General features: G+C 69.9%; 41 protein-coding genes. 8 read left to right on the top strand and 33 right to left on the bottom strand.

Annotated elements, in window-relative coordinates:
• From VHR41_21415 to sulP, 10 genes are all read right to left on the bottom strand, one after another.
• On the bottom strand, nucleotides 1–1,205 hold a 1,205-nt coding region (locus tag VHR41_21415; protein ID HEX3236767.1), incomplete at its 3' end, for an acyclic terpene utilization AtuA family protein.
• A complete protein-coding gene (locus VHR41_21410; protein ID HEX3236766.1) occupies nucleotides 1,202–4,108 on the bottom strand; it encodes a S8 family serine peptidase in 2,907 nt (968 codons plus the stop codon). The genes VHR41_21415 and VHR41_21410, both read right to left, overlap by 4 nt.
• Before the next feature lie 10 nt (nucleotides 4,109–4,118).
• A complete protein-coding gene (locus VHR41_21405) occupies nucleotides 4,119–5,735 on the bottom strand; it encodes a carboxyl transferase domain-containing protein (GenBank protein ID HEX3236765.1) in 1,617 nt (538 codons plus the stop codon).
• The gene (locus VHR41_21400) at nucleotides 5,732–6,181 is read right to left on the bottom strand and encodes a cobalamin B12-binding domain-containing protein (GenBank protein ID HEX3236764.1); all 450 of its coding nucleotides are present in this window, start codon (nucleotides 6,179–6,181) and stop codon (nucleotides 5,732–5,734) included. The genes VHR41_21405 and VHR41_21400 overlap by 4 nt, the downstream gene beginning before the upstream one ends.
• Nucleotides 6,178–6,882 carry an HAD-IA family hydrolase gene (locus tag VHR41_21395; GenBank protein HEX3236763.1) on the bottom strand — a complete coding sequence of 235 codons (705 nt, stop codon included), beginning with the start codon at nucleotides 6,880–6,882 and terminating at the stop codon, nucleotides 6,178–6,180. The genes VHR41_21400 and VHR41_21395 overlap by 4 nt, the downstream gene beginning before the upstream one ends.
• A 3-nt stretch (nucleotides 6,883–6,885) precedes the next feature.
• Nucleotides 6,886–8,079, bottom strand: a complete 1,194-nt coding sequence (locus VHR41_21390) for a hypothetical protein (protein HEX3236762.1) — start codon at nucleotides 8,077–8,079, stop codon at nucleotides 6,886–6,888.
• Nucleotides 8,048–9,760: a methylmalonyl-CoA mutase family protein gene (locus VHR41_21385; GenBank protein ID HEX3236761.1), complete on the bottom strand. Its 1,713-nt coding sequence runs from the start codon at nucleotides 9,758–9,760 to the stop codon at nucleotides 8,048–8,050. The genes VHR41_21390 and VHR41_21385 overlap by 32 nt, the downstream gene beginning before the upstream one ends.
• Entirely contained in the window at nucleotides 9,757–10,797 is a 1,041-nt protein-coding gene (gene meaB, locus VHR41_21380) for a methylmalonyl Co-A mutase-associated GTPase MeaB (GenBank protein HEX3236760.1), read from the bottom strand. The genes VHR41_21385 and meaB overlap by 4 nt, the downstream gene beginning before the upstream one ends.
• A gap of 53 nt (nucleotides 10,798–10,850) precedes the next feature.
• Nucleotides 10,851–11,435 carry a DedA family protein gene (locus tag VHR41_21375; GenBank protein HEX3236759.1) on the bottom strand — a complete coding sequence of 195 codons (585 nt, stop codon included), beginning with the start codon at nucleotides 11,433–11,435 and terminating at the stop codon, nucleotides 10,851–10,853.
• Nucleotides 11,436–11,442: 7 nt separating this feature from the next.
• The gene (gene sulP, locus VHR41_21370; protein ID HEX3236758.1) at nucleotides 11,443–13,179 is read right to left on the bottom strand and encodes a sulfate permease; all 1,737 of its coding nucleotides are present in this window, start codon (nucleotides 13,177–13,179) and stop codon (nucleotides 11,443–11,445) included.
• Between the two features lie 317 nt (nucleotides 13,180–13,496).
• Between sulP and VHR41_21365 the strand changes: the two genes are divergently transcribed.
• The 6 genes from VHR41_21365 (at nucleotide 13,497) to VHR41_21340 (ending at nucleotide 19,772) form a co-directional block, all read left to right on the top strand.
• A complete protein-coding gene (locus VHR41_21365) occupies nucleotides 13,497–14,624 on the top strand; it encodes a glycosyltransferase family 4 protein (GenBank protein HEX3236757.1) in 1,128 nt (375 codons plus the stop codon).
• Nucleotides 14,618–15,316 (top strand): polysaccharide deacetylase family protein, encoded by a 699-nt coding sequence (locus VHR41_21360; protein ID HEX3236756.1) that lies wholly within the window; start codon nucleotides 14,618–14,620, stop codon nucleotides 15,314–15,316. The genes VHR41_21365 and VHR41_21360 overlap by 7 nt, the downstream gene beginning before the upstream one ends.
• Nucleotides 15,313–16,218, top strand: coding sequence for a lysylphosphatidylglycerol synthase transmembrane domain-containing protein (locus VHR41_21355; GenBank protein ID HEX3236755.1), 906 nt, complete (start codon nucleotides 15,313–15,315; stop codon nucleotides 16,216–16,218). The genes VHR41_21360 and VHR41_21355 overlap by 4 nt, the downstream gene beginning before the upstream one ends.
• A complete protein-coding gene (locus VHR41_21350; GenBank protein ID HEX3236754.1) occupies nucleotides 16,218–17,801 on the top strand; it encodes an ATP-binding protein in 1,584 nt (527 codons plus the stop codon). The genes VHR41_21355 and VHR41_21350 overlap by 1 nt, the downstream gene beginning before the upstream one ends.
• The gene (locus tag VHR41_21345) at nucleotides 17,798–19,213 is read left to right on the top strand and encodes a sigma-54 dependent transcriptional regulator (protein ID HEX3236753.1); all 1,416 of its coding nucleotides are present in this window, start codon (nucleotides 17,798–17,800) and stop codon (nucleotides 19,211–19,213) included. The genes VHR41_21350 and VHR41_21345 overlap by 4 nt, the downstream gene beginning before the upstream one ends.
• A 178-nt stretch (nucleotides 19,214–19,391) precedes the next feature.
• The gene (locus tag VHR41_21340; GenBank protein ID HEX3236752.1) at nucleotides 19,392–19,772 is read left to right on the top strand and encodes a peptidoglycan-binding domain-containing protein; all 381 of its coding nucleotides are present in this window, start codon (nucleotides 19,392–19,394) and stop codon (nucleotides 19,770–19,772) included.
• Between the two features lie 82 nt (nucleotides 19,773–19,854).
• Here the strand turns inward: VHR41_21340 and mgtE are convergent, their stop codons facing one another.
• The 8 genes from mgtE to VHR41_21300 are packed head-to-tail and all read right to left on the bottom strand — an operon-like array spanning nucleotide 19,855 to nucleotide 29,401.
• Nucleotides 19,855–21,192, bottom strand: coding sequence for a magnesium transporter (gene mgtE / locus VHR41_21335; GenBank protein HEX3236751.1), 1,338 nt, complete (start codon nucleotides 21,190–21,192; stop codon nucleotides 19,855–19,857).
• The gene (locus VHR41_21330; protein HEX3236750.1) at nucleotides 21,189–22,382 is read right to left on the bottom strand and encodes a hemolysin family protein; all 1,194 of its coding nucleotides are present in this window, start codon (nucleotides 22,380–22,382) and stop codon (nucleotides 21,189–21,191) included. The genes mgtE and VHR41_21330 overlap by 4 nt, the downstream gene beginning before the upstream one ends.
• Nucleotides 22,379–23,572 carry a hemolysin family protein gene (locus VHR41_21325; GenBank protein ID HEX3236749.1) on the bottom strand — a complete coding sequence of 398 codons (1,194 nt, stop codon included), beginning with the start codon at nucleotides 23,570–23,572 and terminating at the stop codon, nucleotides 22,379–22,381. Before VHR41_21325 ends, VHR41_21330 begins: the two co-directional genes overlap by 4 nt.
• Nucleotides 23,569–23,967, bottom strand: coding sequence for an rRNA maturation RNase YbeY (gene ybeY / locus VHR41_21320; GenBank protein ID HEX3236748.1), 399 nt, complete (start codon nucleotides 23,965–23,967; stop codon nucleotides 23,569–23,571). Before ybeY ends, VHR41_21325 begins: the two co-directional genes overlap by 4 nt.
• A gap of 7 nt (nucleotides 23,968–23,974) precedes the next feature.
• Complete coding sequence (locus VHR41_21315; protein HEX3236747.1) at nucleotides 23,975–26,182, bottom strand: HDIG domain-containing protein; 2,208 nt, start codon at nucleotides 26,180–26,182, stop codon at nucleotides 23,975–23,977.
• A complete protein-coding gene (locus tag VHR41_21310) occupies nucleotides 26,182–27,135 on the bottom strand; it encodes a PhoH family protein (GenBank protein ID HEX3236746.1) in 954 nt (317 codons plus the stop codon). The genes VHR41_21315 and VHR41_21310 overlap by 1 nt, the downstream gene beginning before the upstream one ends.
• Nucleotides 27,136–27,165: 30 nt before the next feature.
• Nucleotides 27,166–28,989 (bottom strand): aspartate--tRNA ligase, encoded by a 1,824-nt coding sequence (gene aspS, locus VHR41_21305; protein HEX3236745.1) that lies wholly within the window; start codon nucleotides 28,987–28,989, stop codon nucleotides 27,166–27,168.
• Nucleotides 28,949–29,401 (bottom strand): PTS sugar transporter subunit IIA, encoded by a 453-nt coding sequence (locus VHR41_21300; protein HEX3236744.1) that lies wholly within the window; start codon nucleotides 29,399–29,401, stop codon nucleotides 28,949–28,951. Before VHR41_21300 ends, aspS begins: the two co-directional genes overlap by 41 nt.
• A gap of 132 nt (nucleotides 29,402–29,533) precedes the next feature.
• Between VHR41_21300 and rlmN the strand changes: the two genes are divergently transcribed.
• Entirely contained in the window at nucleotides 29,534–30,625 is a 1,092-nt protein-coding gene (gene rlmN / locus VHR41_21295; protein HEX3236743.1) for a 23S rRNA (adenine(2503)-C(2))-methyltransferase RlmN, read from the top strand.
• On the opposite strand, the gene VHR41_21290 is transcribed toward rlmN, so the two are convergent.
• Genes VHR41_21290 through VHR41_21265 form a run of 6 tightly spaced genes read right to left on the bottom strand, consistent with a single transcriptional unit; the run spans nucleotide 30,615 to nucleotide 38,679 of the window.
• Nucleotides 30,615–33,380 (bottom strand): phosphoenolpyruvate carboxylase, encoded by a 2,766-nt coding sequence (locus VHR41_21290; GenBank protein ID HEX3236742.1) that lies wholly within the window; start codon nucleotides 33,378–33,380, stop codon nucleotides 30,615–30,617. The genes rlmN and VHR41_21290 overlap by 11 nt on opposite strands.
• Nucleotides 33,377–34,348 carry a D-glycerate dehydrogenase gene (locus VHR41_21285; GenBank protein HEX3236741.1) on the bottom strand — a complete coding sequence of 324 codons (972 nt, stop codon included), beginning with the start codon at nucleotides 34,346–34,348 and terminating at the stop codon, nucleotides 33,377–33,379. Before VHR41_21285 ends, VHR41_21290 begins: the two co-directional genes overlap by 4 nt.
• Nucleotides 34,345–35,259, bottom strand: coding sequence for a succinate--CoA ligase subunit alpha (gene sucD / locus VHR41_21280; protein ID HEX3236740.1), 915 nt, complete (start codon nucleotides 35,257–35,259; stop codon nucleotides 34,345–34,347). The genes VHR41_21285 and sucD overlap by 4 nt, the downstream gene beginning before the upstream one ends.
• Nucleotides 35,256–36,482, bottom strand: a complete 1,227-nt coding sequence (locus tag VHR41_21275) for a malate--CoA ligase subunit beta (GenBank protein ID HEX3236739.1) — start codon at nucleotides 36,480–36,482, stop codon at nucleotides 35,256–35,258. The genes sucD and VHR41_21275 overlap by 4 nt, the downstream gene beginning before the upstream one ends.
• A 17-nt stretch (nucleotides 36,483–36,499) precedes the next feature.
• Nucleotides 36,500–37,441, bottom strand: coding sequence for a CoA ester lyase (locus tag VHR41_21270; protein ID HEX3236738.1), 942 nt, complete (start codon nucleotides 37,439–37,441; stop codon nucleotides 36,500–36,502).
• Complete coding sequence (locus tag VHR41_21265) at nucleotides 37,438–38,679, bottom strand: alanine--glyoxylate aminotransferase family protein (protein ID HEX3236737.1); 1,242 nt, start codon at nucleotides 38,677–38,679, stop codon at nucleotides 37,438–37,440. The genes VHR41_21270 and VHR41_21265 overlap by 4 nt, the downstream gene beginning before the upstream one ends.
• Nucleotides 38,680–38,820: 141 nt before the next feature.
• On the opposite strand from VHR41_21265, the gene VHR41_21260 reads away from it, so the two are divergent.
• Nucleotides 38,821–40,161: a DUF4147 domain-containing protein gene (locus VHR41_21260; GenBank protein HEX3236736.1), complete on the top strand. Its 1,341-nt coding sequence runs from the start codon at nucleotides 38,821–38,823 to the stop codon at nucleotides 40,159–40,161.
• 21 nt (nucleotides 40,162–40,182) lie between these two features.
• Here VHR41_21260 and VHR41_21255 read toward each other — a convergent pair whose 3' ends face one another.
• The 9 genes from VHR41_21255 to VHR41_21215 all read right to left on the bottom strand — a co-directional run.
• A complete protein-coding gene (locus tag VHR41_21255) occupies nucleotides 40,183–40,560 on the bottom strand; it encodes a LytR C-terminal domain-containing protein (GenBank protein ID HEX3236735.1) in 378 nt (125 codons plus the stop codon).
• Nucleotides 40,561–40,574: 14 nt separating this feature from the next.
• A complete protein-coding gene (locus tag VHR41_21250) occupies nucleotides 40,575–41,171 on the bottom strand; it encodes an HD domain-containing protein (GenBank protein ID HEX3236734.1) in 597 nt (198 codons plus the stop codon).
• The gene (gene panC, locus VHR41_21245) at nucleotides 41,168–42,043 is read right to left on the bottom strand and encodes a pantoate--beta-alanine ligase (protein HEX3236733.1); all 876 of its coding nucleotides are present in this window, start codon (nucleotides 42,041–42,043) and stop codon (nucleotides 41,168–41,170) included. Before panC ends, VHR41_21250 begins: the two co-directional genes overlap by 4 nt.
• Before the next feature lie 4 nt (nucleotides 42,044–42,047).
• A complete protein-coding gene (gene panB / locus VHR41_21240) occupies nucleotides 42,048–42,860 on the bottom strand; it encodes a 3-methyl-2-oxobutanoate hydroxymethyltransferase (protein HEX3236732.1) in 813 nt (270 codons plus the stop codon).
• Nucleotides 42,857–43,291: a 2-amino-4-hydroxy-6-hydroxymethyldihydropteridine diphosphokinase gene (gene folK / locus VHR41_21235; protein HEX3236731.1), complete on the bottom strand. Its 435-nt coding sequence runs from the start codon at nucleotides 43,289–43,291 to the stop codon at nucleotides 42,857–42,859. The genes panB and folK overlap by 4 nt, the downstream gene beginning before the upstream one ends.
• Before the next feature lies 1 nt (nucleotide 43,292).
• Nucleotides 43,293–45,374: a methyl-accepting chemotaxis protein gene (locus VHR41_21230; GenBank protein ID HEX3236730.1), complete on the bottom strand. Its 2,082-nt coding sequence runs from the start codon at nucleotides 45,372–45,374 to the stop codon at nucleotides 43,293–43,295.
• Nucleotides 45,371–46,165 carry a tryptophan synthase subunit alpha gene (gene trpA / locus VHR41_21225; protein ID HEX3236729.1) on the bottom strand — a complete coding sequence of 265 codons (795 nt, stop codon included), beginning with the start codon at nucleotides 46,163–46,165 and terminating at the stop codon, nucleotides 45,371–45,373. The genes VHR41_21230 and trpA overlap by 4 nt, the downstream gene beginning before the upstream one ends.
• On the bottom strand, nucleotides 46,158–47,609 hold the full coding sequence (locus tag VHR41_21220; protein HEX3236728.1) for an HD domain-containing phosphohydrolase: 1,452 nt from the start codon (nucleotides 47,607–47,609) through the stop codon (nucleotides 46,158–46,160). The genes trpA and VHR41_21220 overlap by 8 nt, the downstream gene beginning before the upstream one ends.
• Nucleotides 47,606–48,913 (bottom strand): HEAT repeat domain-containing protein (locus tag VHR41_21215; GenBank protein ID HEX3236727.1); only part of this gene is annotated, 1,308 nt, incomplete at its 5' end. The genes VHR41_21220 and VHR41_21215, both read right to left, overlap by 4 nt.

The following is a 48,913-nucleotide window of genomic DNA, read 5'->3' as shown; positions in this document are numbered from 1 at the left end:
GGCGGCTTCTCCCGGGCACGCACGCCGACCCGGAGCTGCACCTCGGGCAGGTCCGGATGCGTAGGCCCGCTCAGCCGGCCATGGGTCGCATCGACGCCGACGAACTCGGTGAGGATCTGATCGAACGCGAGGCCCAGGTCGGCGAGGCGCTCGCGGAGGATGCGGTCGGCCGCCTTGGCCTTGTCGAAGGCCTCGGGCCACGCATAGACCAGCGTGCCGACCGCCTTGTAACCCCAGAAGTAGGCGATGGAGACCTTGAGCATCGCCGTGCGAGGAGCGCCACGGATGCCGCTCACGCGCACCCGATTCCGTCCAGCGGGCCGGAGCTGAATGGTGGTGAAGTCGGCAACGCCGTCGGGCGTGATGTAGCTCCGGGGATCGCCCATCTCGTAGACCAACTGCTCGGTGACCGAGGCGACCGACACGACGCCTCCGGTGCCCGGGTGCTTGGTGATGACGAAGCTGCCGTCGGGGGAGACTTCCGCGATGGGGAAGCCCGGATCGGCCAGGCCCTTCACGCCGCGCCAGTTCTTGAGCAGGTTGCCGCCGGACGCCTGCGCGCCGCACTCGATGATGTGTCCGGCCACGGTTCCGGCCGCCACTTTATCCCAATCGTCGGGCGACCAGCCGAACTCGTGGAAGATCGGCCCCAGTGTGAGGCCCGTGTCGGTGACCCGGCCGGTGATCACGATGTCTGCTCCACGGCCCAGCGCGTCCACGATCGGCGCCATCCCCAGGTACGCATTGGCTGACAGCACCTTGTCGCGAATCTGGGAGAGCGGCTGCCCGGTCTCCATGTCGCTCAGCGGGTGGCCGCGGGCGATGAGGTCGTCGAGGCGATCCAGGATATCGTCGCCGCTCACCAGCCCGACGCGAACCTTTCCTTGCAGTCCAAGTCGCCGGGCCACCTGGAGGACGGCTTCGGCGCAGCCTCGCGGATTGACCCCGCCGGCATTGGAGGTGACCCGAATGCGCCGGCTCACCAGGTCGGGGAGGATGCGCTCCATCAGGGGCACGAAGTCGCGGGCGTAGCCCGCCGCGGGATCGCGCGACTTCTGCTTCTGCATGATCGACATGGTGACTTCGGCGAGGTAGTCCATCATCAGGTAGTCGATGGGACCGCCGCGCACCTGCCGGACCGGTGCCTCCAGCCAGTCGCCCCAGAACCCCTGGCCCGCGGCCACCCGGACCACGCGTCCGTTCATCGTTCCGCGCTCCCTGGCGCCAACGGAAGCTCCCGGGTCCAGCTCCGTCCGTCCACCCGGGCCACCAGGAGACCGAGCGGAACGAACCGCTCGCCCAGGGGCCAGGGCATTTCCGCGGGCAGGCGGAAGGTGCTGGCGGCCGACGTGCCCGCTGGAATCGAGAGTGACGGGGCCCCCGCCGGCCGGAGCGCGACGCTGGTATCACCGTAGACCCGGATGGATGCACGGAGTGTCCAGCTCTGATCGCCCGCAGGGTCGGCGAAGCCTGGAAAGAGACCGAGACTCACCGGCATGTCCCCGTGACCCTTGGGCAGCTCCACCTGAAGGCGCCCGAAGGCATACTTGAGCGGCTTCTTGCCCAGCTGGCGCCCGAGGGAGTCGAACAGGCTCACGCCGAAATCGGTGAACCGACCCCACTGCGACGGATCCATCGTGATGTCCACCACCACGCCGCGCGACCAGCCGGGGACCACGAAGGGGATTCGCTGGGTATCCGAGCCCTTGGCTGCGACTGATTCATCCCGTTCGGCCCCGCCGAGATGCAAGCCGACCTCCGCCTCGACGGTGGCAGCCGTGACATTGGTGAATCGGGCGACTACCGAATCCCCCTCCCGCCTGGCGCGCAGCGTCAGGGGCGACTGGGTCAGTCCGATAGTGGCGGAAAGCGCCTGGTTTGGCGGCGCTACCAGCACCGCCTCGTAGGCTCCGGGGACGACGTCTCTCGCATCGACCTCGTACTCCGCGGCCTGGGGCCCGTTCCCGGCGGATCGGTCGCTCTCGTCCCGGAAGGGCATCCCACCCGGCTCGTGCAGAAAGGCGAGTCCCTGCTCGGCGCGCCCGCCGGTCTCGATCGAGAGCACGAATGGGCGGGCAGTGTCGGCACGAAACAGCGTCCGCAACGTGCCGCCCGGCGTGACGCGCTCCCCCGCCCGGAGGGCACGCGAGCCGACCGTCACCGGCGCCGGAACCAGAACGGTGTTCACCAGGCGGAACGCCGGGCCGGCCAGGGTGTCGTCGCCCCAACCGCTCACCACACCCACATAGGCTCCGGACCCACCGAGCTTCCCCCGCGCGTAGCGCACGGTCACCCGGGTGCGCGGGCGGGCGAGCGTAACCCGTGCCGGCGCGCTGAGCCAGGGCGCATCGCTTCTCAAGCTGAAGCTGGCCGGCGGCGCCGAGGCGGGGCGAAGCAGCTCGAACGTTCGGGTCGAATCCGTCGTACGGTCGACCGCGGCCGTAGACCCGCCTGCCCCGAGCGCGCGTACCCGCACTTCGCTGACCTGGTGCCCTCCCTTCAGCCAGCGATACGCCCGCTCGGCATCGGGAAGCCCGGTGCCTTCGTCCACGAAGCTCGCACCCGGCGTCGGCTGGGCCGTGACCATGAGCGCACGCTTGACAGCCGAGGCCCGAATCGGCTGCTGCTCCTGGGCGAGCGATGAGACCAGCAGGGCGGCCAGGCCGGCGGCGTGGGGCGCGGCCATGCTGGTGCCCTGCTCGACCTCCTCGCCTGCATTCCAGCGCGGCACGCTGCTGTAGGCCACGCCGGGTGTCACCAGGTCCGGTTTCGCGGTCTCGCCGCCGCGGGCGCTGAAGTAGGCGAGCTGGTCGGCCGGCGCTGCGCCCTGACCGGAAGGCGAGAGGAAGCTCGCGGGGAGGGTGGCGCCGGCCGTGAGCGCCGCCTCGGCCGAGCCGGGAAAACCCAAGGTGGAGAGTCCGGGACCATCGTTGCCGGCGCTGATGGTGAAGACCACGTCGGGATGCTGACCAAGCACCGAATCGACCAGCGCGTCGATCCGCGCGCCGCCTTCCCTCTCGTTACCCACGCCGAAGCTCATGTTGAGCACCAGCGGCAGGTGCCGGCTCTGAGCAAACCGGATGGCATAGTCCATCGCCCGCAGCATACTCCCGGTCGTGGTGATGCTCCCCTGCGCGCTGTTGGCGATCTTGAGGCCCAGGAGCTGCGCCCCGGGCGCCACCCCGTTGAAGCCGGTGACCCCGTAGAGGTCGTGGCCCGCGGCGATCCCGGACACGTGCGATCCATGCCCGCCGCTGTCGAAGAAGAGATCGAGCTCGGGCCGGCCGGCGCGCTCGCTCAGGTTGACGGCGACATTGACCCGCGGCGTTCGGCCCCGGGGTCCCCACGCGAACGTCTCCCGACCGGTGAGATAGTCATGGACCGGGCGTTCACCCGCGAGGGAGCCGTCTCCATCGGTGTCGGCAAACAGCACCCAACCGTCCGGCGCTCGGGTGACCACCACCGGCAGCGTATCGGCCACCTTGCCGTTCGCGTTCAGGTCTGCCGCGGGCGGCTCTCCCAGAGGGATCTCGACGATGGTGCCGGCGTAGTACGGACCGGCGGTGTTGAGGGACGCCACTCGTCCGAAGCCGCCGAGTCTGTGCCTCGCGACCTCGACGGAATCGCCCACCGGCGTGACGGGGTTGAGCCGCACCGCCCCCTCGGCTGAGAAATCGCGCAGATCGAGGATCTTGGGCGAGCCGGTGGACGTCGTGCTGAGACCGGGAATGCCCGGGTCGATACCGGTATCCAGAATAGCGATCAGCACGCCGCGACCGTCATAGCTTGGATGCGCGGCCACGAAGCGGTCCACGCCAGTGCTGCCGAGTGCCATCCAGCCATGTGCGTACGCCACCTGCGGTGGCGCGACCCGGGTTACGGAGTCGGACCGGAGCGCCGAGGAATCGGCGGCGACGCCGGTGGGAGGCACCGTGATGCGAGGACGGTCCTTCGCGGCCGGATCTACGTTGGGCTTGGGCACGGCCGGACGTGGCGCGGACGGCTGGGCCGCGGGCGGGACGGGCGCGGGCGGCGGTGGCTCGTGCCGCGCCGGCCCGCAGGCCAGCGTCAGGGCGACGGCCGAGAGCGCCGGGTGCAGCGGGCGCATGCGACTCCTATCAGGGCGTGGCGGCATCCAGCGGCGGGAGGACGAAGGGGCCGAGGTGGGGGCCCGCATAGTTGGCGCTCGCGCGGAGCGCGAAGGCGAGCACGTCGCGCGTTTCCTCCGGCGTGATCAGGGCATCCACGAAGCCGCGGGCGGCCGCGAACTTGGCGTCGAGCTGCTGTTCGTAGTCGACCCGCATCGAGTCGATCGAGGCTTTCACCTCGGGCGCCAGCTCCCGACCCTCGCGCTGGGCCCGCTCGACCTCCGGCCCATGCACCGCCATGACGGCCGATTCTCCCTCCATCACGCCCATCCGGCCGGTGGGCCAGGAGAGGATGAAGTCGGGATCGAATCCCTGCCCCGCCATCGCGTAGTAGCCCGCCCCGGACGCGTGATTCACCGTCAGCACGATCTTGGGTACCGCCGCCGTCGCCATGGCTTCGACGAAGCGCGCGCCGGCCCGGATGATCCCCGACTGCTCGGCTTCCGGCCCGACCATGAACCCGCTCACGTCCTGCACGAAGAGGATCGGGAGCCGCTCCCGGTTGGCGGTCTCGATGAAGAAGGCCACCTTCTCCGCGCTTCCGGTGTAGAGAATCCCTCCGAATCGGGGGCGCTCGCCCGACTGACCTTTGATGAGCCCGCGCTGGTTGGCGATGATCGCCACCGGCCTGCCCTCGATGTGACCGTGCCCGCAGAGGATCTCCCGGGCTACGCCGGGCTGGAACTCGTCAAGCGCACCGCCGTCGATCAGACACGCCAGCACCTGGCGCATGTCGTAGGAAAGCCGGTGATCGTGCGGCACCAGATCGTACAGATCGGCCGGCGGCCGAGCCGGCGCCGCCGCGGGCCGCACCCGGTGGTTCAAGCCGTCCATCCTCGGTAGACGCCCCACGTATTCCCGGATCCGTCCGAGGCAGTCGGTGTCGTTGGCGGCCCGGTAATGCGCCACCGCGCTCAGCTCGGTGTGGGTGACCGCGCCGCCCAGGCTCTCGGCGTCGATGGTCTGGCCGGTGGCGCCCTTCACCAGGTTGGGCCCCCCGAGTCCCATGAAGCTGGTGCCTTCGACCATGAAGATGACATCGGAGAGGGCGGGCAGATACGCTCCGCCAGCCACGCAGCTTCCCATGACGGCACTGATCTGCGGCACCCGGAGATACCGGCGCATGATCGAGTTGTAGTAGAAGATGCGGGCGGCGCCGTACTGTCCGGGGAAGACCCCGCCCTGATAGGGCAGGTTCACTCCCGCGCTGTCCACCAGATAGATGATCGGGATCCGCTGCCGCATAGCCACTTCCTGGGCCCGGAGGATCTTGCGAATCGTCTCCGGCCACCAGGACCCCGCCTTGACGGTGGCGTCGTTGGCCACCACCACGACCTCGCGACCCTCCACCACACCGATGCCGGTGATGACCCCCGCGCCCGGGGCCTGGCCATCATACTGGTCGTAGGCGACGAGCAGACCTAGCTCCAGCCATGGGGCGCCCGGATCGAGCAGGCGCTCGACCCGCTCGCGGGGGGCGAGCTTGCCTTGCTGGTGCATCTTGGCGATGCGGCCGGAGCCCCCGCCCTGCCGCAGGCGGGCGGCGAGATGGAGATACTCCTCGGTGAGCGCTCGGAGCCGGCTCAAGGTTCGAAGTGCTCGGCGGCCCAGGACTCGATGTACTCGACGAGGTCGGCAGTCCGCGTGCCCGGGCCGAAGAGCCGGCCGATGCCCCTTTCCTGTAAGGCGGCCATGTCCTCGGCCGGAATGATGCCGCCTCCGGTGACCAGCACCTCCGGTCGACCCATCTCGTCCAGCAGGGCGCGGACCCGGGGGAACAGCGTCATGTGCGCGCCGGAGAGGATCGAGAGCCCCACCACATCGACGTCCTCCTGCACCGCCGCCGTGGCGATCATTTCCGGCGTCTGATGCAGGCCGGTGTAGACCACCTCCATGCCCGCGTCCCGCAGGGCGGCCGCCACGACCTTGGCCCCGCGATCGTGGCCGTCGAGGCCGGGCTTGGCGACGAGTACCCGTATCGGCCGTGGCAACGGACGCTCCCGGCCGGTACGCAGCGAACCCGATGCGGTCATGTCGAGACTCTCTCCTGCAACAGGTCGTCCGTGAGCGCGGCCAGCGTGGCGAAGGTGCGGCAGCCATCGGGCGCGGTGTCGGCCGGGTCGAGCAGCAGCACCGCGGCGAGGCCGGCGGCCCGGGCTCCCAGCACGTCGATCTCGTACAGATCACCCACGTAAAGCGCCTCGCCCGGAGACACCTCGAGGGCCGCGAGCGCGGCCCGGAAGATAGCGGGGTCGGGCTTCTCCACGCCCGCCAGCGCCGAATCGATCACCACATCGAAATACTCTCGGAGGCCGGCCGCCTCCAGCGCGCTCTCCACCCGGCCGTCGCTGTTGGAGACGACGCCGAGCTTGAGCCCGGCGGCCCGGAGGCGACTCAGAGCCGAGGGAGCATCGACCGCGGTACGGCTCCAGAGATGGCGCTCGCCGTGGAGCGCGGCGAGACACTCGCGCAACTCCCCCAGGCGATCCTCGGGCACCCCGGCGCCGCGGAACAGCGCCTCGAAGAAGGCGACCGCCCGTTCCTGCTCCGCCGCCCGCGAGCCTTCCATGGCCTCCGTTGCGGGTCCGGCGGCCGCGGCCAGCGCCGCCGCGCTCAGCGGAATCCCGAGCGCCTTCCCGACCGACTCGGCGAGCCTGGGGTAGTCGAGGAACAGCAGGGTGTTCCCGGCGTCGAAGAGAATGGCCCGGTAGGGCCCGCTGAGGGAGCCGGCCACTCCTCAGCGGAACCGCAACATCGCGCCGAGTCCCTCGACCGCCTCGCGGGCCTCCGGCTCGTAGATCACCTCGACATCCACCCCTTGACGCAGGGCCTCCTCGATCGCGTCGTCCACGATGTCGAGCACGGCGATCGGCTCGCCCTCGGCCCGGCACTCGCGCTCGGTGCGGGCCAGCCGTCCCGAGTCTCCGCAGCGGAACCCGGGCTCGCTCGCGTCGGCGTTCACCAGCAGGGTGCGCGCCTGGCCTCGCGCCAGGGCGCGCAGCGTGGGGTCGATGCCGTTCACCGCCCAGCCGGTGCCCAGGCTCTCCTGCACCCGGCGCACGGCGGCCCGCTCGGCCTCCCGCTCCCACGATTCGCGGACGGCGAGGGTGGCGCCATGCACGATGGCAGGCGTGACCCCTTTGGGATTCAGCTTGGCCGTGCCGATCACGCGCTCGACCAGGTAGTTGTGCAGGAACGGCTCGACTGCCCGGGCGTCGATCCCGGTGCCGGCGATGACGATGCCGTTGGCCGGCTGCCGCCGGTCGATGGCAAAGAGCTCGCGGGCGATCGCCTCCAGGTGCCGCTGCTTCTCCTGCCGGATTCGGTTGTTGTAGGTGTGCTCGCCCCAGCCCGGCCCGTCCTGGTCTCCCCGGAACCGCTTGCCTCTGGTGCTGTCGGCCCGCAGGCCGGGCAGCTCGACCGCGTCGTAGGCGGTCACCTCGAAGAACCGGGCGCTGGTCCGGTCGAGCACCACCGTCAGCAGCCGGCCGAACTCGTCCTCGACCGAGGCCAGCTCCCGGACCAGCGGAGTGGCGTCCACCGCCAGGCGCGAGCGGTACACCACGGGCAGCGGGATGGCCTCGAACAAGCCGATCCCTTCGCAGGCGAAGATGGCGATGCCCTGGGTGCTCGGCAGATTGGCGGGATTCCGGATGTACTGCTGCACCCGCTCGAGGTCGCGCTCCACCGCCTCCTGGGCCGAGCGCTCGAGACCCAGCCGGGGGAGCGCGCGAACGGCGTCCCGCACCCGGTTCTTGATCTTGATGAGATACTTGCCCCGGCTCCGGTCGCGGGGCTCCAGCTTGAGATAGCAGGTGACCACCCGGTGGCGGTCGGAGCGCACGGTGGTGAGCCGCTGCAAACGGTCCTCCACCGAGGCGATGCTGGTCTGGGCGCCGTCAGAAAAAGACCGGCTCGCGGTAGCTGCCATATGTCTCCTCGAGCACATGCCGGATCTCGTAGAGCGTGCAGTAGGCTCGCGCGCAATCCAGCATGGCCGGAATGATGTTACGATCTTCGGCGGCGGCCGCGCGGAGCGCACTCAGGCGCTCCGCCACGAGGGCCGCGTCGCGGGTGCCGCGGAGCCGGGCCAGCCGCGCCCGCTGGGTGCGCTCGGCGGCATCGCCCACCTTGAGGATCTGGACCGGGGCCTCCGCCTCCTCGACGAAGTCGTTCAAGCCCACGATGGTCCGCCGGCCCTGCTCCACCTCCGCCTGGAACCGCATGGACGAGTGGGCGATCTGCCGCTGAAACCAGCCGGTCTCGATGGCCCGGACCACGCCGCCCTGGGCGTCGATCTCGGCAAAGAGCCCTTCGGCCTCGCGCTCCAGCCCGTCGGTGAGCGCCTCGACGCAATAGGAGCCGCCCAACGGATCGGCCACGTTGGCCACCCCGGTCTCATAGGCCAGGATCTGCTGGGTCCGGAGCGCGATCCGCACCGACTCCTCGGTGGGGAGCGCCAGGGTCTCGTCCAGCGCATTGGTATGCAGCGACTGGGTGCCGCCCAGCACCGCCGCCAGCGCCTGGTAGGCCACCCGCACGACATTGTTGTGCGGCTGCTGCGCCGTGAGGGTCACGCCGGCCGTCTGGCAATGGAATCGCATCCGCCAACTGCGGGGCTCCCGGGCGCCGTAGCGGTCGCGCATGTGGCGCGCCCAGATCCGGCGCGCGGCCCGCAGTTTGGCGATCTCCTCCAGGAAATCGTTGTGCACGTCCCAGAAGAAGGAGAGCCGCGGCGCGAAGGCGTCGACATCGAGGCCGCGCGCCAGGCCATGCTCCACGTAGCAGAAGCCGTTCGCGAGCGTGAAGGCGAGCTCCTGCGCGGCGGTGGCGCCGGCCTCACGGATATGGTAGCCCGAGATCGAGATGGTGTTCCAGTTGGGGGTGTGCTCGGCCGCCCACTCGAACAGGTCGACGATGATCTTGAGCGCCGGCTCGGCGGGAAAGATCCAGGCGTGCTGCGCCATGTACTCCTTGAGGATGTCGTTCTGGATCGTCCCCTGAAGCTGGTGGATCGGCACGCCCTGGCGCTCCGCGGCCGCGACGTAGAAGCAGAAGAGCATCGACGCCGGCCCGTTGATCGTCATCGACACGGAGACCTGGTCCAGGGGAATGCCATCGAACAGGGTCTCCATGTCCGCCAGGCTGGAGATCGCCACGCCGCACTTGCCGACTTCACCCTCCGCCCGGGGGTGATCGCCATCGTAGCCCATGAGGGTGGGAAAGTCGAAGGCCACCGAGAGCCCCGTCTGGCCTCGCTCGAGCAGGAACTTGTAGCGCGCGTTGGTGTCCTCGGCGGTGCCGAAGCCGGCGAACTGCCGCATGGTCCACAGCCGGCCGCGGTACATCGTGGGATGGATGCCGCGGGTGTAGGGGAACTCGCCGGGCAGCCCGGTGGCGGAGATTACGTCGGGCGCCAGATCGAGCGGGGTGTAGACCGGGTCGACGACGCGGCCGGACACCGAGGTGAAGTCCACGTCGTCCCGCATCGGGAGCCCGCTCGCCCGCGCCCGCCACGCCGCCACCTCGGCGCGGAGCCGCTCGAGCTCGCGCTCCTGCTGGGCCAGCCGTCGCGCCGTCGCCTCGTCCAGATCGGTGCCCCAGGTGGTCATATCCGCTCGCCTTGTCGAATGCCCTCGAGCACTTCGGTGGCCACGTCGTAGGGACTCAACCGTCCCTCCACCACCTCATCGAGCCGTTCGGTGATCATCGACTCGGCCCGGGTCTCCTCCCAGATCCAGCGGCGGGTGGCGCGGTTCACCACCTCACGCGTGCGATCGAGCAGCCGACGGCGCCGGCGGACGGTCAGCTCCCCGGTGGCCCCGAGCCACTCGTGGTGCCGGTCGAGCAGGGTCAGCAGCTCGGGGATCCCCTCGCCCGCCGTGGCGGTCGCGAGCACCACCGGATGGTCCCAGACTTGATCGGCCGGCGCGCGCGCCACGACGGGCGCGGCGGTGCGCCGGCCTTGAAAGCCATGGTGCGCCGGAAGGCCGCGGAAGGCGTTCCCCCGCCGGATGCCGAGGGTGACCTCGATCTCCTGCCGGAGCTTCTCCGCTCCCGGCCGATCGGCCTTGTTCACCACGAAGACGTCGGCGATCTCCATGACCCCCGACTTCAGCGTCTGGATGCCATCGCCCGACTCGGGCACCAGCATGAGGATGGTCGTGTCCACCATCCGGGCGACGTCGAGCTCGGATTGGCCGACGCCGACGGTCTCGAGCAGGATCCGGTCGAATCCGGCCGCGTCGAGCAGGTCGGCGACCTCTCCGGTGGTGGTGGCGAGCCCACCCAGGGAGCCGCGGCTGCCCATCGAGCGGATGTAGACGCCCTGATCCAGGGCCACGGATTCCATGCGGATGCGGTCGCCCAGCAAGGCGCCGCCGGTGAAGGGGCTGGTCGGATCCACGGCGATGACGGCCACCCGGAGGCCGGCTGCCCGATAGGCCGCGACGACCCGTTCGACCAGAGTCGACTTTCCCGCCCCCGGTGGGCCGGTGACGCCGATCCGCCGGGCCCGGCCGATCGAGCGGTGCACCTCCGCCAGCAGGCGCTCGAAGCCGGGACGACCGTTCTCGACCACCGAGATCGCGCGTGCCAGCGCGGCCGTGTTACCGGTCGCCAGCCCCGCGAGCAGGAGATCGGGATCCATGCTGAAAGGTCGCTCCAGCCCCGAGCGGAGGCAAGCGACGTTTTCTGCAGCGCTCACTCGTCCGCCGGCTCCATCTCCTCCAGGTGGAGCTCCCGCTTGGCGGTGAGGTGAATGATCAGCACCAGCACCGCGCCCGCGAGCACCGCCCCCAGCAACCAGAGCTGCACCCGGCGGACCCGGCCGAGCAGCAGGGTGGCGCTGCCGCTCACCACATAGCCGAGTCCGGTGAACACGGCACTACCCAGCACGCACCCGATCCCGTCGATGGGCCCGAAGCGGCGAAACTTGAGGTCATGAAGGCCCCAGAACACCATGCTCGCGGCCTTGCTGCCGTAGACGAAGCGAGACAGGATCAGCTGCCAGGGGCCGAAGCGGTCGGCCAGACGCTGGATCCTGGGGCCGACCCGGCGGTAGAGGCGGCCGGCGCGGAAGCGTGGCCCCCGAAATCGACCCAGGACATACCAGATGGAGTCGCCGAGGAAGCTCCCCAGCGCCCCCACGGCGACCGCCAGGGGGAACGGAAAGAACCCGAGGTGGGAGACCACCCCGGCCAGAATGAGCGTGAAGTCGCCTTCGAAGGCCGACCCGATGAACACGGCCAGGAGCCCGTGCCGGATGATCAGTTGCTGGAGGCCCATCGGCGGATCAGGTGGGCGGCCGAGGCTGCCCGCGGAGCTCCTCGCGGGCCACGGTGGGCACCGCGAATTCGGGGCGGGCTTCCGGGGCCAGACCGATCTCGATCCGCGCGAGATTGAGCGCGTCGTCGATGTTGCCGACCAGATCGTCCTCGGGGATTTCCTCGCTCAGCGCGGAGCGCTGGAGCGCCACCATCGGTTGGGCGTGCACGTCGGACAGGATCACACGGGTTCCAGCCCGCCGGAACCGGTTCACCACATCGCGGAGTGCGTTGAGGCCGGTCGAGTCCATGGCAGGAACGTTTCGCATACGGATGATAAGTACTCTCGGCCTGCTTCGCACCTGGGTGATCGTCTCCTTGAACTTCTCCGCCGCACCGAAGAAGAATGGGCCGTTGATCTCGTAAACCTCCACTCCGGGGGGAACCGCGCGACGGCGGACCGAGTTGGGATCGCGGTCGAAGTCGTCCCCGTCCTCCTGGAACTCGCGGGTCAATGCGCTGATGTTGGTGACCTCCGACATCCTGCGCATGAAGAGGAAGGCCGCGAGCAACATCCCCACTTCCACGGCCACGGTGAGGTCGACCAGCACGGTGAGGAGAAACGTAGTGAGCAACACCGCCAGGTCGCTCTTGGGCGCCCTGAACTCGGCCCGGAACGTCCGCCACTCGCTCATATGGTAGGAGACCAGCACCAGGATGCCGGCCAGCGCGGCCATCGGGATCAGTCCGGCCCATCGGCCAAAGAAAAGCGTAACGAGGAGGAGCGTGACCGCATGGACCATCCCGGCGACGGGCGTCCGCCCCCCGTTCTTGACGTTGGTGGCGGTGCGGGCGATCGCGCCCGTGGCCGGAATGCCGCCGAAAAGAGGACACACGATGTTGGCCACGCCCTGCGCCACCAGCTCCATGTTCGAGCGGTGTTTCCCGCCGATCATCCCATCGGCCACCACGGCGGAGAGGAGCGACTCGATCCCGGCCAGGAAGGCGATGGTGAACGCGGGCCCGACCAGCGCCTGGGCCATTGCGAAGGTGACGTGGGGAAGCGCCGGATGCGGGAACGCCGCGTTGACCATGCCGAACCGGCTCCCCACGGTGTCGACCCGCAGGTGAAACGCCTGTACCACTGTGGTGCTCACGACCAGTGCCACCAATGGGCCCGGTACCCTGGCGAAGATTCTCGGCCACACGACCAGAATGGCGAGCGTCAGCACCGAAACCAGCACGGTCGTCAGGTCAACCGTGTGAAGGTGGCGCGCGTACTCGCTCCATTTGGCGATGAAGTCCGCAGGGAGGGCAGCCATCTCCAGCCCGAGCAGGTCCTTGACCTGACTGGAGAAGATGATCAGGGCGATGCCGCTGGTGAACCCGGTGACCACCGGGAAGGGGATGAACTTGATCGCGCCGCCCAGCCGAGCGAGGCCGAACCCCACGAGGATGACGCCGCCCATTAGGGTCGCTACCACCAGGCCGTCCACGCCGTACTTCTGCACGATCCCGTAGACGATCACGACGAATGCGCCGGTGGGTCCGCCGATCTGCACTCGGGATCCGCCCAGCGCCGAGATGAGGAACCCGGCGATGACCGCGGTGTAGAGACCACGGTCCGGGGTGACGCCGCTGGCGATGGCGAAGGCGATCGCCAGCGGCAGCGCCACCACGCCAACGATCAATCCGGCCTGGACGTCGGCGACGAGCTGAGCGCGGGTGTAGGTCTTGAGCGTGGTGACCAGCTTCGGGACCAGCACATGGCACTCCGATTCGGGGGTCCGGACCTGAACGGGATGGATGGGACCGTGTGCGCTCAACGCCGGGGCGACCAGCCAGGCGGAATTTACCTCGGGGCGAAATCCAATGAGAGCCGTGCGCCCGGCAGCGGACGCTCGGGACAGAATGGCGCGGGGGCGCCGACATGGGACAGAAAGTCTCGACTCCGGGGGGCCCCCGAGCAGACTCGCGCGCGAGACGGCAGAGCGATGCGGGACGATCGATCGGCGCCGCCCTGTTCTCCAGTGGCCATGTTCTTGCCACCTCGTCTCCAGATCGTTTCGAGGTGGTCGGACGCATGCGGATCGCGCTGGTCAGCGAGTTCTACTATCCCCACCTGGGCGGGGTCACCGAGCATGTCCACCATCTGGCCGGTGAGCTCAACCGCGCCGGCCACGAGACCGTCATCGTCACCGCACGGATGGGGAGGCCCGCCCGGGCCCACGACCTGCCCGGCAGCGGCGATCCTCCGTTCGTGCGTCGTATCGGCTCGAGCCGGACCATTTACAGCGCCGGCTCATTCGCCCGGATCACCACCGGCTTCGGCCTCAGGCGCCAGCTCCGCGAGCAGTTCCGACGGGAGCGGATCGACCTGGTCCACGTGCATGGGGGCCTCACTCCCACGCTGGGCCTGGCGGCGCCGGACGCGGCGTGGGAGCTCGGCCTCCCGGTAGTCGCTACATTTCATTCGTGGTTCTCGAGTTCCGTGCTTTGTCGGCTGTTCCGCCGGCCCTTGCAGCGGCGGCTCGATCAGCACGCCGCGGCGATCGCCGTGAGCCAGCCGGTCGTGGACGCTCATGCCCGCTACTTCGAGAGCGACTGGGAGATCATTCCCAACGGTGTGGATACGGAGTTCTTCCGTCCCGATGCCGCGCGGGAGCCGCCAACCGGCGATCCGGAACTGCTCTTTCTCGGTCGGCTCGACCCTCGCAACGGACTCGATACCGTTCTCAAGGCCCTCCCGTGCATCCTCCAGCACCATCCGGCGGCCCGGCTCACGATCGCCGGCGACGGCCCGCTCCGCCCGCTCTACGAGCGGCTGGCGCGCCCGCTGGGAGAGCGCGTGGAGTTCGTGGGCCGCGTCAACGGCAATCGGCCTTCTCACTACGCCCGAGCGAACCTGTATCTCTGCCCGACCACCAAAGCTTCGTTCGGCATTACGCTGCTCGAAGCGATGGCCTGCGGGACGCCGATCCTGGCCTCCGACATTACCGGATTCCGCGAGCTGGTGGCGCATGGCACCGAGGCGCGCCTGGTACCGAGCCATCGGCCGGACGCCTGGGCGCTCGCGGTGCTGGAGCTGCTGCAGGACCGCCGGCGCCTCCAGGCCATGGGCGAGGCCGGCCGGGCCAAGGCCGATCGGTTCGCCTGGCCCCGGATCGCGCGGCAGGTGATCCGACTCTACCGGCGCGTGCTCTCGTGCTGACTGCGAGCGTGCTCAGCGCCAGCAGCGCGGCAGCCGTCGTGATGCGGGGAATGGTGGGGGCCAACAGCAGGGTGTTCGGTCCCGTCATCGGGCGGGGACCGCGGGATCGAGGTGTCTACCTGAGCTTCGACGATGGGCCCAACCCGCGAGCCACGGGACGCATCCTCCGTGTGCTGGAGCAGGAGCGGGTCCCCGCCACGTTCTTCATGGTGGGCCGCTACGTCGAGCGCTATCCCGAGCTGGCCCGCGCCGTGGCGGCGGCCGGCTGCGGCATCGGGAATCACACCTTCACCCATGCCAAGCTTGCGCTCCTGGGACCCCGACGGATCTCAGAGGAGGTCGGGCGGGCCCATAGCGCCATCGTCGAGCTGACCGGGGTTCATCCCCGGGCGTTCCGTGCGCCCCACGGGTATCGAAATCCGTTCGTTCACCGAGTGGTGGCGCGCTACCGCTACCGAGTATTCGGCTGGACGCTGGGCGTGTGGGATTCGGCCCGCCCTGGAGCGGATGTGATCCGCGCGCGGGTCCGCCGCCGGATCCGGGCCGGCGCGATTCTCCTGCTGCACGATGGCGACGGCTATGAACCGGCGGGCGACCGGACCCAGACGGCGGAAGCGTTGCCGGGAATCATCGACGACTGCCGGGAAATGGGTTACGAGCTCCGGAGTCTGGACCAACTGGAGGCCGGGTGAAGCGCCGCTGGTGGATCTGGCCTTTCGTGGCGCTCGTCTCCGTGTTCGCCGTCCGCTTCGCCCTCCACTTCCCCTGGCGCAGCTCGTGGCAGACGCTGCTCGATGCGGACCTCGCGACCCTGGCGGCGGCGGCGGTTCTCAACCTGCTCTCGCTCTCGCTCAAGGGCGTAGGCTGGCAGGTGTTGCTTCGCCGGCTCGCGCCGATCCGCTTCCGCACCGCCCAGGCGGCCACCTTTGGCGGTGCCGCGGTGAATTGCGTGAGCATCGCGCTGAGCGGCGAGGCGGCCCGCATGCAGCTGGCGTCGACCTGGGACGGCGTGCCGCTCACGCTGGGGGCGCGCTCCATCCTCGCCAGCCGAGTGGCGGAAGCGGCCGCGCTCGGCGTGTTCCTGACCGGTGCGGGGTTCTTTCTGGCGCCCACCCACCGCTGGCGGGTGCTCGGCGCCGGCGTCGTTCTGATGGCCGGGGCCGACCTGCTGTTCCGCGTGGCGCCGTTTCTCCGGCGCAGCCGGGAGGAGATCAGCGGCGGGAACGGCTGGCGTCCCGCCGACCTGGCGCTACCCGTGGCGCTCGGCGTCCTCAGCTGGCTGCTGCAATGGGCGACCTACCACTGGGTCATCGTGGCCAGTCACGTGGCGGTGACCCCGGCCCTCTCGGTACTCGCGCTGATCCTGTCGAACGTCGGTGGGATTCTGCGGCTCACTCCGGGGAACGTGGGGGTGGTCCAGGGTGCCGTGGTGCTCGCGCTCAAGCCAGGCGGGATCCCCACGCCCCCAGCGCTCGCGGCGGGACTCGCCCTCCAGGCCGTTCAGGTCCTGCCGGTGCTGGCCCTCGGCGTTCTCCTGCTGGGCCGTCACGGGCTGCGCGAGCTGGTGCGCCGCCGCTCGGCGGAGATGGTTTGATGGCGGTTCACGCGCCCTGGCGGCCGGTGAGCGTCGGCGAAGGGGACTCGGCGCAGGTGATCGAGCCTGGCGCGGCCGCGCCGCCGCGCCGTCCGCCTATGGGACTGCCGAGGCGGCTGGCCGCGCTCACCGCGCTGATGGCCATTCTCCTGGTGCTGGGCGCGACCGAGATCGCCCTCTGGTGGTCGGCCAGGACCAGACTGGAGGATTTCAAGCTCGAGTCCGTAGCCCTGGCAAATACCCTGGCCTCGCTCCTGGTGCGGACCGCGCCCACCGGCAGCCCCGCGGCACTCACGCAGGGATTGGAAGGCTGGTCGCACCACCGGATCACCGAGTCGCAGGCCATCGTCTACACCCGTCGAGCGCGCATCCTGATTCCGACGGCCGCGAGCGGTCTGTCCGACACACTCTCTCCCGGATCGGTCCATTACACGGCGCTCGCCCACCGCTCGACCGAGGTGCGGCTTCGGCGGGGGAATGATCCCGGCTGGCAGGTCGTCCTCCCGCTGGGCAGTCCCAGACCGTTCGGCGTGCTCGACGTCCGGGTGTCCACCCGCCGCCTCCAGGATTGGGCCCGTCTGGAGCGGCAGCGCGCCTATCTCCTCGCCTTCCTCTCGGCGCTGCTGGTGGCGTTGGGCGTGGCGGTGATGACGGCCCGGTGGGTCGGACGACCGCTGACGGCCCTGGGCGGGGCGATGGCCGGCGCGCACGGCGGGGCCAAGAACGCGCCGGACGCGCCGGAGATCGGCCCGCCCGAGTTCCGCGAGCTGGCGAGGCGCTACAATCGCATGCGGGCGGCGCTGGCTGCCCGGGAGCAGGAGAGCGCCTCCCGCGCGATGCTGCTGACCCTGGAGGAGCGCGCCCGCGGGCTCGACCGGGTGGCGCTCATGCACGAGACCGCGGCCAGCTTCGCCCACGAGATCGGCACGCCGCTCAACACGGTCAGCGGCCACCTGCAGCTCCTGCGGGACGACCTCGAGGCGCAACATGACGAGCGGGGGATGGAGCGGGTCCGCCTGCTGCTGGCGCAGGTCGACCGAGTGGCCGGCATCGTTCGTGCTGGGCTCAATCGCGGCGCCTGGCCCAAGCCGTTCGCGCGCGAGGTGGACCTGAACGAGATCGTGACCCGGATGACACTGTTTCTGGAGCCATCGCTGAGCGACGCAGGTGTCGTGGCCCGGCTCGAGCTAAGCGGCAACGGCGAGCAGCCGCCCGGGCCGCTGTTCGCACCGGCAGCACCGGTGCTCGCCGCCTGCGATCCCGCGATGGTCGAGCAGATCCTGCTCAACCTGCTCAAGAATGCGATCGAGGCCCTTTCGCCCGGGGATTCGGTGACCATCGCGACCGGCCGGGCCGAGCGGGAGGCATTCATCGAAGTTCAGGACGACGGACCCGGACTGGACGCCGAGGCGGAGTCGACCCTCTTCCGACCCTTCGCCACCACCAAGGGCCCCTCGGGTACCGGACTGGGGCTGGCGGTGAGTCTCCGCCTGGCGCGTACGCTCGGTGGCGACCTGGTCCGGGTACCCAGCCCGCAGGGTGTTCGCTGGCGACTCTCACTCCCGCTGCCGGAGCCCCGGTGACGCTCGCCGCTCCCGCGGGTGCGCCCGCCCGCCTGCTCTTGGTCGACGACGACGAGGCCGCCTGCCGCCTGCTCGCGGAGGTACTCGAGCGGGAGGCGTATCGGGTCGTGACGGCGCTCTCGGCGGACGAGGCGCTCGCGGCGCTGGATCAGCCGGTGCCGTTCGATGCCATCCTCACCGATCTCCGGATGCCCGCCAAGAGCGGACTGGATCTGCTCCGGATCGTGCGCGAGCGTGATCCGGCGGCGCTGGTGCTGGTGCTCACGGCCTTCGGCGACGCGGCCGCCGCGGGCGACGCCATCCGGGCCGGCGCCTATGATTTCATCAGCAAGCCCTACGACATCGCCGCGCTGCGAGAGACGCTAGCCCGCGCCCTCGGCCGGCGCCGGCTGGCCTCCGATCGCCGAGAGCACGCCGGCGGGGTCCAGGTCCATGAAGCGGGGGGTCAGCGGGAACCCGAGCTGGTGGGCCATAGTCCCGCGATCATCCAGGTGATGAAGACACTGGCGCGGGTGGCGCCGTCCCAGGCCACCGTGCTGGTGACCGGTGAGACCGGCACGGGCAAGGAGCTGGTGGCGCGGACGATTCACCAGTTTTCCGAGCGGGCGAACCGGCGATTCGTCGCGGTCAACTGCTCCGCGCTGGCCGAGGGGCTGCTGGAGAGCGAGCTGTTCGGTCATGTGCGCGGCGCGTTCACCGGCGCCACGACCTCACGGCCGGGACTGTTTCGCGAGGCGGACCACGGCACGCTGTTCCTGGACGAGATCGGCGACATCTCACAGCCGCTCCAGTCCCGCCTCCTCAGGGCCCTGCAGGAGCACGAGATCGTGCCGGTGGGCTCGGAGACGCCGGTGAAGGTCGATGTCCGGGTCGTCGCGGCCACCCATCGGGATCTGCCGGAGCTGGTGCGCCAGGGGGGATTCCGGGAGGACCTCTACTACCGCCTCAACGTGGTTACCCTCGCGTTGCCGCCCCTGCGCGAGCGCCGGCAGGACATCCCGCTTCTGATGGACCACTTCCTTCGCGAGCTGGCCACGCGCCACGGGCGCGGCCCGGTGGCGGTCGATCCCGAGGCGCAGCGCCGCCTGTTGGGGTACGAGTGGCCGGGAAACATCCGCGAGCTGCAGAATGTGCTCGAGCGGGCGATGCTGCTCGCCGAGCAGGACGTGATCGGCTACGAGCACCTGCCGACCGAGGTCCATCCGCCCGCCTCCAGCCCGGGAGCGGACGCGACCCCGGTGCCGGACCCCGGCCCGATGCGGTCACTCGAATCGGTGGAGCGGGACCATGTGATGCGTGTGCTGGCCGCCTGCGGCGGCAACCGGGAAGAGACCTCGCGGATCCTGGGAATCTCGCGCCGCACCCTCAGTCGGATGATCCAACGCTGGAATCTTCCCCGCCGGCTCTCGTGACGGCCAGAGTGGCCCGGCCGGGACAGAATGGCTCGATGATTTCGCCCCTGGTCAGCCGAACGAGCCGCTTTTCCCACCAGCAGACCGATGTGCCGATGGCATGTCGATTGCCTTCCTCCTGGGACATCACTCGCGGCGCGCTTGCCGCGGGTTCGCAGTTCCCCCCAAGGAGGAGCGTATGATCCGGAAGTTCGCCCTGGTCTCAGCCATCGTGGCGGGTACCCTGTCGGCGGGAGCGCTGGCGGCCCAGACCGCTGCGCCGACCAAGCCGACCGCGACCCCGTCAATGCAGCACACGCAGACCCCGCCGGCCGCGAAGCAGGATACGGGCGCCAAGGCCGCCAGCAAGACGGCCGCGACTCATCACGCGGCGTGGACCAAGGACCAGATCAAGGAGGCGCAGGAGGGTCTCATCAAAGCGGGCCTGTACAAGGGCCAGGCGACCGGCGTGTTCAATGCCGATACCCGCAAGGCCTTGAAGGAATACCAGAAGCAGAACAAGCTCCGGGTCACCGGCCGGCTGAGTGACTCGACGCTCGCGAAGCTCAAGACCACGTAGTTCGGCGCTTCGACCTCGTTCCACCCCACCCCCAGACGCCCCTTCGCAAGGAGGGGCGCCTTCCTTTTCGGGAGCTGGTCCCTCAGAGCAGCAGCCGGCCCGCGAGCCCCAGCAGGAGCAGGAAGCCGCAGACGTCGGTGAAGGTGGTCACGAAGATGGAGGACGCGACGGCGGGATCCACATTGTATCGCTCCAGCAGTACCGGAATGAAAGCGCCGGCGAACCCGGCAACGAGCAGGTTGCCGGTCATCGCGAGGAAGACCACCAGTCCGAGCCGAACGCCTTCGCCCAGCAGGCCGGCCACCAGGCCGACCATGCACCCGATCGCCAGCCCGTTGGTGATGCCGACCAATACCTCCTTACCCACGACGTGCGCGAGACGGTCGCTCGGAATCAGCCCGAGCGCGAGCCGGCGCACCGTCACGGCGAGTGCCTGGGTGCCCGCGTTGCCGCCCATGCCGGCGATGACCGGCATCCACACGGCGAGGGCGACGGTGCGCTGCACCGTGCTCTGGAAGACATAGACCACCGCGCCCGCCAGGAACGCGGTGAGCAGGTTGAGGTAGAGCCAGGGCAGGCGGCTGCCGACGGCCTCCTTCCAGCCGGCGGCGAGCTTCTCGTCCGGCGACACGCCGCCGAACTTGAGGAGGTCCTCGGTGGTCTCCGCCTCGACCACGTCGATCACGTCGTCGAACGTCACCTGGCCGAGCAATCGCCCGGACTCGTCCACCACGGCGACGCTGGGGAGGTTGTACCGGGCCATCAGCCGGGCCACCTCCTCCTGGTCCAGATCGGGCGGAACGGAGATGTCCGCGTCGGCCATGAAGTCGTGGACCCTGCGCTCCGGCCGGCTGATCACCAGATCCTTGAACGGCAGGAGGCCGACCAGCCGGCGATCCCCGCTCACCACGAAGACCTGGTAGAGGTCCTCCACCTCCTCCGCCTGCCGCCGGATCTCGTCCAGCGCCTCCGCCGCGGTCGCCGTGTCCCGCACGGTGACCGTGTGGAGGGTCATGAGGCCGCCCGCCGTCTCCTCGCCGTAGCGCAGCAGCCGGTCGACGTCGCTCCGGTCCTCTACTTCGGCGAGGATGCGCTCCTGCTCCTCGGGCTCCAGCTCCCCGAGGATGTCGGCGGCATCGTCGTCCTCCAGCTCTTCGACGATCTCCGCCGCCTGCTCCGGATTCAGCGCCGCCAGCGTGTCTTCGGCGTGCGCGTCTTCCGGCATTTCAGCGAGGGCTTGGCTCGACAGCTCGGGCGGGAGGGCGCGAACCACGCGGAGCCGCTCGTCCTCGTCCAGCGTGGCGAGGACGTCCGCCAGGTCGGCCGGCTCGAAGTCGTGGGCGCGGCGGACGAACGAGGCGATGTCCCCGTCGCGGACCAGCTCGACCATCCGCTCCACCCGCTGGCCCGAGGGGGTCACGGCGAGCTTGGCACGAGGGTCACAGTGGTCGCGGCTTCGCTGCGGATCAGCAGGCGCTCGATCCGGGTCGGCGACGCCTCCACCACGTCGAACTCCAGCCCGCGGACCGTGAACCGCTCGCCGGCGTTGGGAATCCGTCCGGCCCACTCTACCAGCAGGCCGCCCATGGTGGTCGAGCGGCCGGTCGGCAGGGACACGCCGAACCGCTCCTCGATCGCCTCGGGGGACACGTTGCCGTCGGTCTCGAACAGGGTCGGCCCCCCGCTGGGTGAGGCGCGGACCTCGGGGTCGTGCTCGTCGAAGATCTCGCCGACCAGCTCTTCGAGCAGGTCTTCCAGCGTCGCGATCCCCAGCGTCCCGCCGAACTCGTCCAGCACCACGGCGAGATGGCGCCGCTCCCGCTGCATGTCGAGAAGAAGATCGCCGCAGCTCCGGCTGGCGGGGGTGACGGCCACCGGTCGCACCGGCAAGGGATCACCCGGCTGCAGCTTGAACAGATCGAACGCGTGCAGCATGCCGACGATCTCGTCCAGCGTGCCGCGGAAGACGGGGATCCGGCTGTATCCGCTCTGGGCGAACACCAGCCGGATGTCCTCCAGCGCGGCGTGCTCGTCGATCGCGACGATGTCGGTGCGTGGCGTCATGACCTCGCGCACCGGGCGCACGCTGAAGGCCATCACGCCGCCCACCATGACCAGCTCGTCATCGGCCCGCAGGCCGACCGCTGCGCCTTCCCGCCAGATGCTCCGCAGATCGTTGGGCCGGGTCGCCGCCCGCGCCGGCAGCAGCAGCCCCAGCACGCGGGACCACGGCCGCAGCACCGGGATCACCCGCTCGGCGACACTCGCGGCGCGCGGTTGGGTGAGCCAGCGGGGCACCAGGTAGGCGGCGAGGAGCACTACGGGGACGGCGAGCAGGGCAAGCACGATCAGCCCCCGCGAGGTGGCCGAGCCGGCCAGGAGACCGGGGATGGCCGCGCCGATCAGGAGCACGCCGAGCGAGGTGGTGGCGGAGGCCGCCGTCAGGTAGCTGTCGATCTGGGCCAGCCACTCGAGCGAGGGCGCAGCGCCTCGGAGCCGGCGCGCGACGGCGCGGGTCAGCTCGGCGCGGCTGACCGAGAGCAACGCGGCGCCCGCCGTGGCCCCGAACGCGGCGACCATGAGCCCGATCGCGACGGCGGCCCAGGTCATGGGGCGGCCCGCTCGGAGCCGCCGACCGGCGCCTCGACCCGGGGTCGGTGCACCGCCACCCGGCGCACCCGGCGGCGCACGACCTGCTCGACCACCAGACGGTAGCCGTCCAGGTCGATGACCTCGCCCGTTCTGGGCACCCGGCCGAACTCCGCCAGCACCAGCCCGCCGACCGTGCTCACGTCCTCCCGGTCGAAGCTGTGGCCCAGCACCGACTCCAGCTCGGCGAGCGCGACCCCACCCTCGACCCGCAACTGGTCCTCGCTCACAACCTGGATCGGCGCCACCTCGTCCACGTCGCGCTCGTCCTGGATCTCGCCCACGATCTGCTCCAGGATGTCTTCCAGGGTGACGATGCCCGCCGTGCCCCCGAACTCATCGACCACGACCGCGAGGTGGCTGGGCCCGCGTTGAAAGTCCCGGAGCTGTCGGTCGAGCGTCTTTCCCTCGGGGACGAACGCCGCCGGCCGGACCAGTGCGTGCCACGGCGTGGCGTCCTCCCCGGCGGACGCGAGAATGTCCTTGGCGTAGATCACTCCGGCGATCGCGTCCGGGTGGTCGTCGAACACCAGCAACCGGGCATGCTCCGAGTTTCTGAGCGTCTCGATCACCTTGTCCCGGGAGGCCGAGGAATCCACCGCGACGATGTCGATGCGCGGCGTCATCACCTCCGCCACCGTGGTATCGGCCAGGGAGAAGACGCCGAGAAGCATGTCCCGCTCCGCGCTGCCGGCCTGGTGGGTGGCCGCGGGCGCCCGGGTGCGGGCTCGCTCATCGGCCCAGGCGGCCAGCCGGAGCAACGGCCGGAACGGCGCCAGCGTGGGGATGGCCGCCCGCCGGGCTGGACGGGTGAGCTCGGGAGCGACGACGGCGAGCAGCCGCGGCAGCAGATCGCCGACCACCCAGACCAGCACGATGGCCATCACCAGCCGCAGCAGACGTTGCGCCGGGGACCAGGCCCACCAGGCGACCGCACACCCGCCGGCCGCGCCGGCGAGCACCAGCAGGGCGAGATGGGCGATGTGCAGCTTCCGCGAGACCGACCCGCCGCCCGACTCGTTGGAGCGCTCGCCGCCAAGCGCCCGCGGCAGCTCCGCGTCGGACTCCGCCGCCAGCGCCAGCCAGGCCGCCCACAGCGTGAGGCCGGCCGTCAGCAGCGGGGCGATGAAGAGCTGCAGCATCGCCATCATGCGAGCGACTCCACGTAGCGCTCCTGCCGGCGCCACATCGCCGACCGCGTGCGCCCCGCGCCCTCCGGATGGTCGCGCCCGAGCGCGTGCAGGGTGCCGTGCACTACCAGCCGGATCAGCTCCTCCCGAAGCGGAATCCCCCGCGCGCGCGCCTCCCGCTCCGCCACCCGGCGGCAGACGTAGACGTCACCGGCGAGACCCGCAGGTCCGCTGAGCGCAAAGCTGAGAACGTCGGTGGGACGATCGTGGCCGCGATGCCGGGCGTTGAGCCGGCGCATCGCGTCGGGGCCGAGGAAGGTCACCGAGATCGAGGCCGTGCGCCGCTCACCGGCGAGCACGCCCCGCACCACCCGCCGGACCACGCGGACCGGCAACGGCAGACGACGGCCGCTCACCGAGATCTCACTGCCGCTCGGCGATCTGGAGTTCCGGAGTGACCCCACCGCTGGCACGAGGATATCCGATGCGCTTGTGGTAAGTGCCCGACATGACCCGGGCGAACTCCCGCTTCACCCGGTCGAGGTCGCGCAGGGTGAGCGGCGCGTCGTCGAGCTGCCCCGAGGCGAGCTTTTGCTGCACCAACTGCTCGATCGCCTCGCGGACCTTCTCCGGGCTGGGATCACTGAGCACGCGGACGGCCGCCTCCGCCGAATCGGCCAGCATGGCGACCGCGGTCTCCGCCGAGCGCGGCCGCGGGCCCGGATAGCGGTACTCCGCCGGATCAACCGTCCCGTTGTCACCGCCCCGCCGCGCCTGGTTCAGGAAATAGGTGATCTCGCTGGTACCATGGTGCTCCGGAATGAACGCCTTCACGATCGGCGGCAGGCGGGCGGCCTCGGCCAGCGCGATCCCGTCCAGCACATGGCGACGGATGATCCGGGCCGACTCGCTCGGGCTCATGGTGTCGTGCGGATTGGGCCCGCCCCCCTGGTTCTCAACGAAGAAGCCGGGGCTCGCCAGCTTCCCGATGTCGTGGTAGTAGCACCCCACCCGTGCCAGGAGCCCCTTGGCGCCGATGATGTTGCAGGCCGATTCGCAGAGATTGGCCATGGCCAGGCTGTGGGCCCAGGTGCCCGGCGCCTCCAGGGCCAGGCGGCGGAGCAGCGGACGCCCAAGGTCCGAGAGCTCCAGCAGCGTGAGGTCCGTGGTGATCCGGGTGATCGATTCGGCCAGCGGCATCATGATCATCGCCAGCGAGGCGCCGGCCGGAGCCATGAGCAGGCCGAGCACTGAGCTGGCGAGAATGGCCAGCGCGGACCAGCCCTGCATGAGGCCGATGGTGATCGATGCGAGCACACCCGCGATGGCCACCACTCCGATCGTGGCATACAGGTGACGCCGGCGGCGCACCACCCGTATGCCGATGGCGCCCGCCACTCCACAGATCAGCCCGAAGAAGAGGACCGCGTCCTCCCGGAGCGCCCACTGTCCGTCCAGCAGCATCGCCAGGGTGACGGCCGCGAACACCCCTACCCGCCCGTCGTACAGCAGCGCCACGAGAATGGTGGCGAACGGAATCGGCAGCAGCTCGGGGCGACCCGGCGCCAGCTCCGAGATGCCGGCGGTCATCAGCACCACCAGTGAGAAGAGCGCGCCGAAGAACACCATCTGCCGCGCTTCCTGGTAGGCCTCCCGCCGATAGAACATGGTCAGCAGCCAGAACACACTCAGGGTGAGCGTGTTGTACAGCAGCGCGCCCACGGTGCTCCGAAGCCAGAGATCGTCGGTGCCCCGCTGGCGCAGCTCGTCGTGGAACGCGGCGAGCTTGTCGCGCGTCTCCTCGGTGATCGGCTGGCCCACGCCCACCAGCCGCTCCCCGGAGCGCACCACATACTTCACCGGGTTCACGCTGGCGCGCATCTGCTCGCGACGGCTGCTGGTCACCAGGAGATCGGGAACGATCGTGGGGTGGTAAAAGGCGCCCACCAGGCGCCGGAGGCTCCGTTGGCCGGCCGGATCGCTGATGACGATCCCCGCCGCCTCAGCCTCTTCCATGAGATCGGCGAAAGTGAGGATCGAGTCGCGCTGGACCAGGTGCTCTTCTTCGTTCCGCCGGAGCATCACCTGGCGGTTGCTCTCGCTCCGGATCACGCCGGCGTCGGCGATGCCCCGCGAGAGCGCCTCCGCCAGGAAGTGGGTCGCCACCTCCTGCAGCTCGCGCCGGGTGGTCGCGTCGGCCAGGTACCGGGTCTCGTCCGGTCCCAGGTGCACCCGCGTGGCGGCCACCGCGCGGAGCATCTCCGGCCCCTGCGCCCCCGCCCGCTCCAGCTCGGAGAAGAACTCCCGGAGCGAGGAGAGCGACGAGTCGTAGGCGGTGGGGCTGAAGCGGTAGACCGGCTGGACGGTGAGCGCGCGGGACTCGCCCTCCCGCGCGACCTCGTCGGTGGATTTCCGAACCTGGAAGGGGAACGGGGTGACCACCGTGCGGTCGGCCAGCTTCCCGACGACGGGAGTCCCGGTGAGCACGCCGGCCGGCGGCGGGAACAACACATAGGTGAGGAGCGCGGTGACCACGAGCGGGCCCCAGCGGAGCGCGTGAAAGGTCACCTCGCTGGGCAGCGAGCGGGGACTCGAGTCGCCAGGAATCCTGGAGACCTCGCGGTCAGGCATCAGCCGTTCTGATCCTCCGCGTAGGCCCGGATGATCTCGCGGACCAGCCGGTGACGCACCACGTCCGTCTCGTGCAGGTACTGGAACGCGATTCCTTCGATGCCCGCCAGCACCCGCTCGACCTGTACCAGCCCGGAGTCCTCCCGGCGCGGCAGGTCGATCTGGGTCTTGTCGCCGGTTACGACCGTTCTGCTGTTCACCCCGAGGCGGGTGAGGAACATCTTCATCTGGGCCCCGGTGGCGTTCTGCGCCTCGTCCAGAATGATGAATGCATCGGCCAGGGTCCGCCCGCGCATGTACGCCAGCGGCGCGATCTCGATCGTCCGGGTCTCCAGCGCGCGTTGCACCCGGTCATGCGGCATCATGTCCTCCAGCGCGTCGTACAGCGGGCGCAGGTAGGGATCGACCTTCGCCTGGATATCACCCGGCAGGAACCCGAGCGACTCGCCGGCCTCGACCGCGGGCCGCGCCAGGATGATCCGCTTGACCAGCTTTCGGGCCAGCGCCTCCACCGCCTTGGCGACGGCGAGATAGGTCTTCCCGGTGCCGGCCGGCCCGATGCTGACGACGATGTCGTGGGTGCTGATCGCCTGGAGGTAGTCCCGCTGGCCCTGGGTCTTGGGGACGATGGCGCGGCGAAGTCCCGGCAGCACGATCTTGCCGTCGCTGGTCTGGGCCGGCAGCTCCGTGGCCGGACCCTCGGCGGCCAGACGGAAGACATCGTCCGGCGTGACCGGCTCACCCATGCGCGCGAGGTCCAGCAGGCCCTGGACCACCGGGGTGGCGCGCTCGACCTGCTCCGTCGGACCAGACAGCGTGACCGACTCCCCCCGGAAGGAGACCCGCACGCCGAGCGTCCGCTGGAGCTCCAGCAGGTTGCCGTCGTTCACCCCGGCGAAGAGCAGGGGGTCCGCCCCTTCGGCGGAGATGCGTGCTTGCGTGTCGTCAGCCATAGCGCTTTCGAGTGGGGCGGAGTCCGCCCCTCACTCCTCGGCGACCTCCAGGTGCAACGCCCGCAGCTCGGCAGGATCCACCCGGGTCGGCGCGCCCTCGAACAGGGCCCGGGCCGCCGTGGTCTTGGGAAAGGCAATCACATCCCGGAGCGAGCTGGCCCCACAGAGTAGCATCGCGATCCGATCGAATCCGAGCGCGAACCCGCCATGGGGCGGAGCGCCGGCGGCGAGCCCGTCCAGCAGAAAGCCGAAGCGCCGGCGGATCTCCGGCTCGGAAATGCCCAGCAGCTTGAAGATGAGACGCTGGACCGCGGGATCGGTGATCCGGATGGAGCCGCTCCCCAGCTCGTTGCCGTTGTAGACTGCATCATAGTGCAGCGCGCGACAGCTTCCTGGCTCGCGCTCCAGCCGGTCGAGATCGGCCGGGTGAGGCGCGGTGAACGGATGGTGGGCCGGCTCGTGCCGGCCGGTCTCGGGGTTCACCTCGAACAGCGGAAAATCCACGATCCAGCAGAACGCGTGCGCGGTGCTGGGCCTGACCTCGGAGCGTCGGCTCAGCTCGCCGCGCACCGCGCTGAGCGCGGACGAGGTGACGGCGTCCGGGCCGGCGACGGCAAGCAGGAGATCGCCATCGGCGCCTCCCAGCGTGCTGAGCAGCTCCTGTCCCACGGCTTTGACCCCCTGACCCTCCCAGGCATCAGCGGCGCGGCGGGCCCAGATGAGCCCGCCAGCCTTGGCCTCTTTGGCGGCCTGGGCGAGCCCGTCGATCTCCTTCCGGCTGTACGAGGCGCCGCCGGCGACAACGATGCCGCGGAGCCGTCCGCCAGCCGTCAACGCACCGGCCACGAAGGGGGCGGCGTCGGGACCGACCAGCGGCGTCAGGTCCCGGATCTCGAACCCGAAGCGGAGGTCCGGCTTGTCGCTGCCGAACCGCTCCAGCGCGTCCCGGTATCCCAGACGCGGAAAGGGACGCGGCACCCGGACGCCGGCCTCGTCCCACAGGTCGACCAGGACCCGCTCGACCACGTCCTGAATGTCCTCGCTCGAGATGAAGGAGGCCTCGAGGTCGATCTGGGTGAACTCCGGCTGGCGGTCGGCCCGCAGGTCCTCGTCCCGGAAGCAGCGCGCGATCTGAAAGTACCGGTCGAACCCCGCCACCATGAGCAACTGCTTGTAGATCTGGGGCGACTGCGGCAGGGAGTAGAACTCCCCCGGGTGCACCCGGCTGGGGACCAGGTAGTCGCGGGCCCCCTCGGGCGTGGGCTTGGTGAGGATCGGAGTCTCGATCTCCAGAAACTCCAGCTCGGTGAGGCTCCGCCTGGCCCGCTGCAGCAGGCGGTGACGGAGCTGCAGGTTGCGCTGCAGCTCGGGCCGCCGGAGGTCCAGCACGCGATACTTGAGGCGGAGCTCCTCCGCTGGCAGGTCCTCCTTCTCCTTCCGTGCCACCGGAATGACCGGCGTTTCCGCCGGCCCGACCACCTCGAGCTGCTCCACGTGAAGCTCGACCTCACGGGAGCCGAGCTCGGCGTCCCGGGCCGATTCCGGGCGGAGCTGCACGGTGCCGGAGACCAGCACCACGGTCTCCGCGCCAAGGCCGGCGGCGAGCTCCATCATCGGCCGTGGAGTCCAGTCGGGATTGCAGTTGAGCTGCACCAGCCCGGCCCGGTCGCGCAGATCGATGAAGACCAATCCGCCCAGGTCCCGTCGGCGATGCACCCAGCCGCCCAGCCTCACCCGATGCCCCACCTGGGCGCGCGTCAGCTCCCCGCAGCGGTGGGTGCGAAGCGCGGTGGCGCTCGGCCGGGCCGGCGAGTCAGCGCGCTTCGGCGTCGAGGAGGATGCGGTGGAACTCATCAGGTGTGCGCGCCTCGATTAAGTGCCGTCGTACTTCCTCCCGGCGGACCAGCCGGGCGATGCGGCTCAGCAGTCTCACGTGCAGTCCCGCCGAGGCCTCCGGACCGACGATGAGGAAGAAGAGCCGGACCGGCTCGCCATCGATGGCGTCGAAGGGGACCGGGGCGCGGCTCACCCCGCCGACCATGGTGAGCTGAGAGACGCCGGCGCTCCGGGCATGGGGAATGGCCACTCCGAAGCCGATCCCCGTGCTGAGCACCGCCTCCCGCTCGAGCACCGCGCCGAGCACCTCCTCGAAGGTTCCGCCGGCGTCGGCGACGATCCGGCGGGTCAGCTCCGCGATGATTCCGCCCTTGTCGGCGGCCGCGAGCGGGATCACGACCCGGTCCGGCGTGAGCAGCTCGGTCAGCATCACGGCGCGACCTGGGGGGGCATGGGACAAACGTAACCGGCGTCCGGAGGGGGAGCAATGTGAGAAATGGAGCGCATTTAGGTCGTTTCAGGAGGGCCGGTTATCTTTCCATGAACAATGCCGAACGCCACCATGCCGGACGCCGCCGCGCCAACCATCCACCCGCACAGCCTGCTCGATCGGACCCCCGGGGACGCTCGGCAGATTCTGCGTGCGTGGGCGGGGGGCCGGGGACTTCCGGCATACCGGGTCGAGCAGATGGCGCGGAGGCTGTGGCAGGCCCCCGTGGCGGCGTGGGCCGACGCCACCGAGCTCCCGGCGGCCCTCCGGGAGGAGCTCGCGCACGACTTCCCCCTGCCCCGCCTGGCCGCCGACGTGGTCCAGCAATCGGTCGATGGCACCCGCAAGTTCCTCTGGGGCCTGGCCGATGGCGAGGCCATCGAGTCGGTGCTGATCCCGTCGGGGAGCCGCCGCACGCTCTGCATCTCCTCCCAGGCCGGCTGCGCGTTGCGCTGCAGCTTCTGCGCGACTGGACAGATGGGATATCGGCGGAACCTGAGTCCCTTCGAGATCGCCGGGCAGGTCCGGGAGATCGTGCTGCGCGATCCGGCGGAGACGCCCACCAACATCGTGTTCATGGGCATGGGCGAGCCGCTCCTCAACTGGCCGGCGGTCGACACGGCGCTCACCGTCCTGAACGCGCCCGACGGGCTGGAAATCGGGGCGCGCCACATCACCGTGTCCACTGTGGGAATCCTGCCGGGGTTGGCGGCGTTCGCCCGGCGACCGGAGCAGTTCCGGCTGGCGATCTCGCTCCACGCCACCACCTCGACCCAGCGCCGTGGGATCATGCCGATCGAGAAGAAGTACGATCTCGAGGCGGTACTGGCCGCGGCGGCGGCGTTCCGCAAGCGAATCACCTTCGAGTACGTCATGATCGGCGGCGTGAATGACCGCGACGCCGACGCCGACCGTCTCGCCAAGCTGGCCCGGCGGCTCGGCGCACTGGTGAACATCCTGCCGCTCCACCCGGGTGGTGCGCCGGAGCTCGTCCCGACCGCTCCGGAACGCATCCGGGCGTTCGCCGGCAGGCTCCGGAACCAGGGCGTCGAAGCGACGGTGCGCCGGAGCCGGGGGCTGGACATCGACGCAGCCTGTGGGCAGCTGAGGGTGGAGACGGAGCGGAAGCGGAGATCCGCCAGCGCGGCCGTGCCTAACCAGTAGCCCCGAATCCTGCCGCGATACAGTTGATCGACAGCAGCAGCGCCGAGAGCTGCTCTTCCTGGGTGCGGTCGCCGCCGGATTCCCGGAACCGGCGCAGCAGCTCGATCTGCTGGCGGGAGATCTGATTCAACATCGGGAGCCGGCGGGCCAGCTTCCGGCGGAACCGGGGAAAGCGCTGGGCCAGGCCGGCGTCGCCGCTGATCCGCAGCACGGCCTGCACCGTCCGATGATACTCCTCCTCGATCACGCCGAACACACTCTCCCGCACGCGCTCGTCCGGCACCAGTTCGGCGTACTCCCGGGCGACCCCGAGATCGACGTAGGAGAGGGTTTTCTCCACTTCGTCCACGATCAGGCGGAACAGCCGGGAATCGTCGAACATCCGCCGGACCAGCGTGGCCCCCCGCTCGCCCCTCACCTGAAGAAATGTGAGCAGGCCGGTGCCCACCCCGAACCAGCCGGGCACGAAGTGCCGGTTCTGCGACCAGGCGAAGACCCAGGGAATGGCCCTGAGATCGCTGAGCGATCGCGCCCCGAAGCGCCGGGCCGGCCGGGAACCGAGGTTGAGCAGTGAGATCTCTTCCAGCGGGCTCGCGGCCTGGTAGTAGGCCAGCAGGTCGGGATGATCGATGAGCTGCCGGTAGGCCGCCTGCGCGGCGCCGGACAGCGCCTCCATCGCCTCATCGAACTCGGCCGTGGGTGCCAGGGCCTGCTCCCGCTCCGACTTGAGGGTATGCTCGAACACGCTGGCGGCGAGCAGCTCGATCTGGTACTGGGCCGTACCCCGGTTGGCATACTTGAACGAGACCACCTCGCCCTGCTCGGTGATCCGCATGCGGCCCTGGATCGAGCCGGCCGGCTGCGCCGCGATCGCCCGCCCGGTGGGCGCCCCACCCCGGCTGACCGAGCCGCCGCGGCCATGAAAGAAGGCGATCGGCACCCCGATCTCTTTCCCCAGCCGGGTCAGCTTGATCTGGGCCTTGTACAGCTCCCAGTTCGAGGTGAGAAAACCCCCGTCCTTGTTGGAGTCAGAGTAGCCGATCATCACCTCCTGCACGCCGCCCTGGGCCCGCACGCTGCGGCGCACGAGGGGCACGCCGAGGAGTTCGCGCATGATCGCCGGGGCCCGCTGCAGGTCGTCGATGGTCTCGAACAGTGGCACGATGGGTAGGGTGCAGCTCTCGACGCCCGCCGTGTCGGCGAAGAGCCCGGCGTGCTTGGCCAGGAGATACGCTCCCAGCACGTCGCTCACGCTTCGGGTCATGCTGAGCACGAAGGCGCCGAACGCCTCCCGATCGATCTCCTCGCGAAGCCGCCGCACCAGAGAGAACATCCCCAGCGTCTCCTCCGACTCCGAGGAAAGCGCGCACGACGGTTCCCCCGGCACCAGCGGCCGCGTCAGCTCGCCCGCGACCCATCCACGCCAGGCGTCGTCGGGCGGGTCGCCTGCCGATCCGGTCATGGCGCGCCAGAGGTCCTGCAGCGCCGCATTGAGCTTGGTGGTGTTCTCCCGGACGTCGAGCCGGACCGTGCTGAAGCGGAACGACTCCACCTCCCGCCGCACCGGCCGAACGATCGCGCTGGCGAGCTCGGGGCGGCTGCCGCTGGTCAGCTCGTCCTCGATCAAGGTGAGATCCGCGATCAACGCATCGGCCGAGGCGTATCCGGCGGGATCGACCCGGGTATCGCCCCGCTCGGTGGCGGCGATCATCACCGCCAGCCGGCGCACCATGCAGACGAGATACTGGCGGAGCAGCTCGCCCGGGTTCCGCGCGGCGATCGTCTCGGCCTCGCCGGTGACCTCGAGCTCCCGCTCCAGGGCGGTCCGGAACCGATCCGACGGGGGGGCGGCGCGCTCGGTGATGCTGAGCGCCCGGACCAGCTCCTCCACCCGCTGCCGGTAGCGGCGCAGACTGGTGAGCCGGTTCTCCAGCAGCGTGCTGTGAGTGACCTCGTTGGTGACGAAGGGATTGCCGTCCCGGTCGCCGCCGATCCAACTGCCGAACTGGAAGAATGGCGGCACCACGAATTGCTCGCCCGGGTAATACTGGGCCAGCACCCGCTCCGTCTTCTCCAGCAGCTCTCGCACCGCTTCGAACAGGGTCTCGTTGAAGAAGTGCAGTCCCCAGAACACCTCCTGGGGCACCGTCGGCTTGGAGAGGCGGAGCTCACCGGTCAGCCAGAGGAGCTCGATCTCATTCCGGAGCCCATCGATCAGCGACTGGCGCTCACGCGGCGTCCAGCGGGGTGACTCGAGGTCCACCAGTCGGCGATAAATCCGCCGATGCTTCTCCAGGACGGTGACCCGCTTGGCTTCGGTGGGATGGGCGGTGAGAACGGGCCGGACCCGCAGTCGCTCGAGCAAGGTGCGCAGGGCATCGGCGGGCACCCGGGAGACCGCCGCTTCGGCGATGATCTGGGCGAAGGTGCCTCGGACCTGCTCGTATCCCCGCTCCGCCTCGATCTGCCGGCGGCGGCGCATGGCCGCGTTCTGCTCCGCGATATTGAGCAGCTGGAACCAGATCCCCTGCACCTGGAGGGTGCGGGCCAGCAGCTCGGGACTCAGCTCGGCCGGGGGGCGCTCCCCCCGGAGCACCGGCTCGACATCGGGCGCCCGCTGGCGCACCAGGCTCAGCAACAGCCCGGAGAGCAGGTCGACGACTTCGTTGGCGTAATGCGCCGCGCTGGCCGCGACGGGGTCCGGCGATTCCGGCAGGTCCGTGGCGGTGAACGGCTCGATGGCCGTGTGGGTCACACGACGCGATCGCGGAGGGGCGATCCGTTGAAGAAGAGGCGAAGGTTCTCGACGGCGCGGCGGCCCATGGCCACACGGGTCTCCCGGGTAGCGCTGCCGAGGTGGGGAAGCAGGACCACGTTCTCCATGGCGAGGAGCGCGGGCGTGACCTGCGGCTCCTTCTCGTAGACGTCGAGCGCGGCGCCGGCGAGGCGGCCGGCCGCAAGGGCCTCGACCAGCGCCGCCTCGTCCACCACATCTCCCCGCGCCGTGTTCACCAGGAAGGCATCCCGCCGAAGCAGCCCGAGGCGCTCGCGGTTCATCAGGTGATGGGTCTCGGGCGTGGCGGGACAGTGGAGCGAGACGAAGTCCGCCTCGCCCAGCACCTGCTCCAGGGTCGCGCGAGGCTCGGCTCCCAGGGCGGCGGCCACCTCGGGCGGCGGCGGATACGGGTCGTGAAAGATCACCTTCATCCCGAAGCCGTGCGCCCGCTGCGCCACGGCCCGCGCGATCCGCCCCATTCCCACCAGACCCAGGGTTTTGCCGGTGACCTGGGTGCCCACCATGTGGGTGGGGCGCCAGCCGGTCCACTGCCCAGAGCGGATGTGGCGCTCCCCTTCCCCGGCCCGGCGCGCCACCATGAGCAGCAGTGTGAGCGCCGTATCGGCGGTGGCGTCGGTGAGCACATCGGGGGTATTGGACACCGCCAGCCCGCGAGCCTTGGCGGCCTCAACGTCGATGTGATTGAAGCCAACCCCGAAGTTGGCGAGCAGCCTGGCCCGGCGGGGCTCGACCGACAGCACCTCCGCGGAGAGCTTGTCGGTGACGGTGCAGAGGAGGGCGTCAGCGCTCCGCAACGCGGCCTGCAGCCCCGCCGGGCCGAGCGGCGTGTCCTCCGTGTTGAGCCGCGCGTCGAAGTCGCGCGCCAGCTCTTCCTCCACCGGCCCGGGAAGCCGCCGGGTGACGACCACGGTGGGCCGGGCAGTCACTGCGCGACGACCCTGCGCCGCGACGGCTTCTTGGCCAGCGCCGCCGCCACCGTGGCGCCCAGCTCGGCCGGGCTGGGGGCTACGGTGAGACCGGCGGAGCGCATGATCTCGGCCTTCTCCGCGGCGGTGTCGCCGAAAGCGGAGATGATGGCCCCGGCGTGCCCCATGCGGCGGCCCTTGGGCGCGGTCAGGCCCGCGACGTAGCCGATGACGGGCTTGGTCATGTTCTCCTTCACGAACAGCGCGGCCTCGGCCTCCTGGGGACCGCCGATCTCGCCGATCATCACCACCGCGTCGGTCTCCGGATCCTGCTCGAACAGCTTGAGCATGTCGACGAAGGAGCTGCCGTTGATCGGGTCGCCGCCGATCCCCACGCTGGTGCTCTGCCCGATACCGAGATCGTTCATCTGTGAGGCCGCCTCGTACCCCAGCGTGCCCGACCGGGTCACCAGGCCGACGCTTCCCCGCGAGTAGATGTGCCCGGGCATGATGCCGAGCATCGCCTTGCCGGCGCTGATGACGCCGGCGCAGTTGGGGCCGATCAGGGTGGTGCGCCGCTCCTTGGGGAAGCGCCAGAGGTAGCGCTTGACCATCATCATGTCCTGCGCCGGAATCCCGTCGGTGATGGTGACGATGAAGCGGATGCCCGCGTTGGCCGCCTCCATGATCGAGTCGCCGCAGAAGGCGGCCGGCACGAACACGATGCTGGCGGTGGCGCCGGTCTCCCGCACCGCCTCCTTCACCGTGTTGAACACCGGACGATCGAGGTGCCGGGTCCCGCCTTTGCCGGGCGTCACCCCGCCCACCACCTTGGTGCCGTATGCGATCATCTCGCGGGCGTGGAAGGTGGCCTTGTCCCCGGTGAAGCCCTGCACGATGACAGGGGTGGTCTCGTCGATGAGGATGCTCATGGCTGTCCGTTGCCTCCGGCGACGTCGCCCGAGGCCCGGCCGGGGCCCGCGGGGGTGCGCCTGGTCGTGAGCGCCGCGACCACCCGGTCGGCGGCTTCCGAGAGAGTCTCCGCGGTGATGATGGGGAGCCCGCTGTCATGGAGGATGCGGCGCCCCTCCTCGACGTTGGTGCCGGCCAGCCGCACCACCAGTGGAATGGTGAGCTGGGTCTCCCGGGTGGCCTGCACCACGCCCTGCGCCACCCAGTCGCACCGGTTGATGCCGGCAAAGATGTTCACCAGCATGGCTTCGATATTGGGATCCGAGAGGACCAGCCGGAACGCGGCCGCCACCCGGTCGGGAGAGGCACCGCCGCCCACGTCGAGAAAGTTGGCCGGCGAGCCGCCGGCGTGCTTGATCATGTCCATCGTGGCCATGGCGAGGCCGGCGCCGTTGATGATGCACCCGATGTTCCCGTCCAGCGCCACGTAGTTGAGCCCGTGCTCCGCCGCTTGCGCCTCGCGGGGATCCTCCTCGGCGTAGTCCCGCAGCTCGCTCACGTTGGGCCGGCGGAACATCGCATTGTCGTCGAAGGTCATCTTGCAATCGAGCGCCAGCACCTGTCCATCGGTGGTGAGCACCAGCGGGTTGATCTCCACCATGGTGGCGTCGAGATCGCGGAAGGCGCGATAGGCGCCAAGCAGCGTGGTGACGGCCCGGCTCACCTGCGCCGGGGTGAGTCCCAGTCCGAAGGCCACCTCGCGGGCCTGGAAAGCGGTCATGCCGACGGCCGGCTCGACCACCTCGCGGACGATGGTGTCCGGGGAGTTCCGGGCGATCTCCTCGATCTCCATTCCGCCCTGCGCCGAGGCGACCACCATGATCCGCTCGCTCTTCCGGTCGAGCACCAGGCCCAGGTAGATCTCCCGCTCGATCGGCACCGCGGCCTCGACGTACAACCGATGGACCACCCGGCCTTCGGGCCCCGTCTGGTGGGTCACCAGCCGCTTTCCCAGGAGGCTCTTGGCCGCCTGGCGCACCTCATCCTCGTTGGAGCAGAGCTTGATGCCGCCGGCCTTGCCCCGGGCGCCGGAATGGATCTGGGCCTTCACCGCCCAGCGCGCGCCACCGATCTCCGAGGCCCGGTAGACCGCCTGCTCCGGGCTGTACGCCACGCCGCCGCGCGGAATCGCCACGCCGAAGCCGGCGAGAAGCTCCTTGGCCTGGTACTCGTGGATATCCACGGATGACCTCCGTTGAGTCAGTGCGGTGTCCCGATCGCCCGCGCCGTATCGACCACGTTCTGCGCCATCCGGGCGGACGCCGCGTCGATCATCTTGCCGTCGAGCTGCGCCGCGCCGCGGCCGTCCCGCGCCGCCTCGTCCAGCGCCGCCAGGATGCGCTGAGCCCGCTCCACTTCCGCCGCCGGAGGGGTGAACACCCGGTTGGCGAGATCGATCTGCGACGGATGGATGGCCCACTTCCCTTCGATGCCAAGCGCGGCGCCGCGGCGAGCCGCGGCGAGGTAGCCGTCCGGGTCCTTGAAGTCACCGAAGGGACCATCGATCGGGCGGAGTCCGTAGGCCCGGCAGGCCACGACCAACCGGGCGAGGCCGGCGTGCCACTGGTCGCCGGGGTAGTCCGGGTTGAGGCCGCCGATGCTGACGGTGCGCGCCCGGCAGCTCGCCGCGTAGTCCGCGACCCCGAAGTGCATCGCCTCGAGCCGGCGGCTCGACTGCGCGATGGCCTCGATATGGGCCATGCCGAGCGCCGTCTCGATCAGCACGTCGATCCCGATGCGGTGAGGAATTCCCCTGGCGCTCTCGATCTGGGTGAGCAGCGCATCGACCAAATAGACGTCGGCCGGCACGCCCACTTTGGGAATCAGAACGGTATCGAGCCAATGGCCCGCCTGCTCGACCACGTCGACCAGATCCCGGTACATGTAGTGCGTGTCGATCCCGTTGATCCGGACGCAGATCGTCTTCCCGCGGCCGCGCCAGTCGTGCTCCTTGAGCCCGGCGATCACGTTGGCGCGGGCCCGCTCCTTGTCGCCCGGCGCGACCGCGTCCTCCAGATCGAGGAAGATGTAGTCCGCGCTCCCTTCCAGCGCCTTGCCGAACAGCGCCGGTTGCGAGCCCGGCACCGCCAGCTCGCTCCGTTGCAGCCGCGGGCGCGCCGGTTCGTGCCGGGTGTGGCTCATCGGGCTCCGGCGGCCGCGACGGCGGGCTGCGCGTCGGGCGCGCGGGGCGCACTCTCGCGAGTGGGCAACGCCTTGGCGGTGCCGCGATAGTACTCCGACGCCGCGGCGACGCCGCTGCCCGGGGTGACCTTGATGCCGACATCCCGCATGGCCATCTCTGCGCCGGCGAGAGCGCCGAGCAGCATCAGCTCGTTCAGGTCGCCCAGGTGGCCGATGCGGAACAGCTTGCCCGCCATCCGCGCCAGGCCGGCGCCCAGCGCGAGATCGTAGCGCCGGTAGGCCACGTCGATCACGTCGGCGCCGTTGACACCGGGCGGCACCAGGATCGCGCTCACTGTGTCCGAGTACCACCTGGGCGCGCGGGCGCAGAGCTCGAGTCCCCATGCCTTCACCGCCAGCCGCACACCCTCGGCCAGCCGGTGGTGCCGGGCGTAGACGTTCTCCAGCCCCTCCTCCAGCAGCATGTCGATCGATTCGCGCAGCCCATAGAGGAGCGGCAGCGAGGGAGTGTAGGGGAAATACCCGGTGGCGGTTGCCTTCAGCATGTCGCCGAAATCGAAGAACACCCGCGCGCACCTGGCCTGCTCCCGCCGGGCGAGCGCTTTGGGACTGGCCGCGACGATGCCCAGGCCGGCCGGCAGCATCAGGCCTTTCTGGGAGCCGGTCACGGCGAGGTCCACACCCCACTCGTCCATCCGGAAATCGAGACTGCCGATCGAGCTCACACCGTCGACGTAGAGCAGCGCCGGATGCTTGGCGCGATCGATTGCCTTGCGGGCGCCGGCCACGTCGCTGGTGACCCCGGTGGCGGTCTCGTTGTGCACCACCAGCACGCCTTTGATCTCGTGCGCCTTGTCGGCCACCAGCGCCTCCTCGATCCGGTCGAGCGGCGCACCCTCGCCCCACTCGACATCGAGCACGTCGACCTTGAGGCCGATGCGCTGGGCCAGGTCGATCCACAGGTGGCTGAACTGGCCGTATCGCGAGGCCAGCACCCGATCGCCGGGCGAGAGCGTGTTGCTGAGGGCAGCCTCCCAGCCCCCCGTGCCGGTGGCCGGAAAGATGAACGCCTGGCCCGAGGTGGTCCGGAAGATCTTCTTGAGATCCTCCAGCACCGGCGTGGCGAGCGCGGGGAACGCGGAGGAGCGATGGTCCTCCATCGCGATGTGCATGGCGCGGAGGACACGGTCGGGCACATTGGTAGGCCCGGGGACGAAGAGAAAGTTGCGGCCGGCCATGCGCGAAACCTCGGTCGAAGATGGAGCGGGGCGAAACGGGCGACGCCGCCGCCGGGCGTAAGTAGATTGCAAGGCAGCCCGAATAATTATGCGTCAACCCATGTATAGCACTTTGTGCTTTTTTTCACAAGGTAGCCTTTCTTGGTCTCTTTCCCTGCCGATCGCACCGCCATCCCGGCCAGTCGCGAGCTGCTGGTTGAGCTGTATACCGTTGCTACAGCAGCGGTTGACCCAGCCCCAGCCCTCGCGCGCCGGCTCCGCGGTCTCCACCCCGACTCGCGGGCGCACCGCTGGGTCGTGGCTCTCGGCAAGGCCGCATGCCCCATGGCGCGGGCCGCCGTCGAGGTGCTGGCGGAGTGGGGTGCTGAGCCCGCCGGCGGGCTGATCGTCGGGCCGGCCGATGATTCGTCTCCCCACCCTCGCCTCCGCGTTGTCCGCGGTGACCACCCCGAGCCCGGTGCCGGATCGCTGGAGGCCGCCCTGGCCCTGGAGCAGACCGCCACGCGGGTTGGCCCGGACGACGAGGTGTGGGTGCTCCTGTCAGGCGGAACCACCAGCCTCATCGGCGCACCCGAGGAGGGGCTCTCCCCTGCCGAGCTGTCCGGGCTCTACGCGTTGCTGCTCGGCTCCGGTCTCGACATCACGGCCATGAACCGGATCCGGAAGCGCTTCTCCCGTTGGGGCGGCGGCCGGCTCGCCTTGGCACTCGCCCCGGCCCGCGTCCGGGTCTACGCGGTGTCCGACGTCATCGGCGACGACCTCGCCTCGATCGGCTCCGGTCCCTGCGTTCCCGACCCGACCACCGCGGCCGACGTGCGCCGGCTGCTCCAGGAGTCGAAGCTCTGGGACCGCGTGCCACAGACTGCCCGCCGCCTGGTCACCGCTGTCGAGGCCGGAGAAAAGCCGGAGACGCCAAAGCCTGGCGATCAGGCCTTCGCGCGGGTGTCCGTCGAGCTGATCGCCAGTAACAGGCTGGCCCTCGAAGCTGCGGCCAAGCGGGCGGCCGAGTTGGGCCTCGCTCCGGTGATTGAGGGGACGCCGCTCGCCGGGGAGGCGGCGGCGGCCGGAGCGAGTGTAGCCGCTTTACTCCTCCAACATTGCGGTCGCGGGGAGATCCCGCAACCTGAGGCCAGTACCCGGTGCATCATCTGGGGAGGGGAGACGACCGTGACCCTCGGCTCGTCGGCCGGCATGGGAGGCCGTTGTCAGGAGCTGGCCCTGGCCGCGGCCCGGACGCTTGCAGGCACGAGGACTGGGCCCGCCCTGCTCGCCGCCGGTACCGATGGCCGGGACGGACCAACCGACGCTGCTGGAGCCATCGTGGACGGCCGCACCTGGGATGCCGTGCAGGATGCGGGGCGCGATCCGGCGCGGGACCTCGCTGCCCACGATGCCTACCATGCCCTGGACGCGGCCGGCGCCCTGCTCCGCCCGGGCCTCACCGGAACCAACGTCATGGATGTGGTCATCGGGATCTGTTGACGCTCGCGACCGCGCTCGCCGTCAGGGATGCAGCGGGAGTCGAGGCCGGTAGTCGTCACCCAGGAGCACGCTCACATCCACCCGCCGCAGCGTGTCCGGCTGAATCACCACCCGACCGGCGCCGAGCGCGTCGGCCACCTCCTTGCCCCGCCCCGGATCGCCGCGACGCACGACCACACGGGTGCTCTCGATCGGACCCTCCGCGTTGCCGAAGAACACCACGTCGAGACCCTGTTCCCGCAGGACCCGAGTGGCCACCCGGGCGAATCCCGGACGGCGGGTACCGTTCAACACCTCGACCACAATTCGATTCTTGCCGGACGGGATAGCGTAGGCGTGTCCCTCCACCTGCTCGCGGCGGGCGGGCAGGAGCAAGGCCAGCAAGGTCAGCAGGGCCACGCCGCCTCCGGCGATCAGCGTGAGGCGGACGATCCGGCGACGAGACTGTTCCAGAAACGGACCGTGGGTTCGGGCAGGGGCCAGCCGGACTGGACGAGGTGTGCGAGGCGCTCGGTGGCGATCTGCCGCAGCACCGCCTGGGGCTCCTGGGGGAAGCGCCGGGCCAGCTCGGCGCGATGCTCCGGGTCCTGCGGTCGTCCGGGCTCCAGGTAGTCGGCACAGTAGAGCACCCGTCCCACCATGTCCCACTCCGCCAGTCCGATCGAATGGTAGCGCACTGCGTCCAGCACGCCGCGGTCGGTCTCGCCCTCGGCTTTGGCGCGTGCGGCGCTGGCGGGGCCGTGCCGGATGCGCGCGGGGCCTGGTGTGCTCGAGGCCCAGCTCTCCAGCTCCTCGATCGGCGCGTCGCGCAGCGCATCGTGCAGCCAGACCGCGCGGAGCCAGCGATTGCGCTCGTTGTCCGGAACTCCGATCTCCTCAGCCCAGCGGGAGGCGAGCTGGGCCACCCGCTCGATATGGGCGCGCCGCTCGGGACTGACCACCGCCCAGGCCGGCAGCGTCGGCCGGAGCTCGGGCGATCGAAGCGAGGCATCCGCTTCCGGAGCGGTCATTCGATGCCGGTGCCCAGCACGATATTGTCGATCAGCCTGGTGGTTCCCACCCGGGCCGCGACCGCCACTACGGTCTCGGGCTCCGCCATGGTCACCGGCGCGAGCGTCGTCGGATCGGCAATGGCGATGTACTCGATGCTCGCCTGGGGAAACGCCGCGAGCGTGCGGCGCATCCGCGCTTCGATCGGCTCGGCCCGCCGCTCGCCCTCCCGCCATGCCGCGTGGGCCTCCCGCAGCGCCGCACTCAAGCCCAGCGCGGTCCGCCGGTCCTCCGGCGACAGGTACGCGTTGCGGCTGCTGAGGGCGAGTCCGTCGGACTCCCGCACCGTCGGGACGATCACGATGTCGATCGCCCAGTCGAGGTCACGCACCATCTGGCGCACGAGGGTGGCCTGCTGAACATCCTTGCGTCCGAAGCAGGCCACGTCGGGCTCGACCAGGTGGAAGAGCTTGGCCACGACAGTGAGCACCCCGGCGAAATGGCCCGGCCGGGCGGCGCCTTCCCAGCGCGCGCCGGTGGGACCCGGCACCACCCGAATCTCGGAGCCCGGCGGGTACATCATGGTCTCGGTGGGCAGGAACAGCGCGTCCACGCCGCGGGATTCGGCCAGCCGCCGGTCGCGCGGGAGATCACGAGGATAGCGGTCGAGATCCTCGTTGGGGCCGAACTGCAGCGGATTGACGAAGATGCTCATGACCACGGCCTCGGCGCGGCGGCGCGCTTCGTCCACCAGACGCAGGTGCCCTTCGTGGAGGAAGCCCATGGTCGGCACCAGGGCGACGCGACGCCCTGCCCGCCGGTGCTCGCGCACCCAGCGCCGCAGGTCGACAATGGTGGTGAGATCCAGCATGGGGGAGTGGGGCGCCGCCATCGCCCTAGTCAAAGCTGTGCTCCCGGCCCGGGTAACTCCCGCTCCGCACCTCCGCACCGTACGCGCGCACCGCCTCCCGCACCGCTTCGCCCAGCGCGCCGAAGCGCTTGAGAAATTTCGGATTGAATCCTTCGTTGAGGCCGAGCATGTCGTGGAGCACCAGCACCTGCCCGTCGCAGCCGGGGCCGGCGCCGATGCCGATCGTCGGAATGGTGAGCGCAGCGGAGATTTTTTTCGCGAGCTCACCCGGAAGCAGCTCCAGCACCACCGCGCAGGCGCCCGCCTCCTCCAGCGCCTTGGCATCGGTCAGCAGCCGCTCGGCCGCGCCAGGATCACGCCCCTGCACCCGGTAGCCCCCGAGCGCGTGCACCGACTGCGGCGTCAAGCCCAGGTGCCCGATGACGGGAATGCCCCGGTCCACCAGAGCGCGCACCGTCTCCGCCATCGGCCGACCGCCCTCGAGCTTCACTCCGTGGGCCCCGGTCTCCTGCAGCACCCGCCCGGCGTTCCGGATCGCGTCGGCAACGGTGACTTGATACGTCAGAAAGGGAAGATCGACGAAGACCAGCGAGGTGCGCGCCGCGCGGCGGACGGCGGCGGCGTGGTAGATCATCTGCTCCAGCGTCGCGCTCAGGGTGGTCTCCTGGCCCGCGATGACCTGGTTGAGCGAGTCGCCGACCAGGAGGACATCCACGTCGGCCTGCTCCAGCAGCCGGGCGAATACCGCGTCGTAGCAGGTGAGCATCACGATCCGCCGGCCGGCCGCCTTCATGGCGAGCAGATCGAGCACGGTGAGGGGGCGTGACTCAGTCTTCATGTCGGTCCGCGATCGTAGGGTTGCAGCTCCGCCAGCTCTCGCAGCCAGAAGTCGCGATTGGGCAGCTCCGGATGAGGAATGATAAGGTCGGGCTCGGCCAGATGACGCTCGCCGAACCGGACGATGTCGAGATCGAGCGTTCGAGGCCCCCAGCGGGCGGTACGGATCCGGCCAGCCTCGCGCTCGATGGCCTGACACGCCTCGAGCAAGGCGCGCGGCTCGAGCTCGGTCTCCAGCAACACCATCTGATTGAGATAAGGCGGCTGGTCCATGCCGCCCAGCGGCGCGGTCTCCTCCACGCCGGACGCGGCCACCAGCGCCGTTCCGGGCAGGGCCCCGAGCGCCTGGCGGGCATGCCGCAGGTGAGCCGAGCGATCTCCGACGTTGCTGCCCAGCGCCACGTAGACCCGCTGGCGCGCGGGGGGCCCCACCTCAGCTCTCGACGGCGAAGTGGCTCACGATGCGCTGCAGATCGGTGGCCACGTCGCCCAGCTCGCGGATCGCGCGCTCCAGGTCGACCTGACCCGAGGCCGCCTCGGCGGCGCGCCGCGCCAGCGCCTCGGTGTCGTTCCGGGTCCGGGCGCTGCCGGCCGCCACCTGCTGGATCTGACCGGTGAGCCCACCCACCGCCTCCAGCTGCTCGGCCGCGGTGCGGGCGATGGCGCGGGCGTGCTCGCCGGCCTCCCGGGTGGTGCCGACGATGGCCTCCAGTGCCATGGCGGCGTCCGCGCTCAGCTCCTCCACGCCGGCCACCGCCTGCCGGCCGCGCTCCATCTGCGATGCCACCGTGGCGACCTGCCCCGCGATCTCCTCCAGCAGTACCCGCGCCTCCCCGGCCGCGTGCAGGCTCTGGGCGGCCAGGTCGCGTACCTCGTCGGCCACCACGGCGAACCCACGACCTCCGGCTCCGGCCCGGGCCGCCTCGATGGCCGCGTTGAGCGCGATCAGGTTGGTGAGGTCGGCGATCTCCCGGATGGTGCCGATGAACCCGGTGATGCGCGCGGTGAGACGACCCAGCGTTCCCACCTGGTCGGCGCTGGCGGAGACGAATCCTTTCAATCCCACCAGCCGGTCGATCGCGTCACCGATGACGGCGCGGTTCCGCACCGCCACCTCAGCGGCGGTGCCACTCGCATCCGCGGCTTGCGCCCCCTGGGTCGACATGGCACGGGACGCGGCGGACAGGGCGTCGGTGGCCCGCAGGCCCCCTGCGACGAAGCGCTCCAGCTCGGACGCGCCCTGGTGCATGCCCTGGGACGCGTCCGCCAGCGCGCTGGCCGAGGTGCGCAACGAGTCGGTGACCCGGGCGAGCGCCGTCACCTGGCCGCCGATCTGCTCCACGGTGCTGAGCAGCGGCCGGCGCAGCTCGGTGATGTGAATGGCGGTCGCCATCTGGTTGGCGAGGGTGCTGAGCGCCAGCAGATCCTTGGCGCCATAGGCGTGGCGCTTGGGATGGTCCACCTCGACCGTGCCCAGGAGCTCGTCCCCGAAGCGGATCGGGTGGATGACGAGGCTCCCGATCTGCGGCATCGGCCGCTGCACCCGCGGATCCTTGCGAACATCCTTGACGATCACGGTTTTGCTGGTGGTCATCGCTTCCAGGCGGAACTGGGTGATCTCGTCCGGCGGATCGCCCCGGCCCGGCCGCCCCAGCGCGCCGCGATAGGTCAGCGCCGGCCCGTCGGCCGTTGCGCGATAGATCCGGAAGTCCCCCCAATCGATCAGCCGGTACGCCAACCGCTCGATCTGATCAAACGACCCCTGCAACGTCGCGTTGCTGGCGATGGCCGCCTCCATCAGGTGAACCTTGTTCAGGTCCTCGGCACCGATCGCCTCTTCCAGAATGCGCCGGGTGAGCAGCCCGAACAGCCCCAGCGCGAAGCCCACGGTGATCCAACCGACGGGGGCCAGGACCCTGAGCGAGCCGACCACCACCACGGTGGCGGCGAGGGTCAGGAGATAGCTGATGATCTCCCAGCGGAGAATGAGGATCTTCTCCGCGTGCTCCAGCTTGTCGCGGATCAGCAGGGTGAAGTAGAACAGGCTCCGCCCGGCGAAGAAATAGAAACAGACGAAGATCGCGGCGGCGGGCAGGAAGTCGAGCGAGAGGTCGGGCGCGCCGCTCGCCGCCAGCACCGCGGCGTAGGGGCCGTAGGCGGAGAGGAAGGCGAGCACCTCGCGTCCGGCATTGATCAGTCCGGCGCGGGGAAGCTTCCTGAGCCAGAGCACATCGGAGGTGAAGGTGCCGATCAGGAGCGCCAGCACCACCGGACTGGGACCGACACAGATCCCGCCGACCAGGGCCGGGACGCCGGTCTGGGTGAGGTAGGAATACTTGCTCAGCCGGACGGGCGCGGCGCGCAACGCGAGCACCGTCAGCGTGAGCAGCAGGACCGCGATCGGCTGATCCAGCCAGCGGAGGTCGACGGCCAGGGCGGCGGCCGCCACGATGAGGCCTCCGGTCGAGAGCACCCGGGCGTAACGATCGAGCATTCGCTGAACGTCCAGCTTCATGAGTGCCCACCACCCCCGTTCAGCGCGGCCCGCAGACTGCTGAGGAAGTCGGCGGCCGCATCGACGCCCCCGGTACCGAGGATCTCCACCAGGGCGCTCCCGACGACGACGCCGTCGGCCACGCGGGAGACCGCACTGGCCTGGGCCGGAGTCGAGATGCCGAACCCGACCGCCACCGGCAGCGCGCTGGCGGCACGCACCTGCGCGATCGACCCTTCCAGCCCCGCGGCCAGCGATGCCGTCGCGCCGGTGACACCGAGCCGAGCGATCAGATAGATGAAGCCCTCCGCGCCCTCCACCGCCCGGGCCATGCGCTCCGGGCGGGTGGTGGGCGCCACCAGACGAATGAGGTCGAGTGGACTCCGCTGGACCGCCCGCTCCACCGGAGGATCGCTTCCGGCGGGAAGATCGGTCAGCAGCAGCCCGGCGATGCCCAGCGCGTCGGCCGCCGCCAGGAAGCGGTCGATCCCGTAGCGGAGGATCGGATTCAGGTAGCTGAAAACCACGACCGGCCGGGACAGCCTGGCGCGGCCGATCAGCTCCAGGGTGCCCGCCAGCGTCATGCCTTGCCGCAGCGCCTCGAAGGTCGAGCGCTGGATGGTGGGCCCGTCCGCCAGCGGATCGCTGAACGGCACTCCCACCTCCAGGATGTCGGAGACCCGGTCCGCCGCCCGCAACGCCTGGAGACTCGCCTCGGGCGTGGGATAGCCGGCGGTGAGGTAGGGGATCAGCGCGCGGCGCTGGGCGGCTCGGAGTGCCGACCAGACCGGCGCCAGCCTCGATTCAGACAAAGTAGTCGCCGACCGTCAGTCCGTAGCGCCCAGGATTGGTGACTTTCACGATCGACCGCCGGAAGGCGCCACTCTCATCCTGCTCGGCCAGATTGACCAGCTGGCCGGGTGGCGGCACGGTGCCGCCGTCGATATCGATGGCCAGCCGGACCAACGGCCGGTGGAGCTGCTGCCCTTCGGGATTGGGGGCCGCCACGATACCCACCTCGAGGGTATCGAAGATGACGCAGGTGCCGACCGGATAGATGCCGATCAGATTGATCAGCGCCTTCACCAGCACGATGTCGTAGCCCCGCTTGGGATTGTCCCACATCTCCTTGAGGACTTGGTCCGGCTCGATCGGGATGGTCTGGTAGCTGCGGCGGGTGGTCGCGGCGTCGAAGCCGTCGGCCACGGCCACGATCTTGGAGAAGATGCCCAGCGTCCGCGGCCGGATCGACTTGGGGTAGCCGGTCAGGTCGGTCTTCATGTGATGCTCGTGCGCCACCAGAATGGTGCGGTAGGGCAGCTCGTCGTGCGACCGCATACCGAACAGGGTGAGCGCGCCGAGCCACGGGTGGGCCTGCATGATGCGCCACTCGACCTCATCGAGGCCGCTGGTCTTGTTGAGGATCTCCACCGGCACCCGGGCCTTGCCCACGTCGTGCAGCAGGGCGGTCATGCCCAGGTCGTAGAGCTGCAGCCGGGTGAGCCCCAGCTTCTTGCCCAGCGCGACCGAGAAGATGCACACATTTACCGAGTGGGTGAAGGTGTATTCGTCGTAGTCGCGAATGGTGGTGAGGCCCACCAGCGAGGTCTCGTTGTTCAGCACCTGATCGACGATGAGCTGGACCGCCCGCTTCACCCGCTTCACGCTGGTGGCCCGCCCTAGCCGGACCCCTGTGATCACGTCCTTGGTGACCGCCACGCCCTGGGAATAGATCCGCTTGGCCGCTTCCCGGGACTGTTCTGCGTCGGGATCGGTGTGGCTGGCCCGCTCGATCTCCAGGCCGGTGACACCGCCGGCGGCCAGCCGCTCGAACAGCTCTTCGAAGCGGTCGCCCGGCTCGCCCCGCTCCGAGAGGCTCAGGAAGAGGCTCAACAGGATCTGCCACTCCCGGCGCTCGCTGCCGTGCACCCGCAAGGCACCGATATCGAACGCCCGCAGCATGGCCAGGATGTGGCTGAAGGAGGCGTAGTTGTCGAGCTCGAGCCGAAGGCGGGTGGAGTTCACGAAGATGAAGTCGCCGGCCAGCCGGATCTCCAGCTCGATCTCACTCCTGAGTAGCGCGCGGGTGGTGTTGTCGAGGTCGCTCAGGGACTTCTGAACCGTCGCGTTCTCCAGGGGATACAGCTTGAGGCTGCGCAGCGCGGTGTAGAGCGCGAGCAGCAGTGAGCGGCCGCCCTGACGCAGCTGTCCGTCGTCGCCTGGGGCGCCGGTGGCCAGCTCGATCGGGCTGCTCACTTCTTAGCCTCTCGCAGCGCGCGATTGACCGCATTCCGAACCACCAACTCCTTGTCGTCCTGGGCCCGCTGCAGGACCTCCCGGGCTTCGGCAGTCTTCAATCGTCCCAGCGCTATTGCGGCGCACGCGCGAGTCTCCGGCGGCTCTTTCATCCGCAGCAAGCCACGCTCGAGCAGGAGCGCGCTGAGGGGCTTCAGCGCATTGGCGCCCGCAATGGAGCCATAGGCTTCGAAGAAGGCCATTTTCTCCGTCAGATCCATGTCCTTGATCGCCTTACCCAGGACAAGGGCTTCGATGCGCCGGAGCGCGCCCTTGTAGCCGCGAGAACCAGCCGCCCGTACCGCGGCCAGCCTCACGTTTCGATCTTTGTCTTCGATGGCTTTGTCGACCACCGACATCGCGCCGGGGGTGCCGAGCAGTCCCAGCGTTTGGACCACAGCAAGGCGGATAGCAGGATCAGGATGATTGATGGTCTCTGCCAGCCCCTGAACAGCCTGATGCAGACCCAGCCGGCCACACAGGGTGACCATTCCGAGCAACGCCGGTGACTCCGGCTCTTTGAGGATTCGCTGGACCTCGGCCGGATAGCTGTGCGCCAACCGATCGACCACCTCCTCCAGCATTTTGCGCAGCGGGTCGGAGGTGAGATTCGGCAACCAGCCTACCAAGGGCTCCAGGGCAGTCGCCCGAAGCTCGCGCAGCACCTCGGCGGCATGGGTATCCACGCCGAGATGGCTCGCCTCGTCGAGGGACTGCAGCAGCTGTCCCACGATGGCCGGCTCGCTCAGCTTGGTGACAAAGACCTCGAGCCGCTCGGTGAGCTCCGGCTGCAGCTGCACCGCCTTGTCCCGGAGCAGCTTGGATTCCCGGAGCACCGCAGCAGCGCTGCGATAGTCGCGGGCGTTCAGAAGATTAGGGAACAGGCGCTCGAGAGCTCGGAGGATCTCCTGACGGACATTCAGATCCGCATTGATCTCGAACAGGTCGAACAGGATGTTGAACGCGCTGCCTCGGACGTCTCGCTGATATTCCTCCTCCAGCTCCCGAGCCAGGTAGCTGATTTCCGCTTCATCCAGGAAGTAGAGTGTGGAGTCGACGTCGTCGATCTCGATCAGGCTCTTGGCCCTTGCGGGGGCCTCCTCGGCGACTCGTGCCTTTCGGTCGGAGGGAGTCATACCCTGAGCCGCCGACTGGCCGATGGCCTGAGGCATCGCCGTGCCACCGCCCTCGCCGGTGAAGAAATCGATGAAGCGATACTCGATGAACTCGAACTCGTGCTCCCAGAGGAGGGTCGGCAAGTCGTC

The sequence above is a fragment of the Gemmatimonadales bacterium genome, from assembly GCA_036265815.1.
In the GTDB taxonomy this organism is placed as follows: domain Bacteria; phylum Gemmatimonadota; class Gemmatimonadetes; order Gemmatimonadales; family GWC2-71-9; genus CAVVWJ01.
This window is presented reverse-complemented; position numbering and strand designations above follow the sequence as displayed.

Excerpts from the sequence above, each read along its gene's own strand:
- VHR41_21410 (HEX3236766.1), bottom strand. The coding sequence starts at position 4,108 with ATGCGCCCGCTGCACCCGGCGCTCTCGGCCGTCGCCCTGACGCTGGCC.
- VHR41_21400 (HEX3236764.1), bottom strand. The coding sequence starts at position 6,181 with ATGACCGCATCGGGTTCGCTGCGTACCGGCCGGGAGCGTCCGTTGCCA.
- VHR41_21390 (HEX3236762.1), bottom strand. The coding sequence starts at position 8,079 with ATGGCAGCTACCGCGAGCCGGTCTTTTTCTGACGGCGCCCAGACCAGC.
- VHR41_21385 (HEX3236761.1), bottom strand. The coding sequence starts at position 9,760 with ATGACCACCTGGGGCACCGATCTGGACGAGGCGACGGCGCGACGGCTG.
- meaB (HEX3236760.1), bottom strand. The coding sequence starts at position 10,797 with ATGGATCCCGATCTCCTGCTCGCGGGGCTGGCGACCGGTAACACGGCC.
- VHR41_21375 (HEX3236759.1), bottom strand. The coding sequence starts at position 11,435 with ATGGGCCTCCAGCAACTGATCATCCGGCACGGGCTCCTGGCCGTGTTC.
- VHR41_21365 (HEX3236757.1), top strand. The coding sequence starts at position 13,497 with ATGCGGATCGCGCTGGTCAGCGAGTTCTACTATCCCCACCTGGGCGGG.
- VHR41_21350 (HEX3236754.1), top strand. The coding sequence starts at position 16,218 with ATGGCGGTTCACGCGCCCTGGCGGCCGGTGAGCGTCGGCGAAGGGGAC.
- VHR41_21340 (HEX3236752.1), top strand. The coding sequence starts at position 19,392 with ATGATCCGGAAGTTCGCCCTGGTCTCAGCCATCGTGGCGGGTACCCTG.
- VHR41_21330 (HEX3236750.1), bottom strand. The coding sequence starts at position 22,382 with ATGACCTGGGCCGCCGTCGCGATCGGGCTCATGGTCGCCGCGTTCGGG.
- VHR41_21325 (HEX3236749.1), bottom strand. The coding sequence starts at position 23,572 with ATGATGGCGATGCTGCAGCTCTTCATCGCCCCGCTGCTGACGGCCGGC.
- VHR41_21315 (HEX3236747.1), bottom strand. The coding sequence starts at position 26,182 with ATGCCTGACCGCGAGGTCTCCAGGATTCCTGGCGACTCGAGTCCCCGC.
- VHR41_21310 (HEX3236746.1), bottom strand. The coding sequence starts at position 27,135 with ATGGCTGACGACACGCAAGCACGCATCTCCGCCGAAGGGGCGGACCCC.
- aspS (HEX3236745.1), bottom strand. The coding sequence starts at position 28,989 with ATGAGTTCCACCGCATCCTCCTCGACGCCGAAGCGCGCTGACTCGCCG.
- VHR41_21300 (HEX3236744.1), bottom strand. The coding sequence starts at position 29,401 with ATGCTGACCGAGCTGCTCACGCCGGACCGGGTCGTGATCCCGCTCGCG.
- rlmN (HEX3236743.1), top strand. The coding sequence starts at position 29,534 with ATGCCGGACGCCGCCGCGCCAACCATCCACCCGCACAGCCTGCTCGAT.
- sucD (HEX3236740.1), bottom strand. The coding sequence starts at position 35,259 with ATGAGCATCCTCATCGACGAGACCACCCCTGTCATCGTGCAGGGCTTC.
- VHR41_21270 (HEX3236738.1), bottom strand. The coding sequence starts at position 37,441 with ATGAGCCACACCCGGCACGAACCGGCGCGCCCGCGGCTGCAACGGAGC.
- VHR41_21265 (HEX3236737.1), bottom strand. The coding sequence starts at position 38,679 with ATGGCCGGCCGCAACTTTCTCTTCGTCCCCGGGCCTACCAATGTGCCC.
- VHR41_21250 (HEX3236734.1), bottom strand. The coding sequence starts at position 41,171 with ATGACCGCTCCGGAAGCGGATGCCTCGCTTCGATCGCCCGAGCTCCGG.
- panC (HEX3236733.1), bottom strand. The coding sequence starts at position 42,043 with ATGGCGGCGCCCCACTCCCCCATGCTGGATCTCACCACCATTGTCGAC.
- panB (HEX3236732.1), bottom strand. The coding sequence starts at position 42,860 with ATGAAGACTGAGTCACGCCCCCTCACCGTGCTCGATCTGCTCGCCATG.
- VHR41_21230 (HEX3236730.1), bottom strand. The coding sequence starts at position 45,374 with ATGAAGCTGGACGTTCAGCGAATGCTCGATCGTTACGCCCGGGTGCTC.